The sequence below is a fragment of the Pseudobutyrivibrio sp. LB2011 genome, from assembly GCF_000701765.1.
Taxonomy (GTDB): domain Bacteria; phylum Bacillota; class Clostridia; order Lachnospirales; family Lachnospiraceae; genus Pseudobutyrivibrio; species Pseudobutyrivibrio ruminis.
The window spans coordinates 1-57,671 of record NZ_JNJS01000009.1; the positions used below are offsets into that span (position 1 = coordinate 1).

Annotated in this window: 53 protein-coding genes and 2 tRNA genes (1 of these 55 running past the window's edge); 1 reads left to right on the forward strand and 54 read right to left on the reverse strand. The window is 39.1% G+C overall.

Going from position 1 to position 57,671, the window contains the following annotated elements:
• Positions 1-356: 356 nt before the first annotated feature.
• From T375_RS11185 to T375_RS11380, 40 genes are all read right to left on the reverse strand, one after another.
• Entirely contained in the window at positions 357-1,379 is a 1,023-nt protein-coding gene (locus tag T375_RS11185) for a threonine aldolase family protein (RefSeq protein WP_044938535.1), read from the reverse strand.
• A gap of 88 nt (positions 1,380-1,467) precedes the next feature.
• Positions 1,468-1,553 (reverse strand) — tRNA-Ser (locus tag T375_RS11190).
• 137 nt (positions 1,554-1,690) lie between these two features.
• Positions 1,691-2,380 (reverse strand): 2-C-methyl-D-erythritol 4-phosphate cytidylyltransferase, encoded by a 690-nt coding sequence (gene ispD, locus T375_RS11195; protein ID WP_044938538.1) that lies wholly within the window; start codon positions 2,378-2,380, stop codon positions 1,691-1,693.
• Positions 2,381-2,382: 2 nt separating this feature from the next.
• Positions 2,383-3,408, reverse strand: a complete 1,026-nt coding sequence (gene tsaD, locus T375_RS11200; RefSeq protein ID WP_044938540.1) for a tRNA (adenosine(37)-N6)-threonylcarbamoyltransferase complex transferase subunit TsaD — start codon at positions 3,406-3,408, stop codon at positions 2,383-2,385.
• Positions 3,398-3,982 (reverse strand): DUF6715 family protein, encoded by a 585-nt coding sequence (locus tag T375_RS11205; RefSeq protein WP_044938542.1) that lies wholly within the window; start codon positions 3,980-3,982, stop codon positions 3,398-3,400. The genes tsaD and T375_RS11205 overlap by 11 nt, the downstream gene beginning before the upstream one ends.
• 1 nt (position 3,983) lies before the next feature.
• A complete protein-coding gene (locus T375_RS11210) occupies positions 3,984-4,895 on the reverse strand; it encodes a ribonuclease Z (RefSeq protein ID WP_044938544.1) in 912 nt (303 codons plus the stop codon).
• Between the two features lie 23 nt (positions 4,896-4,918).
• Positions 4,919-5,359 carry a ribosomal protein S18-alanine N-acetyltransferase gene (rimI, locus tag T375_RS11215; protein ID WP_044938548.1) on the reverse strand — a complete coding sequence of 147 codons (441 nt, stop codon included), beginning with the start codon at positions 5,357-5,359 and terminating at the stop codon, positions 4,919-4,921.
• Positions 5,359-6,069 carry a tRNA (adenosine(37)-N6)-threonylcarbamoyltransferase complex dimerization subunit type 1 TsaB gene (gene tsaB, locus T375_RS11220; RefSeq protein ID WP_044938550.1) on the reverse strand — a complete coding sequence of 237 codons (711 nt, stop codon included), beginning with the start codon at positions 6,067-6,069 and terminating at the stop codon, positions 5,359-5,361. Before tsaB ends, rimI begins: the two co-directional genes overlap by 1 nt.
• Position 6,070: 1 nt before the next feature.
• Complete coding sequence (tsaE, locus tag T375_RS11225; RefSeq protein WP_033153220.1) at positions 6,071-6,502, reverse strand: tRNA (adenosine(37)-N6)-threonylcarbamoyltransferase complex ATPase subunit type 1 TsaE; 432 nt, start codon at positions 6,500-6,502, stop codon at positions 6,071-6,073.
• A complete protein-coding gene (locus tag T375_RS11230; protein ID WP_044938555.1) occupies positions 6,499-7,005 on the reverse strand; it encodes a YcxB family protein in 507 nt (168 codons plus the stop codon). Before T375_RS11230 ends, tsaE begins: the two co-directional genes overlap by 4 nt.
• A 260-nt stretch (positions 7,006-7,265) precedes the next feature.
• On the reverse strand, positions 7,266-9,422 hold the full coding sequence (locus T375_RS11235) for a Tex family protein (protein ID WP_044938558.1): 2,157 nt from the start codon (positions 9,420-9,422) through the stop codon (positions 7,266-7,268).
• 18 nt (positions 9,423-9,440) lie between these two features.
• A complete protein-coding gene (locus tag T375_RS11240; RefSeq protein WP_044938561.1) occupies positions 9,441-10,505 on the reverse strand; it encodes an acyltransferase family protein in 1,065 nt (354 codons plus the stop codon).
• A 102-nt stretch (positions 10,506-10,607) separates the two neighbouring features.
• Positions 10,608-10,973, reverse strand: coding sequence for a DUF1667 domain-containing protein (locus T375_RS11245; RefSeq protein ID WP_044938564.1), 366 nt, complete (start codon positions 10,971-10,973; stop codon positions 10,608-10,610).
• A gap of 13 nt (positions 10,974-10,986) precedes the next feature.
• The gene (locus tag T375_RS11250) at positions 10,987-12,252 is read right to left on the reverse strand and encodes an NAD(P)/FAD-dependent oxidoreductase (RefSeq protein WP_044938566.1); all 1,266 of its coding nucleotides are present in this window, start codon (positions 12,250-12,252) and stop codon (positions 10,987-10,989) included.
• The gene (locus T375_RS11255; protein ID WP_044938568.1) at positions 12,252-13,703 is read right to left on the reverse strand and encodes an NAD(P)/FAD-dependent oxidoreductase; all 1,452 of its coding nucleotides are present in this window, start codon (positions 13,701-13,703) and stop codon (positions 12,252-12,254) included. The genes T375_RS11250 and T375_RS11255 overlap by 1 nt, the downstream gene beginning before the upstream one ends.
• Before the next feature lie 126 nt (positions 13,704-13,829).
• Positions 13,830-15,329 carry a glycerol kinase GlpK gene (gene glpK, locus T375_RS11260; protein ID WP_044938571.1) on the reverse strand — a complete coding sequence of 500 codons (1,500 nt, stop codon included), beginning with the start codon at positions 15,327-15,329 and terminating at the stop codon, positions 13,830-13,832.
• A gap of 50 nt (positions 15,330-15,379) precedes the next feature.
• Positions 15,380-15,958: a glycerol-3-phosphate responsive antiterminator gene (locus T375_RS11265; protein WP_044938573.1), complete on the reverse strand. Its 579-nt coding sequence runs from the start codon at positions 15,956-15,958 to the stop codon at positions 15,380-15,382.
• A gap of 211 nt (positions 15,959-16,169) precedes the next feature.
• On the reverse strand, positions 16,170-17,363 hold the full coding sequence (locus T375_RS11270; RefSeq protein ID WP_081822044.1) for an ROK family transcriptional regulator: 1,194 nt from the start codon (positions 17,361-17,363) through the stop codon (positions 16,170-16,172).
• Between the two features lie 17 nt (positions 17,364-17,380).
• On the reverse strand, positions 17,381-18,721 hold the full coding sequence (locus tag T375_RS11275; protein ID WP_044938577.1) for a fucose isomerase: 1,341 nt from the start codon (positions 18,719-18,721) through the stop codon (positions 17,381-17,383).
• Complete coding sequence (locus T375_RS11280) at positions 18,721-19,389, reverse strand: DUF4867 family protein (protein ID WP_044938580.1); 669 nt, start codon at positions 19,387-19,389, stop codon at positions 18,721-18,723. Before T375_RS11280 ends, T375_RS11275 begins: the two co-directional genes overlap by 1 nt.
• 16 nt (positions 19,390-19,405) lie before the next feature.
• Positions 19,406-20,263, reverse strand: a complete 858-nt coding sequence (locus T375_RS11285) for an NAD(P)-dependent oxidoreductase (protein ID WP_044938582.1) — start codon at positions 20,261-20,263, stop codon at positions 19,406-19,408.
• Positions 20,264-20,443: 180 nt separating this feature from the next.
• On the reverse strand, positions 20,444-21,127 hold the full coding sequence (locus T375_RS11290; RefSeq protein ID WP_044938584.1) for a transaldolase family protein: 684 nt from the start codon (positions 21,125-21,127) through the stop codon (positions 20,444-20,446).
• A 69-nt stretch (positions 21,128-21,196) separates the two neighbouring features.
• Positions 21,197-22,606: an SLC13 family permease gene (locus T375_RS11295; protein ID WP_044938588.1), complete on the reverse strand. Its 1,410-nt coding sequence runs from the start codon at positions 22,604-22,606 to the stop codon at positions 21,197-21,199.
• 28 nt (positions 22,607-22,634) lie between these two features.
• A complete protein-coding gene (locus T375_RS11300) occupies positions 22,635-24,104 on the reverse strand; it encodes an MFS transporter (RefSeq protein WP_044938591.1) in 1,470 nt (489 codons plus the stop codon).
• Between the two features lie 19 nt (positions 24,105-24,123).
• Complete coding sequence (locus T375_RS11305) at positions 24,124-26,139, reverse strand: alpha-glucosidase (protein ID WP_044938594.1); 2,016 nt, start codon at positions 26,137-26,139, stop codon at positions 24,124-24,126.
• A gap of 107 nt (positions 26,140-26,246) precedes the next feature.
• Positions 26,247-26,849 (reverse strand): bifunctional phosphoserine phosphatase/homoserine phosphotransferase ThrH, encoded by a 603-nt coding sequence (thrH, locus tag T375_RS11310; RefSeq protein ID WP_044938597.1) that lies wholly within the window; start codon positions 26,847-26,849, stop codon positions 26,247-26,249.
• 17 nt (positions 26,850-26,866) lie between these two features.
• Positions 26,867-28,063 (reverse strand): homoserine dehydrogenase, encoded by a 1,197-nt coding sequence (locus T375_RS11315; protein ID WP_044938600.1) that lies wholly within the window; start codon positions 28,061-28,063, stop codon positions 26,867-26,869.
• A 4-nt stretch (positions 28,064-28,067) separates the two neighbouring features.
• Positions 28,068-28,511: an ACT domain-containing protein gene (locus tag T375_RS11320; protein WP_044938603.1), complete on the reverse strand. Its 444-nt coding sequence runs from the start codon at positions 28,509-28,511 to the stop codon at positions 28,068-28,070.
• A gap of 83 nt (positions 28,512-28,594) precedes the next feature.
• A protein-coding gene (gene prfB, locus T375_RS11325) for a peptide chain release factor 2 (protein WP_143063585.1) occupies positions 28,595-29,732 on the reverse strand; the annotation gives its coding sequence in 2 pieces (ribosomal slippage) (positions 28,595-29,656 and positions 29,658-29,732; 1,137 coding nt in all).
• 38 nt (positions 29,733-29,770) lie between these two features.
• Positions 29,771-31,039, reverse strand: coding sequence for a S41 family peptidase (locus T375_RS11330; protein WP_044938608.1), 1,269 nt, complete (start codon positions 31,037-31,039; stop codon positions 29,771-29,773).
• Positions 31,040-31,116: 77 nt separating this feature from the next.
• Complete coding sequence (gene ftsX / locus T375_RS11335) at positions 31,117-32,025, reverse strand: permease-like cell division protein FtsX (protein WP_044938611.1); 909 nt, start codon at positions 32,023-32,025, stop codon at positions 31,117-31,119.
• The gene (gene ftsE / locus T375_RS11340; RefSeq protein WP_033153148.1) at positions 32,015-32,695 is read right to left on the reverse strand and encodes a cell division ATP-binding protein FtsE; all 681 of its coding nucleotides are present in this window, start codon (positions 32,693-32,695) and stop codon (positions 32,015-32,017) included. Before ftsE ends, ftsX begins: the two co-directional genes overlap by 11 nt.
• 34 nt (positions 32,696-32,729) lie before the next feature.
• On the reverse strand, positions 32,730-33,818 hold the full coding sequence (locus T375_RS11345; RefSeq protein WP_033153146.1) for a PucR family transcriptional regulator: 1,089 nt from the start codon (positions 33,816-33,818) through the stop codon (positions 32,730-32,732).
• Between the two features lie 653 nt (positions 33,819-34,471).
• On the reverse strand, positions 34,472-35,695 hold the full coding sequence (locus T375_RS11350) for a C40 family peptidase (protein ID WP_044938615.1): 1,224 nt from the start codon (positions 35,693-35,695) through the stop codon (positions 34,472-34,474).
• Between the two features lie 143 nt (positions 35,696-35,838).
• Entirely contained in the window at positions 35,839-36,753 is a 915-nt protein-coding gene (gene trxB / locus T375_RS11355; RefSeq protein ID WP_044938618.1) for a thioredoxin-disulfide reductase, read from the reverse strand.
• A 15-nt stretch (positions 36,754-36,768) separates the two neighbouring features.
• A complete protein-coding gene (locus T375_RS11360) occupies positions 36,769-37,143 on the reverse strand; it encodes a RidA family protein (RefSeq protein ID WP_033153141.1) in 375 nt (124 codons plus the stop codon).
• A 13-nt stretch (positions 37,144-37,156) separates the two neighbouring features.
• Positions 37,157-37,981, reverse strand: coding sequence for a CvfB family protein (locus T375_RS11365; protein WP_044938620.1), 825 nt, complete (start codon positions 37,979-37,981; stop codon positions 37,157-37,159).
• Positions 37,981-38,679 carry an acyl-[acyl-carrier-protein] thioesterase gene (locus T375_RS11370; RefSeq protein ID WP_049960420.1) on the reverse strand — a complete coding sequence of 233 codons (699 nt, stop codon included), beginning with the start codon at positions 38,677-38,679 and terminating at the stop codon, positions 37,981-37,983. The genes T375_RS11365 and T375_RS11370 overlap by 1 nt, the downstream gene beginning before the upstream one ends.
• A gap of 105 nt (positions 38,680-38,784) precedes the next feature.
• Positions 38,785-38,856 (reverse strand) — tRNA-Gln (locus T375_RS11375).
• Between the two features lie 101 nt (positions 38,857-38,957).
• Complete coding sequence (locus T375_RS11380; protein ID WP_044938622.1) at positions 38,958-39,611, reverse strand: YigZ family protein; 654 nt, start codon at positions 39,609-39,611, stop codon at positions 38,958-38,960.
• 55 nt (positions 39,612-39,666) lie between these two features.
• Between T375_RS11380 and T375_RS11385 the strand changes: the two genes are divergently transcribed.
• Positions 39,667-42,258, forward strand: coding sequence for a transglycosylase domain-containing protein (locus tag T375_RS11385; RefSeq protein WP_044938625.1), 2,592 nt, complete (start codon positions 39,667-39,669; stop codon positions 42,256-42,258).
• A gap of 58 nt (positions 42,259-42,316) precedes the next feature.
• Here T375_RS11385 and T375_RS11390 read toward each other — a convergent pair whose 3' ends face one another.
• The 14 genes from T375_RS11390 to T375_RS11455 all read right to left on the reverse strand — a co-directional run.
• The gene (locus tag T375_RS11390; protein WP_044938628.1) at positions 42,317-44,437 is read right to left on the reverse strand and encodes a glutamine synthetase III family protein; all 2,121 of its coding nucleotides are present in this window, start codon (positions 44,435-44,437) and stop codon (positions 42,317-42,319) included.
• A gap of 107 nt (positions 44,438-44,544) precedes the next feature.
• The gene (gene fba, locus T375_RS11395; RefSeq protein WP_033153129.1) at positions 44,545-45,408 is read right to left on the reverse strand and encodes a class II fructose-1,6-bisphosphate aldolase; all 864 of its coding nucleotides are present in this window, start codon (positions 45,406-45,408) and stop codon (positions 44,545-44,547) included.
• A 76-nt stretch (positions 45,409-45,484) separates the two neighbouring features.
• Positions 45,485-46,378: a diacylglycerol/lipid kinase family protein gene (locus T375_RS11400; RefSeq protein ID WP_044938630.1), complete on the reverse strand. Its 894-nt coding sequence runs from the start codon at positions 46,376-46,378 to the stop codon at positions 45,485-45,487.
• An 18-nt stretch (positions 46,379-46,396) separates the two neighbouring features.
• Positions 46,397-46,645, reverse strand: a complete 249-nt coding sequence (locus T375_RS11405; RefSeq protein ID WP_044938633.1) for an HPr family phosphocarrier protein — start codon at positions 46,643-46,645, stop codon at positions 46,397-46,399.
• Positions 46,646-46,687: 42 nt separating this feature from the next.
• Positions 46,688-47,530: a DNA-binding protein WhiA gene (whiA, locus tag T375_RS11410; protein ID WP_044938636.1), complete on the reverse strand. Its 843-nt coding sequence runs from the start codon at positions 47,528-47,530 to the stop codon at positions 46,688-46,690.
• Positions 47,531-48,403, reverse strand: coding sequence for an RNase adapter RapZ (rapZ, locus tag T375_RS11415; protein ID WP_033153122.1), 873 nt, complete (start codon positions 48,401-48,403; stop codon positions 47,531-47,533). It lies immediately after the preceding gene.
• Entirely contained in the window at positions 48,400-49,326 is a 927-nt protein-coding gene (gene murB, locus T375_RS11420) for a UDP-N-acetylmuramate dehydrogenase (protein WP_044938638.1), read from the reverse strand. Before murB ends, rapZ begins: the two co-directional genes overlap by 4 nt.
• Positions 49,319-50,716, reverse strand: coding sequence for an aminopeptidase (locus T375_RS11425; RefSeq protein WP_044938641.1), 1,398 nt, complete (start codon positions 50,714-50,716; stop codon positions 49,319-49,321). The genes murB and T375_RS11425 overlap by 8 nt, the downstream gene beginning before the upstream one ends.
• Before the next feature lie 14 nt (positions 50,717-50,730).
• Complete coding sequence (gene hprK / locus T375_RS11430; RefSeq protein ID WP_044938645.1) at positions 50,731-51,660, reverse strand: HPr(Ser) kinase/phosphatase; 930 nt, start codon at positions 51,658-51,660, stop codon at positions 50,731-50,733.
• Positions 51,661-51,691: 31 nt separating this feature from the next.
• Positions 51,692-53,563 (reverse strand): excinuclease ABC subunit UvrC, encoded by a 1,872-nt coding sequence (gene uvrC, locus T375_RS11435; protein WP_044938648.1) that lies wholly within the window; start codon positions 53,561-53,563, stop codon positions 51,692-51,694.
• Positions 53,564-53,568: 5 nt separating this feature from the next.
• Positions 53,569-55,572 (reverse strand): ATP-dependent zinc metalloprotease FtsH, encoded by a 2,004-nt coding sequence (gene ftsH, locus T375_RS11440; RefSeq protein WP_081822045.1) that lies wholly within the window; start codon positions 55,570-55,572, stop codon positions 53,569-53,571.
• A gap of 133 nt (positions 55,573-55,705) precedes the next feature.
• Positions 55,706-56,503 (reverse strand): ABC transporter ATP-binding protein, encoded by a 798-nt coding sequence (locus T375_RS11445; protein WP_044938650.1) that lies wholly within the window; start codon positions 56,501-56,503, stop codon positions 55,706-55,708.
• Complete coding sequence (locus T375_RS11450) at positions 56,503-57,426, reverse strand: ABC transporter permease (RefSeq protein WP_044938652.1); 924 nt, start codon at positions 57,424-57,426, stop codon at positions 56,503-56,505. Before T375_RS11450 ends, T375_RS11445 begins: the two co-directional genes overlap by 1 nt.
• A 73-nt stretch (positions 57,427-57,499) precedes the next feature.
• Positions 57,500-57,671 carry the 3' end of an ABC transporter substrate-binding protein gene (locus tag T375_RS11455; protein WP_044938655.1) on the reverse strand. The gene runs 866 nt beyond the window's last position, so the window shows 172 of its 1,038 coding nt (coding positions 867-1,038); the start codon falls outside the window, past its right edge; the stop codon is at positions 57,500-57,502.

The window sequence follows — 57,671 nt, forward strand, 5'->3', positions numbered from 1 at the left end:
AGAAACTAAATGAATTTCAAGGATACATGTTTTAAAAACTTGTATTAATTCAAGGTTTGTTTCACTGTTCAGTTATCAATCTTCGCTTTGTTGTTGCCCTCAGCAGCAACTCGTTTATATTATCACGATGCTGTGTTTTTGTCAACAACTTTTTTATTTATTTTTCTTGATTTTCTTTGAAAAATCAAGGGCTGTGACTCTTTCGAATCAGCTTGTAAATAGTATCATCTGCATTGATTTTTGTCAAGCACTTTTTACTATTTTTTATCGCTGTTTCAGCGAAGCTTTTCGCTCACGCGACAGCTTGTTTATAATATCAAACAGCCCTTTGGGTGTCAACAACTTTTTGCAAACTTTTACAAGATTTTTTTCAAAGCTTCAACATCCTCTTTTGTAGTGCCCCAACTAGTTGCAATTCTAATAACTGTATGCTCTTCATCATACTTTTCCCAGAAGTCATAAACCACATTTTCTTTAATTTGTTCTAGTTTGGCATTATCCATAACAACAAAAATCTGGTTAGTAGGATTTTCCATATATAATGTATATCCCTTAGCCTTCAAATCTTCTCTGATAGAATCAGCCCACTTAACACCATTTCTGCCCATAGACATATACAAATCATCAGTAAACAATTCAGCAAACTGAATGCCCAGTAATCTTCCTTTTGCAAGAAGGGCTCCATGCTGTTTGATCTGAGTAATCATATGTTTAGGAGTATTGTTCTTTGTAAATACTACCGCCTCACCAAAGAGAGCGCCTACTTTAGTACCTCCAATGTAAAATACATCACAAAGCTTAGCCATATCCGCCATAGTTATATCGTCAGCTGCTGCGAGTCCGTAGGCTAGACGTGCTCCATCTATGAAAAGAGGTATTTCATATTCATTACATATAGAATAAATTGCCTCTATCTCCTCCTTGGAATACAGTGTTCCATATTCAGTAGGATAAGATATATAAACCATACCCGGATTAACCATATGCTCACAGCTTCCATCTGCATAATGGTCTGCCAGCATTTGATTTAATTCATCTGCGTGAATCTTTCCTGCATGCCCTGGTAAAGTTATTACCTTATGTCCGCTATATTCGATTGCCCCCGCCTCATGAACAGCAACATGCCCTGTTGCGGCCGCTACTACTCCATCGAAGTTCTGTAGCATAGAATCAATAACTGTTTGATTCGTTTGTGTGCCACCAACTAAGAAATAAATATCAGCATCAGGACAATTAATGTACTCTCTTATTTTTGCTTTCGCAGAATCACAATATGGATCTTCTCCATAACCCGAAGTAGAAAGCATATTTGTTTCCTCAAGAGCTTTTAAAATGTTAGGATGACACCCCTGGGCATAATCACATTGAAAGTAAAGCATAACATTCCTCCTTTATACATCTAGCTAACACTAATATATAAATGAATACAATAAAAAAGGCAACCACTTTCGTGATTGCCTTATCCAGCGCAGAGGGTGGGATTCGAACCCACGCGCCCTTGCGGACAAACGGTTTTCAAGACCGCCTCGTTATGACCACTTCGATACCTCTGCATGCATCTCTCGAGCACGTTATGTATAATATCATCCTATAAGATGGATGTCAACAAAAAATCGTAAGTTTTTTTGAAAATCCTTGAATTCAGAAAATTGTGACAACACCGCATTTTATCGTACTTTTCTGTATGTTTTTAATGGCGGTTTCTAAGTATCGCTTCTCCGAAGGTTGCGTCCTCTGGAGTAGTGACTTTTATGTTCATATATGAGCCCTGAATCATGTGGACATCATGGTCAGTTGCCATCTCTACTATCATGGCATCATCTGTGATTGATGTGTCTGCATTAGGCATAATTTTATCGTATGCCCCTCTGATAAGATTGTATTCAAAGCACTGTGGTGTCTGAACTGTCCATACAGTGCTTCTATCTGGCGTGTCTAATACTTTTCTATGTGTGTCTGTAATCTTGATTGTATCTTTTGTAGGCATACCTACAACGCATGATTCATATAGAGCAACAGCCGACATACAGCGGTGGATTATATCCTCTGTAACAAAAGCTCTTGCACAATCATGTATCAAAACATAACCATCATTAATTGCCTGGAGACCCGCGTATACTGAGTCGTATCGTTCCTCTCCACCTTCAACAATAGCAATGCACTTATCTATATGATATCTTTCGATTATTTCTTTACGGCACTTTTCAACGTCTCCTGGTGCCACTACAAGTACAATTTGAGTAACCTTGCTTTCCTGGAATGTACGAAGACAATGAGACATAAGCGGAGCCCCACCTATATTCATATACTGCTTAGGAACTTCCTGTTCCATTCTTTTACCACTACCTGCTGCAAGTACAATCGCTGTAAATTTATTCATTGTTATCTTTCTCCCAGTTTAAGATTTGGAATAGCATTCAAATCCCAGCTATCCCTTCTGCCCGCTAAATACTCATAGTATCCAGCAGCGCCAATCATTGCCGCATTATCTGTACAAAGGATTGGTGATGGATGATAGAATTCTACACCCTTACTTTTGCACATTTCTTCCATAGCTGCTCTAAGAGTTTGATTAGATGCTACACCTCCAGCTATAGCGAACTTATCCATACCGAACTCATCGATAGCCATAGCTGCATGCTCGCATAAAGTATCTATAACTGTCTGTTGGAAGGATGCTGCAATATCCTTATCGTTTACTTCCTCGCCCTTCATTTGGGCACCATTTATATAGTTTAATACCTGTGACTTAAGTCCACTAAATGAAAAATCATACACTCCATCAGATACCTTTGGACGTGTAAATGTAATTGCATGAGGATTTCCTTCATGGGCAGCCTTTTCGATTTTAGGACCACCTGGGTATCCTAGCCCGATAGCACGCGCCACCTTATCAAAAGCCTCTCCAGCTGCATCATCCCTGGTACGTCCAAGGATTTCGTATTTACCATAATCCTCTACTCGAACAAGATGAGTATGGCCACCAGACACTACTAAGCACAAAAATGGTGGCTTAAGTTCCTTATTTTCGATGTAGTTGGCGCTAATATGGCCCTCAATATGATGAACACCAATTAAAGGCTTGCCTGTAGCAAATGCTATTGCTTTCGCCTCTGCAACGCCAACAAGTAACGCACCAACTAAGCCTGGACCATATGTGACAGCAATTGCGTCCATATCTTCCAAGCCCATATCAGCTTCTTCTAATGCCTGCTCAATTACCTGATTAATTCTTTCTATGTGTTTGCGGGATGCAATCTCAGGAACTACCCCTCCATAGAGTGTATGAAGTGGTATCTGAGTAGATATGATATTACTTCTAACGTCTCTTCCGTTTACAACAACCGCAGCCGCTGTTTCATCGCAAGAGCTTTCTATTGCAAGAATTTTTATTTCTTTAGTATCCATTTATTTCGTCCTCTGTGGACAGCCTCCATGTAAGAATCTTCCAATTACCATTTGAATCTTTTCTCAGGCAGAAATCCTCGTATGTACGAGTATATGAACTTCCTTCACGTACAAAATAGTACGCTGAAACAAAAGCACACTCATAACCATTTATCTTTTTATACTGAACTTCACCCGACTCACTAACAGAGCTCGATACGATAACTCTTTGACGATTATGATAATCCTCTATTTCAAGATTTAACGATGCAACATAAGTGTCTTTAGGATTATATTGTAATAGTTCGTCATCCATAAGCTTTCTAGCCTGATCAGCCATCTGCTCAAGCTCATCCTGAGTAAAGTCTTCTGCATAGTAGGCTGTAATTATTCTATTGTACCATTTAACCACTGCACGAGGTGTAGCAGGGTAATTCTTATCAAAATCCTTTGAAATAATTGCCTGTACCTCTGACAGCTCAACACTATCATCTGCGGAAACAGAATCATTGCGGCGTGACAAATAAGCATAGTATCCCACTACAAGAGAAACCATACAGATTACCGCTATTCCTATTCGCAGTACCTTTTTCATCCTACTCCTCCGAAAAATCAAGTTCTATAAACTTGCCGTCTTCTCCCAATTGTGCCTGTGGAAATATATCACAGACAGCTTTCATATATCTTTTATGTCCGGTCATGGATGGGGAAAAATGTGTAAGCCAAAGCTCAGATACATGAGCATCCTTTGCAACCTTTGCTGCTTCATAGAATGTCATGTGTTTATTCTGACGAGCTTTTGCAAGCTTTTCTTCCTCTGCGTACATTCCTTCGCAGATAAGCAAGTCCGAGCCCTCGGCTGCTTCTACCAGTGATTGTGTAGGCCTTGTGTCAGTACAATATGTGACTCTCAAGCCCTTTCTAGCCTCGCCCATAACCATTTCAGGGGTGAATGTTTTTCCTTCGAATTCTACTGTTTGCCCCTTTTGTAATGGGTTCCACAGCTGAACCGGCAAGCCTAATGCTTTTGCGCCTTCTACGTCAAATCTGCCTTTTCTAGGTATATCTATCGTATATCCATAGCATAGCACATTATGATTAACTTTGAACGCGTGAATATGATAACCCATTATCTCGAAACGTTCATCAGGCTCTGTAATTTCATGAAAATGTATTTCAAATGGAAGCTCAGGTGCGATAACCCTAAGTGAATTAACCACCCTTTCAAGCCCCTTGGGACCAACAATTGTAATAGGCTCAGTCCTATCAGAATTGCCCATGGATAACAAAAATCCAGGCAAACCACTGACATGATCTGCATGATAGTGAGTAAGACAGATAATTGAAATAGGATTTGGTGAAAAGCCTGCCTCCCTGAGAGCTACCTGTGTTCCCTCACCGCAATCTATAAGTAACCCCTCGCCGTTAAATCTCATAAGACAAGAAGTTAACCATCTATTAGGAAGCGGCATCATGCCAGCCGTCCCCAACAAACAAACATCTAACATTTATAAATCCTCTATAACCCTTATTACAAGCTCTTTGACATACAAATAGCATCTTCTATTGGGTTTGAATAAAAGTATTTGCGCTTTCCAATTTCTTCAAAATCAAAGCGTTGGTAAAGATTTCGTGCAGGTGTATTTGAAACACGAACCTCTAAGAATATTGTTTCAACATTTCTTTTCCTAGCTTCTGATATGGTGTATTCTAACAATCCTTTTCCAAGGCCTTTTCCCTGATGCTTTGTATCTATTACTATGTCTGGGAGTTCAGCCTCTGGCGCTGTTATGTATAAAACAGAAAAGCCACAGATTACATCATTCTCTGTGACAACCATAATCAATGAATAATCAGAATCAAACGCCTCCTGAAAAGATTTCATAGACCATGGTGTAGGCATAACCGCCTCTTCTATTTGAAAAATAGCCTGCAAATCTGCTGATGTTGCATGTCTATATTCAAAGGCCATTAAGCTTTCCCTTCCTTTTCCATGCGTTCTCTCTCTGCCTGTGACAATCTGAGATAATCAGGTCTGTGATCGGCCGCTGGCTCGCATTCACCATTTTGATAGTATATCTGGCCTAAAGTTGCAACTGATGCTGCATGCTGTCTGTTCAGATGAGCAGGTGCAAATCTGAATGGAACCTTTATGAGATTTGGTATTTCCTCCTTGAATACAGGAACTCCATCTCCTATAAATGTAACCGGCATCTGTAATTCGTTTATCTTTTCTGCTATTACATGGAAATCTACTGCACACTGACTGTGAAGTGTATTGAACTGTCCATCCTGATCAAAAGAGTAAAGGCCTGTGTATACCTGGCCTCTTCTAGCATCCATGATTGGACAAATAACTCCTGACTGACCCCAAAGATTGAAAGCCAAAGCATCAACTGTAGGCACGGAAACTATTGGGCATCCCAAAGCCAAGCCTAATCCCTTTGCAGTTGCTGATGCAATTCGAAGACCGGTAAAAGAACCTGGTCCTGCTGCCACTGCAATGGCATCGATAGTGTTTAAATCTAACTCAATCATCTTGCCAAGCTCATCAAGCATTGGAAGAAGAGTCTGAGAATGAGTCTTTTTGTACCCCGTAGTGTACTCACCAATTAAATTATCATCCTCTACAACGGCAACTGAAGCAACAAGCCCAGAACCGTCAATTCCTAATATCTTCATACTATATTTGCTCTATCGTAATTTTGCGATAGTCGAATCCTTTTTCTAAATTTTTCTCTATTGTGACCTGGGTGTAATGCTCAGGTAAAATGTCGGTGATAAGATTAGCCCACTCAATAAGAGAGACGCCATCTCCATAGATGTAATCCTCGTATCCGATTTCATCCATTTCTTCGATATCGCCTATACGATATACGTCAAAATGATAAAACGGCAAGCGTCCTGTGTCGTAGACCTGCACAATAGTGAATGTAGGACTACAGATTGCTTCGTCTATTTCAAGACCATCTGCAAAGCCCTGGGTGAAGACCGTCTTACCAACGCCCAAATCACCGATTAAGGTGAATACCTGACCAGGACTAGCTTCGCTAGCAAGCTTACGTCCAAGCTTTTCTGTTTCTTCTGGTGAATTTGTTTCTATTACTTCAATCATTTTATTTGAATCTTATAATCCTCTACGTGAGTTTTGATGTATGCAACAGCATCTTCATATTGGTTTGCTATATCTTCCTTTGGGATGATATAAGCATTGATCCTGTTGCTATAAATAAGGAGATAATCCTTCCAAGTGGCTATCTTGTAAATATATTCCCATGGAAGCTCCGAATCCTCATCTGCTACTGGCGAGCTGACAACTATGCCTGTGTCAGTAAAACGGTATGTAAGAGGATGCATAAATACTTCCTGGCCCATCTGTGCCTTAGCTCTCATTTTGAGAGTCATTGGAATGTATAGTAAAAAAACTATTGCCACAAGCGGATATGCCACTCTGTATATTGGTGATAAAACTGAAAAACGCAGTATCCAAACTGCAACTAAAAGCACAAAAAGAACAATTGAAAAAATCCCCTGTGTGCTGGTGTATGCGTGATGGATATTGTAGCGATATAAATCCTCTTCTTTGATTTTTACGCTAAATGTAATTTCCTGTCCCATAATCCCAAAATCTCCCTATTTTTTGATATTTTACCATACTTTTGCGCAAAAAAATAGAGCAAGCCGAAACCCCTAACGACTCGCTCTAACCCATTTCTCCTAAAAAGCAAACTGACTGTTACTTTCTCTAACTAAAGTAGAGTATAGGAGTATTAGTTATAATTGTCAATATAATATAGCTTCTATTGATACATTTTGTACAATTACTACAATTTGGCATAATCATTTATGTATATGATTACCCCTTGCAAAACGATTTGTTACTTATCTTTCTTTCCAAGCTTCATTGTAAGACTGATTCTGCCCTTCTTTTCATCCACTGAAAGCACTTCGACATCAACAATATCGCCTACAGATACAACTTCCAAAGGATGCTTGATATATTTATCTGTCATCTGAGAAATATGAACAAGGCCATCCTGATGCACTCCGATATCAATAAATGCACCAAAATCAATTACGTTTCGAACTGTACCTTTAAGCTGCATTCCTGGCTTTAGGTCTTTCATCTCCAGGACATCGCTCTTGAGGATTGGTTTTGGCATATCTTCACGAGGATCACGTCCTGGCTTTTCAAGCTCCTTGATGATATCCTCCAAAGTCATCTCTCCAATGCCAAGTTCTGTGGATAACTCTTTGATATTATTAATGCTCTTGTGAATATCTTTAAGAGTGCCTGCTGCAATATCCTTTGTATCGAAACCAAGCTTTTCAAGAAGAGCCTTTGCTGCATCATAGCTTTCTGGATGAACTGCTGTAGCATCAAGAGGATTCTTTCCTCCAATAATACGCATGAAACCTGCGCACTGCTCAAATGCTTTTGGTCCAAGCTTTGGAACCTTTTTAAGCTCTGCTCTGGAATTGAATCTTCCATTTTCTTCACGATATACAACAATGTTCTTTGCAAGTGTTTTGTTGATACCTGAAACATACTCCAGCAATGATGCTGACGCAGTGTTTAAATCTACACCAACTGCGTTAACGCAAGTCTCTACAACGCCAGCAAGTGTCTCATCAAGCTTCTTCTGGTTCATATCGTGCTGATACTGACCTACGCCTACTGATTTAGGGTCGATTTTTACAAGCTCTGCCAATGGATCCTGAAGGCGACGAGCCATAGATGTTGCAGAACGCTGTCCAACATCAAAGTTAGGGAACTCCTCTGTTGCAAGCTTACTTGCAGAATAAACTGATGCACCAGCTTCATTTACAATGATGTACTCAACCTTTTCTGGAATCTCTTTAAGCATATCTACTATTATTTGCTCTGATTCACGGCTAGCAGTACCATTTCCAAGAGAAATAAGTGAAACATTGTATTTTTTGATAAGTGCTTTTATTACTTTCTTTGTCTCTTCTACTTTGTTCTGAGGGGCTGTTGGATATACAACTGTTGTATCCAAAACCTTTCCTGTTGCATCGACTACAGCAATTTTACAACCAGTTCTAAACGCAGGGTCCCAGCCAAGGACATTGCGACCTGCAATTGGAGGCTGCATAAGAAGCTGTGTAAGGTTCTTGCCGAATACCTTGATAGCTCCATCTTCTGCAACTTCTGTAAGGTTATTTCTGATTTCATTTTCAATAGAAGGCGCAATAAGTCTTGTGTATGCATCTTCTATAGTTGCTTTCAAAGCTTCATTCGTATTTACGTTATCTTTGCTGATTACCTTCTTTGAAAGGTAATTAATTATATCTTCTACAGGAGCCTCGATAGAGACCTTGAGAATCTTTTCTTTTTCACCACGGTTTAAAGCAAGAATACGGTGACCTGGAAGCTTTGCAATTGCTTCATCATAATCATAATAGTTTTCGTATACCGATTCTGCTTCAGCGTCCTTCGCCTTAGAGATAATTCGACCGTTTTTGAAAGTCTTCTCTCTAATCCATGTACGATAATCTGCATCATCTGAAATGCTTTCTGCAATAATATCACAAGCTCCAGCTATTGCATCTTCTACAGTCTCAACACCTTTTTCCTCATTGAGGAAAGCCTTAGCTTCTTCCTCAAGAGATTTGTTTGTCATCTGAAGAATGATGATATTAGCAAGTGGCTCTAATCCTTTTTCTTTGGCGATAGTAGCTCTTGTACGGCGCTTTGGTCTGTATGGTCTATACAAATCATCAACAGCAACCTGTGTTGTTGCTTCAAGAATAGCTTTCTTTAACTCTTCTGTCAGAAGTCCCTGCTCTTCAATCGATGCTAAACAAGTGGCTTTCTTTTCTTCCAAATTACGTAAATACGTTAATCTTTCTGAAAGTGTACGAAGCTGTTCGTCATTAAGACCTCCTGTAGCTTCCTTACGATATCGAGAAATAAAAGGGACTGTATTTCCTTCGTCCAATAATTTAATTGCTGCATCTACCTGAGCTGGTCTAACCTGAAGCTCTGATGCTATCTGTTTAGTAATATCCATGTTGTAACTCCTGTTTTATTATTTTGCCTTCTTTGGAAATAGAAAAGCGTTTACCTTTGCTGAAAGTTTTATTACAAGCTCTGCTCCGCCCCAACTTAAAAGAAGCATCATAATAAAGGCAACAAACAAATCCTTGCTTGTATATCCTTGAACATCTCTTGTTGAGAAGAACAGTCCAATCAATGCATGATGTACCAAAATAACACACCAGCTAATCTTTGAAATATAAGCAACTGCTGCATACATTCTACCATCTTCTTTGAGAGTGACATCGCGAAGACCAATGATCATGGCAATTGACCATATCGCAAATGCGATTTCTCCCGCTTCAGCTGAAAGCATGAATAACGCAGACTCAGGCGCAAAGCCCTGCACTAAATAATGTCCCCAAATGAGAACTGTTATTACAAGACAAACCCACTTAGTCCATGTAGGGATTTGCTTGGTTCCTATTGTTTCATGCATGAGCATTCCAATGTAGAAATAAACTAAAACAAAAAGAGGGTTCATCAGTACATTTATTTGGAATGGATTATAAACAAAAAGCATTACATTGCTAATAATCAAAAGAACTGCAAGGGTGATGAATTTTGCTTTTTTAAGAAGCCAAGCTAGCAGTGGATACACAGCATAACATATAACAATACAAGACATAAACCACTCACCAATAAGGTAGAAGTTGGCCTCAACCTGGAACATCATTCCATCAATACCTAATATGGTATAAATGAATTTCCATGGCTGTACAAATGAAGCTGTGATTCCATTATTTACAAAGAAATACAGGCATGTCATCAGTGTGTATGCTACATAAAAAGGAATGTATAATCCCTTAAAGCGTTTAAGATAATACTGTTTAAGTGAAATGGTATCCTCCTTGTTATACATAAGGGCATAGCCCGAGATTATAAACAAGAAAAGACTGGCTGGTCTGGCCATAACATTAAAGAAATAGTTAATGCCAGGCATTAAAGAATCAGTACCATTTCCTCTATAGATATAGTCCACTGTAAAGTGATAGCAGAATATAAAAATTACTCCAATGACTCTAAGAATATCAAGTCCTATGATTCGCTTTTTCATAAAACACTCCTAACTTAAATTATCTAGTTTAGTATATGCAATGTGGATATAAAAAAGCAAGTGGATAAACCACTTGCTTTCTCTTTATAAGCATGAGCCGGATTATACTGCCTCAACATTTCTAGTTGCCACAACATCCACGCCTGTGCCACATACATTTTTAACTACTACATCGCCAATGTGAACAGGAGCCTTCATAACGGCTGCATCAATTTCCTTCATTACATCGTTGATTTTATCCTTTGGAATATTACTAGCTGTTTTAACTGAAACTCTTGGCTTATCTCCTCCAAGAATAACAGCTGTAGATGTAACTGTTCTCTCAGGATGTGTCACTTCGTTTCTTGCATATTTATCACCGATGCCGCAAGTGTTGCCTGTCACTGAGACAACCTCACCTTCATTCAATTCTACTGTAATCTGGCATCCCATTGGGCAGCCAATACATGTTAACTCTCTCTTTTCCATTTTCTGCCCCTCCTTACTCTGCTTCTATCTTAACTGTAATTTTCTTTAAACCTGGCTTTTCTTCTAGCTTAGATTTAAGCAAGATAACCTGTTCCATCTCTCCAGGAGCCATAATACGTTTTTTATTATGCATCACGCGCTCATCATCAAAATATACGCTTACATATGAATCCTTATATACAGCGCCCACTCTGAATCTTACAGTAAGTTTATCATCCATTCTTCCAAGGTCGATTGTTGAAGGAACAGTATAGCGAGCACCTTCTGTAGCCAAGATTTCAATTTCTTCTCCACCGTTATCAGCAAGCTCACCCTTGATGAATTTAGCTGCATTCTGTCCTGCTCTATCAGCTTCTTCCGAAACATAGTCAACAAGATCATGAACGTGAAGTACGTTACCGCAAGCAAATACACCTGGTATGTTAGTCTCAAGTGACTCATTTACGATAGGGCCACTTGTAATTGGACTCATCTCCACTCCTGCATTTCTTGAAAGTTCGTTTTCTGGAATAAGACCGCATGAAAGAAGAAGAGTATCGCATGTATATCTTTCTTCTGTACCAGGAATTGGCTTTCCATGATTATCCACCTGAGCAATTGTAACCGCTTCAAGATGTTCTTTGCCTTCAATATCTACTACTGTATGACTAAGCTTAAGAGGAATACCAAAGTCATCAAGACACTGAACGATATTTCTCTTTAATCCACCTGAGTAAGGCATAAGCTCTGCAACCACTTTAACCTTTGCACCTTCAAGTGTCATACGGCGAGCCATGATAAGTCCAATATCACCAGAGCCTAAAATAACTACCTCACGTCCTGGCATATATCCTTCAATATTTACAAGACGCTGAGCTGTACCTGCAGAGAATATTCCAGCTGGTCTGTAACCTGGAATATTTAAAGCTCCTCTAGGGCGTTCACGACATCCCATTGCAAGAATAACTGCACCAGCCTTAATCTGATACATACCATCTTCTCTGCTCATAGCTGTTACCACTCTATCTTCAGAGATATCCATTACCATAGTGTTCAGCTTATATTCAATTTTTGCATCAAGTACCTTTTCGATGAATCTGTATGCATACTCTGGGCCTGTAAGCTCCTCTTTAAATGTGTGGAGTCCAAAACCATTGTGGATACACTGATTTAAGATTCCTCCTAATTCCTTATCTCTCTCAAGGATAAGAATTTTATCTACACCTGCGTTTCTAGCAGCTACTGCTGCTGCAAGTCCTGCTGGGCCTCCGCCAACGATAACAATATCATAATTAAGCATTACTGATTGCCTCCCTTCTGGTTCTTTGTACGATGTGTAACAATCTTTGATTGTCCACCACTCTTTGTAATCTCCTCATAAGGAAGACCTAACTCTCTATGGATAATTTCCATAACCTTTGGTGAGCAGAAGCCTGCCTGGCATCTTCCCATTCCTGCTCTTGTTCTACGCTTTACACCATCGAGTGTGCGAGCACCAAGAGGTCTGTGAATTGCATCTAAAATCTCGCCCTCTGAAATAGATTCGCAACGGCAGATGATATTTCCATAAGCTGGATTTTTCTTAATTAATTCATTTCTTTCTTCAAGTGAAAGATTTTCTGGATTCAAAACATCTTTACGTGTGCCAATCCAATTTTCTTTCTCAGTAAGATTCATTGCCTCTTTAAGAAGATTTGCTACCATCTCTCCAATTGCTGGACTAGCTGAAAGGCCAGGAGACTCAATTCCTGCACAATCAACAAATCCCTTAGCATCTTCTACTTCTCCAATGATAAATTCATGTCCATCTTCATGGGCTCTGAGTCCTGCGAAGGAAGTAATAACTTTTCTCATAGGAAGATTCTTTACATGGTCGTTGGCCTTTGCAATAAGGTCTCCGATTCCTTCTCCCGTTGTATTTACTCCTTCTTTGTTTTCAATATCAATTGCTGTTGGTCCAACTAACAAATTGCCATGTACTGTTGGTGTAACAAGAACGCCCTTACCAAGGTCTGTTGGCTGAGGGAAAATTGTATGTGTTACATGAGTTCCTGCTTCTTTATCAAGCAAGCAGTAATCACCTCTTCTTGGTGTGATATGTATTTTATTTGCACTAACCATGTTGTGGAACTTATCAGCATATACGCCAGCTGCATTTACAACATACTTTGCAATGTACTCGCCATTGTTTGTGCGAAGATGCCACATGCCATCTTCACCTTTTTTGATATCTTCAACTTCAGTGTTAAATCTGAATTCTACGCCATTAACATTTGCATTTTCTGCCATAGCAATATTGAGCTTAAATGGGCAAACGATTCCACCTGTTGGAGCATATAAAGCGCCTTCAACGTTGTCTGAAAGATTTGGTTCCATTTCAAGTGCTTCTTCTCTGCTTAAAATTCTAAGACCCTTTACACCATTTTTTACACCTCTATCGTAAAGGTCTTGAAGCCCTGGTAATGCCTCCTTGTGAATGCAAACTACCATAGAACCATTTCTCTTAAATGGAACATCCAAATCCTTGCAGATTTCGTCCATCATCTCATTGCCTCGAACATTTAACTTGGCCATCAATGATCCCTCTGCTGCATCAAATCCAGCATGAACAATAGCTGAATTTGCTTTTGTTGTCCCCTCACAAACATCACTGCATTTGTCCAAGACACATACATTTGCATTGTATCTTGATAACTCTCTTGCAATAGAGCTTCCTGAAACGCCAGCTCCTATGATTACTACATCATACATATTATCTACTCCTTCTTTCTAATCCTTCACTAAGATTTGTCATATAAAAAAGAGTTGGCAAAGAGACGCATCGTAAATGCGTTTCTATACCAACTCCAATCTCACGGTATCATATTATTTAATTAATCAGTCTTTAGCCCAACCTCTTGTGGCTGCAACTGCCTTTGCCCATCCTTTAAGAGCTTCCTTACGCTTTTCGTCTGTCATCTCTGGCTTGAACTCGCGGCAGATGCCCCAGTTCTTGATGACGTCTTCTTTGCTGTCCCAATAGCCAACAGCAAGACCGGCTAAGTAAGCAGCTCCCATAGCTGTTGTTTCAACACAGCAAGGACGAACTACGTTTGTATTTATTATATCAGACTGGAACTGCATCAGGAAGTTGTTGTTTGATGCACCACCGTCAACCTTTAATGAGTTGAGGTGCTTTCCTGAATCAAGCTCCATAGCGTGTAAAACATCATATGTTTGATATGCAAGTGATTCAAGTGTAGCTCTGATGATATGGTATTTGTTAACACCACGTGTAAGGCCTGTGATTGCACCTCTTGCATATGGATCCCAATATGGAGCGCCAAGACCTGTGAAGGCTGGAACTACATAACATCCGTTAGTATCATTTACTCTAGTTGCAAAGTATTCTGAATCAGGTGATGAATCTACAATCTTAAGCTCATCACGAAGCCACTGAATAGCAGCGCCTGCAACATATACTGAACCCTCAAGAGCATAAGTGATTTTGCCATCAAGACCCCAGGCAATTGTAGTAAGCAAATCATTCTTTGAGAAGATTGGCTTATCACCTGTGTTCATTAACATAAAGCAACCTGTGCCGTATGTGTTTTTTGCATCTCCCTCATTGAAGCATGTCTGTCCAAACAATGCAGCCTGCTGGTCGCCTGCAGCACCGGCAATTCGGATTGGACCACCAAAGAATTCTGGATCAGTCTCTCCGTAAATGCAACTTGAAGGCTTTACCTCTGGAAGCATGCTCATTGGAATATCAAGTATCTGGCAAAGCTCCTCATCCCACTCAAGAGTGTTGATGTTGAACAAAAGTGTTCTGGATGCATTTGAATAATCCGTAACATGAACCTTGCCTTTGGTAAGCTTGTATATCAACCAGGAATCCACTGTTCCAAAGCAAAGCTCGCCTCTTTCAGCTCTTTCACGTGCTCCATCTACGTTATCAAGAATCCATCTTAATTTAGTTCCTGAGAAATATGGATCAAACTTTAATCCTGTTTTTGACTGGAACTTTTCAACGATTCCTGGAATTTTGCCTTTCATTTGCTCTGCAAAATCCGATGTTCTACGGCACTGCCAAACTATCGCATGATATATTGGCTGGCCTGTAGCTCTATCCCAAACAATAACTGTTTCTCTTTGATTTGTAATACCGATTGCAGCAATATCATCTGCTGTTGCACCGATGCTTCTGACTGCTTCACGAGCTACTGAAAGCTGTGTCTGCCAGATTTCGTTTGCATCATGCTCTACCCAACCAGGCTGTGGAAAGAACTGTGTGAATTCTTTATTGACCGCTGCACACATCTCTCCTTTTTCATTAAACAGAATACATCTGTTGCTTGTTGTTCCGGCATCTAATGCCATTACATATTTACCCATTATTACTCCACTACTCCTTCTATCATTTGGTAGAAATACCTGGTACTGCGCTATAGCTCCCAGACTGCTTCATTTGTAGAAGATACTGCAAGCACCCCATTATTAAGCGCATTCATAACATCTTCTCTATCTGAAATAAGTCCTCCAGCAATAACTGGAACCTTGCTAATACTGTTTATCTTTTTGATAATCTTTGGCTGAACTATTCCAGGGAGAATCTCGATGACATCTGGCTGAGCTATTCCGTGGCGGTCCTGCTTTTCGATATTAACAAGAGCCATACTATCTATCACAAAATATCTAAGCACAGTGTACATTCCAAGCTGATTTGCTCGCTCAATCAAGCTTCCTTTAGTGGTAATTATTCCATCTGCTTTGACGGTATTCTTAATGTAGTCTACTGCAACATCCTTACCACTTCCAAGGCCTGCTATTAAATCCATGTGCACCATAGCCACCTTGCCGGCTGACTTAATTTTCTCAACGATGTCAGAGATGTTGCAAATATCCCCATACAGAATGAAGATTATTTCGCACTCTGTCTTTAAGGCTTTTTCAAGGCCTTTATCGTCTTTGACTGCTGCAATAACTGGATTGTTCTCTAGCTTTTCAATAAACTCTCTGTTCATAGTTTATTCTCCTAATCGTACTGTCTTTATTTAGACATAAAAAAAGAATATGCCTAAATAGACAAGGAGAAAAATCCTTATCACAGCCACATTCTCTTCTCTCACGGGCACATATTATCTTGTAAGTTAATAATACACTTAGATTTGGGAAATATCAATATATTTTTGCTGAATTCCCAAGCCTAAGTGTAAATAATTGACAAATTTGTAATTAGAAAAATAATTCTTCCAAAACTACAGCTAATCCTTCTGTATGATTGATTCCTTCTGATAATTCTGATTTTACGAAGAAATCATCTGATATTCTATCATCAAACTGTTTGTAGGCTTCGATGAAACTATCATATACGCCCGGTATATCGAACATATAACCAATGAGAACCACTCTGTTTGGATCGATAAGACTTATGGCGTTTCTAACATTATGTGCAAGACGATTCACCTTTTCTTTTATTATTGCTTTTAATGAGGCATCATCTATACTAATCCACTCCTGGATATTCTTACTACCAACTATATTGCCTGCTTCAACCCATTTTTTAAGGCTAGGCATTTTGTCAATTGACGCTAATACATCATCAACTATGGCATTTGTAGATACATATGCCTCTAAGCAGCCTTTTCTTCCACAGTTGCACATCCTGTTTTCACCAGATGTCATATGTCCTATTTCTGCCGCCATATCATTAGCGCCTCTATAAATATGTTGTCCTGATACTATGGCCGCTCCAACACCTGGCCCCCACTTCAGTAGCAGCATTTCACTTTCTAATTTACCTCTACCAAAATAGATTTCACTTTGTGCATAAGCTTTAAGGTTGTTTTCAACAATAACTTTTAAACCAAGCTCACCAGAAATGATATCAGCAATTCGAACCTCTCTAGTCCAAATATTGTAAGTATTAAGAGAGATTCCCCTAGCTCGATCCACTTTACCAGGAACAGTGACTGACGCTCCTAATATAGTCCCCATCTCGATGTCATTTTCCTTGAGAATCCGTTTGCATTTTGATGTGATTTTTTGAAGAAAATCCTCAGGCTCTATATCTTTATCTGTAAATAAAGAATAATGGCATTTAACCGTTCCACCCAGGTTTGTGACAGAAATAAAAGTTTCGTCTGATTCTATGGCTATGCACAGAACATTTTTATATGCATGGTTAATATCCACAAGAATTTTCTTGCGGCCTGCACGCTTTTCCTCTTCTGCTTCTCCAAGTTCAACAATAACGCCTTCTTCCAAAAGCTCAGTGGTTATCAAAGTAACAGAGGCGGCTGTTAAACCAACCGCCTCAGATATGTCTTTTCTTGACATTGCTCCATTGTTATTGAGTAATCGGAGAATTGAAGATCGGTTACTAATTTTTACGTTTCCTAAATTGATTCCCTGATATTTCATGCCCATTATTTTACACCATTTGCTCAGAAGCGCACAACTTCTATATCGAGCATATTTCCCAGTTTTTCCAACTCATCCGCTATGTTTTTATAGATTACAACATAGTGTGGCTCCCAGCCATGCTTAATAGTTTCCTTTACTATCTTTTCAGCAGACTCATTTGTCTTTACTACAATAGACGCACCATTAAATTGCTTTGGCTTATCCATAACTTCTCCGTCTGCAATAAAGAAGCGGAACTTCCCCTCTGCCGTACGACCTACTCTGAAAATTGTTGCTTCGTCAGAAGACTTGCATCCAAAGTCCATAACAGGACCAATTTTTCTATTTGGATGAACGCCTACAGTTGCACCTGTATCGCATCTTGCCAAATTACAAGCTGCCATTCCACAATGCCAGAATGTTATTGAGCTTTCCTCTTCATCCATGGATACTGGATCTCCAAAGAATGTGGATTCTCCAGTAAATGCAGTTCCAATGAACATTGAAAGAGCGCCATATACATCAGCCTCACAGCTTGCAGGGATGTTGATTGCATTGAGCAAAGACAGCACCATACATACCGGTGTACCAAATTCTGTAAAGAAATCTGGCCAGCATCTGCTGGATATTGCACCAATGTGATTATCTTCTACGTATGTTTTGTATGCTTTATAAAGACGTGCAAAGTCTTTGATATTCTGCTCAGGCATATTTGAAAGACCAACTACCTGACGTTTAGCATCTTCAAGATATTCCTTGCATTCTTCGTCTGTGTATTTCATTGCTTTGTTAATAAGTTCTCTTGCCTCAATTGCCTCAAGAGTAACCCCAAACCTGCTCATAAGCTCAGCATCAAGAGCTCTACCAAAACCAAACCCCTGAGGAGTATGACCAATGGCAGACATTTTTAAGCCTGTAAGCTCCACTTTTACTTTTGCTGCAGCAATTGTTGCTGCCAAGGCTTTCTTAACCTTTTCCTCTGAAGGTGCTCCAAATACATGCTCAAACTTTCCTTCACCCCTAAATGCACAAATAGCATTTGCTGCAGAGTATGCTCCCGTAAGCGAATTGCTTCTCAAACGTGTTCCATCAATCACAGGCTCACGAAGAGTCCAAAGAAGAATTGGACAATCAAAGTGTCTAAGTATTTCACTTGCATATGCTGCATTGGCAAAAGTTATATTCTGCAATATTACAAGATTTGGATTTTTGTCTTCGATAAACTCAGCAACAGCATCAACTGTTAGAAGAATATCATCTGGAACAACGATATCCTCATCAATTGACTTTAGCAGTTCAATTGAATTATTAAACTGCTCATGCGCTGTCATCATTTCATATGTGCCGACACCAATTGGTACGTAAATAGCTTGAAATTTCATCAGTACTTTAACTCCTTGTTTTCTCCTATTAGTCCTGGAAATGCTCCCTGTTTAATAAGCGGTTCACGCTCTGGATGAGCGATTACCCATTTATTCTTCTGAAGAAGCAGTTTGTTTTCTCCCTCACGATTTGCAGGTTTTGATTCTAGAGGTGTATTTGTCCCCTGGGGTAAAATAACTATTCCCTTGAAGCCCTCATCGTAAACTCTGCAAGGTGATAGATGCAGTGTAGTTTGAAACATTTCTATTGCTGTGCCTTTGGGTACGAAAAAGACTTTTGCATCTTCTACTTTGTAAGTACCATCTTTAGCAATCAGCCATGTATGACCAAGTACTAACATAAAATCTGTAACAGCCACATTTATCTCGCTTCCCTTGTGATATTCAAAGCCATTATATGTGGTATTTCTTCCATTGCAATAACCTACCTGAATTGGCATGCCCCCATAGATTTCATCTCTTATCGCATTTACGATATTAGCTCTTTCCATTTCAGGTACCGATGCAACATATATATTTCCGTTCTCCGGAATATCTGTATCCTTTTCCATATACGCAATTAGTTCATTGAAATCATAACCTGTTACAACATTTCCATAGGTTTTGAACTCATCATCAAATACAGAAAGGATTTTTACATCATTCACTTCATTTAGATGTGATAACATAATTCCCCCAATTTATTTATTGTTCTCTTACAACCTTAATTGTTGCTCGGAAATCTTCCTTACCCATGCCCTTATCAAGAGCTGTTTGATATACTCGACGTGCATTCTCTTCGCCTGGCATATTTACCTTGCACTCTTTCGCAAGATTGCAGCAAATGTTTACATCTTTTGCCATGTTTTCAATGGAGAATGCTGTTGTATAATCCTCTGCATCAAGCTTAGATGCCTGTCCATCCAAGTAGAAGTTTTGACCGCCACCATATGAAATAGCCTGAGCAAAAGTAGGAATTGAAATTCCGTTTGCCTTTGCAAGAGTGATAGTCTCGTTTACACCGTTCTGAATCTGAGAAACAAGGGCATTGTGGCAAATCTTCATTACAAGACCTTTACCGTTATCACCCATTCTGATTATGTTTTCGCCCATGTATTTAAGTATTGGAAGAGCTTTTTCATAATCTTCTTCACTACCACCTACATAGATTCCAAGTGTACCTGCAATAGCAGCAGGCTTACTCTTTACAACTGGAGCATCAATAAAGTGTGCTCCTGTCTTTTTTACCATTTCAGAAATCTCTACTGAAACGCTAGGATCAATTGTGCTCATATCGATACAGAACTTGCTGCTATCAAGATTTTCTAAAATTCCTTCATAGACCGCACGTGAGTGTTCACTCTTTGGAACCATAGAAATAATTACATCACATGCTTTAGCTAGTTCATTGGAATTTTCGCATGGCTTTGCCCCCTTTGAAGCAAGCAAATCAACTTTTTCTTTTACAAAATCAAATGCATAAACATCATCGTCATGCTTCTTTACTATATTCTCACACATTGACTCGCCCATAATACCGAGTCCTATAAAACCAATCTTCATATCCTCTCCATTCCGTCCTTCCACCTAGACTACGACTGCTGTTACGTAATGCAGGGTCTGCTCCGCAGCTTCCTGCTAGACTACTAAATAACTTCACTTCGTTCGTCATTTAGCAGTCGATTAATGCAGGGTCTGCTTCGCAGCTTCCTGCTAGACAACGAAATAACTTCGCTTTGCTCGTTATTTAGTTGTCATGTCCCACGCCTCACAGAAGGTGCCAAGGCCCTGGGTTGTGTATGCATGCTTCATGCAATCCTGATATACTGCAAGGCCTGTAGTTACGATGTCAGCTCCTGCAACTGCGCAATCTGCAATTTGCTTTGGTGTACGGATAGCTGCGCAAATGATTTCTGTTTTACCGTAGTAACCATAGTTTTTGTAAATATCTACGATATCTTTGATATACTGCTTGCAATCTTCACCGTTTGCTTCCTTCCATCCGATGAATGGTGAAACAAAAAGTGAACCATTCTTTGCTGGAAGTATTGCCTGTGCTGGTGAAAATACAAGAGTTACATTTGTGCGAATTCCCTCTTTTTCAAGAATGCGAGCTGCTGCAATACCAGCTTCTATTGCTGGAATTTTGATTACAAAGTTTGGACTAATCCCTGCAACTTCGCGAGCCATCTTGAGCATCTCTTCTGTATCTGTCAGGTGTGGATTAATCTCAACTGATACCGGGAATTTATCAACTCCTTCTAATCCCTCTTCTTTAATCCAATTAGCAATATCTGTGATTGCTGTCATAAATGGTTTACCACTTAACATAATGTGGCGTGGATTTGTTGTTACTCCATCAATTCCAAATGTGTTGTACGCATATTTGATTTCATCGAGTTTCGCACTGTCTAAGAAAAATTTCATTTTAATTACCTCCCAAATTGCATTTAATTAACGCTTTTAATTAATTATTATAATAACTCTTTATCTTTTTTAATCAAGGATTATCACAGAAATAAATCCAACTATTATCGCAGTCATCATTCTCAGCACTGTAACCGGCAATCCTTTTCTCATAAGCTTTGCTGGATCGAGTCCGTAAGATACTGATATTGCCCTCACTGATACTGGAAGAAGTGACTCATAATTCATAGCCATTGCTGTTGCAAAAACATAAGGCAATGGGTTGAGTCCCAGCTTGCTAATTACTCCTATAACTATTGGTAAAGTAACAGCCGCGGATACCGTACTGTTTGTCATCTCAGAAACCACACATGCAAAGATTGCAAATATAGCGATAGTTTCGAATCCTCCTACAAGATGTAAGGACGCAATAAGATTTGCAATTGTATCGTTTGCTCCAGAACCTGTAAGAATCTGCCCTAAAGCAAGACCTCCTGCAAATAGAAGAAGCATGCCCCACATAACTTCTTGCTGCGCTCTATCCCAAGTGAGAAGCATCTCCTTCTTTTCCGCTGATACTATTACAAAGTTTAAAAATCCAAGTATTAAAAATAGGTATGCTGGCACAAGTCCTGGAAGAATATCTGCATATAACGGTCTGATAAATGAACCAAGCATTGCCGCTATAAAGAGAATTAGACTTACTTTCTCATCCTTTTTCATTGGTCCCAATTGGGCGTAGCACTCTTCAAAATACTCCTTCGTTCCTGAAAGAGAATCTGTCTTAAGTGGTTGCAACAGCATTGCCACTAACACAACTGCCGTTGCAACGACAGTGTATGGAAGCATATTTATTAGCCAATCTACATACATAAACTCTTGACCGGTGTATTCTTCTATAAAAGAGATTGCCGTGATGTTCATGGCGCCGCCCAATGGCGTGCCTGCGCCCCCTACCTGAGAGCCCCATGCTATCGCACATAAAATCGGAGTAGCCACTTCGCAATTTTTTATATCCTTGTATCCAGCTGCTGCAAGCATAGACACCGCTATTGGTGTAAATATTGCTACTACAACAACATTTGGCATCATATTAGAAAGCACTACAGCTGCAAGTAGCCACACTGTAATCTGTGATTTCATAGATGGACCTATTAATGTCAGCGCCTTTAGCGATATTCTTTTATCCAAACCAATCTGAGACCAAGGTGCCGTTAAAAGGCAGGAGCCAAATATCAGAATGATACTGCTTGACGCATACTGACTAATAACATCTTCCATTGGTACAATATTGAATATTGCATTTATAACCCCAGGCAGCAAAGCTGTAACTGTGATATCCACCGGACGAGTTACCCACCAATATATCATCCAAAGTGCTGTTCCCAAACCTTTAGCTGCCGTGTAATTCATAAAGCCGCTTTTCCCTAAGCCTAATGAAACCAATAGAAATAGAATTGGTCCCACGCAAAGCGAAAACAGCCTTTTTCTTGTATTCATTATTTCCCCCAAATCTGCTGTATCTGTATTACAGTTTTACAGCATTTTCCTTCTTCCAAAGCTCATTATATTTAAAGCCTGTTACCTTCTCGCAGACTTTTATTTCTTCATCTGTAGCCTTGCTGCTATCTTCACCTTTTCTTCTTGCGATTTCTTTTTTCACAATATCAAACTCCCTTTTGTTCATTGGGAATATGATTGCAAATATAATAGTAAGAACCATAAGGATAATTGGTGCCCACACGTATAGCTGGGTAATGCCTGCCTGTGTTGATGCAGCCTGGCGAAGCTTATCCGAGGCTAATGTCTCGTCATATCCTATCATCATAAGCAACAAACCAATAATTGTTGAGCTAAGACCAGTTGCTATTTTTCTGATGAATGTAGCCATTCCAGAAACGATTCCTGGTCTGCTGATAGATGTGATTAATTCATCTACATCTGCCATATCAGATAGAATTGCATAAATGCTAACCGATGATGCTGCCATACCAAGACCAATGATGAATGATAGAACCAAAATGATTGCAAATGGTGCCCCCTCATATGAGAAGAAGAGCAATGCTATCGTTGCCAATATTCTGACTGGAAATCCTACCAAAATTGGAAATTTCTTTGATGTACGTGGCATTACAATTGAAAAAATTATAGTGCCAGAAAATTGTGCAAGCAAAAGCACTCCCATCATGATAGTAAAACGACCACCCGAGTATGCGTTCAAAACATCATCAACGTAATATACAGCAAGTCCTGTAACGAAGTCCGCTGCTCCTTGACCTGCTAAGAATATGCAGATAAACAATTTAAATGAAAAGCTTTTATATACTGTAAAAGACTGAACAAGGCTCTTCTTTAATGGAACATTTACAGGTTCTTTCTCTCTTTCCCATGTTCCTAAAAATGTAAGCAAAATAACCACAAAGAATATGATTGAAAAAATCAAGGCAACTAAAAAATACTGAGAAGCATTTGTGTTATCCTTAATGATAATTGTTGGAACCAAACCAGCAATTATGGCGCCCAAACTAGAAAAGACTGTTCTTATACCGGAAAAGCTTCCACGTTTTACATAGTCATCAACCATATCTGGCAAAAGGCCATTATATGGCACCATAACAATAGTAAAACCAGTTGAGAAAAGCATATACATCAATACATAAAATGCGTACTGACCACCAGTACTTTGGCCGCCAACACTTGTCCACAATAACAAAAATGTAATTGCAGAAATAATGCTTCCCAACAAGATATAGAATCTTTTGGCACCAAATCTGGAGCTGGTTCTATCAACAATGTTTCCCATAATAGGATCAGTGATAGCATCCCATACTTTTCCAATCAACGGAATTGTTCCCGCAAGTGCAGGTGACATGCCAAGTGCTTTTGTTAGAAATACTGTAAAAAAAGTACTGATAACTACAAATGCACCACCGCCATAGATGTCTGCAAAACCATAAGAGCATTTTGCTAGGAAACTATTCTCCCTGTTTTTCCCCATAGTAAAAACCTCCTAAACCTTATTTAATTATCCCCCTCAAAAAATCTAAATCCGATGATTCTTTTCTAACAAATACCGGTGGCTGTCCTATTTCAGCATCTACATATACGGTTCCTTTTTTATATTCTTCCCCTGTGAATAAGTGAACCCATGTATCATCCGGTAAAGTTACGTTCCTGCCTTTAGCCCCCGCTTTAAGAACAGGTGCAACAAGAATATCTCTTCCCAAAAGATATTCTGTTGTTTCACTATATGCCCATGGCTCATCATAGTGATAAAAAATCGGTCTCATCACCGGTGTACCTTTTTCAGTAGTCTGGCTTACTAACCCCTTTAAATAATCAGCCAATGCTGAATGCCATTTTGTACACTTAGCTAAATGAGCCAACAACTCTTTGTCATCATTAAACTGAACATTATTACCCGGCTGATTGCCTTCATGAAATCTATACAATGGAGAGAAAACATTCATCTCCTCCCATCGCATAAGCAATTCCTTGGAGCGGCGCATGTGCATGATAGTGGTGTAACCACCAACATCTGAATGAGATATTCCAAATCCTGACATCGCCAACGATAATGTTGCAGGTATTACTGATGGCATTCCATCATCGATTGACCAATCCACATGCTGATCTCCCGTCCACATCATTGCTGAATCCTTAACCGTTCCTGTGTATCCTGCTCTAGTGAAAAAGAATACTTCATCCTGAGCCCCACACTCTTCTATCGCTTCACGATTAAGCTTGGCCCATATAGCTGGCCAGCTGTTATGGAGAAATTTGGCATCTCCGTTGAATAACACAGCATCATCTGGAAGATATTCTCCAAAATCTGCCATCCATCCGCCCATGCCTATACCAATCATGTTTTCCTTTATAAGACCTTTGTACCATTCATAGGCTGCTGGATTTGTGAAATCAACCATCGCTGCAGGAAAAGTGGTAATGGTAACTAAATAATCTTCCCCATCTTTATTTTTAACGCAGTACCCCTTTTCTTTGGCTTCCTGATATATATCTTTTTCAAGCGCGATGAAAGGATTAATGTATCCCAAGAAACGGACGCCTTTAGATTTCCACTCTTTTATTTTGTCTGGAAGATTTGGATATTGCTCCTCACTATATCTCCAGTTCCACATTACCTGATAACCAAACCCAGTACATCTGCATCCACACCAGTCTTGGCACCAAACACCTACAACCTTTGCGCCAGCCTCATCTAATTCCTTAAGCTTACAATCTATATTTCCACAACCATCAAAGCCTTCTACAACTTTGTCTCCATCCTTCACCCAGTCTTGCATAGCGATTATGCCACCGTCATATATCCAGTCTGGCAATTTGCGCTGTCTGCCAAGCAGAGCCGTAAGCTTCTCTGATAGTTCCTCAAAGCTTTCAGCTTTTTCACTATAAATGCGAGGAAGCTCTTGTGTATATATAGTGATAGAGCCTGGCTTCGTGAAATCAAATTCACCATATGCATTCATATCAACATGAAAGTAATACTTGTCTGATGAAATAAATGTAGGCTGAACATAATATGATTCGTATTTATCAAATCTTAGTTTTTTATTAGGACGTTTTCCTCTTATCTTTTCCTTGATAAGCTTTTTCGAAATACGATTTGCATTTTGATGCTCAGCAACCCAAATCCTTACATTTTGTCCTTTTAAATCAAACTCTGAATATGTTTCACCACAACCATAAATATGCTCCTCACTGTTGGTAGGGAATGTAAGCCAAAACCTGTTCGCTTCCCCATGATTGCCTTCAATCTGAACCATGCTTAATTCTTTTTTATCACCAGCCTCGGATAAAACTAATTTGAATGTTTGATTTTTATTTGGTGTCGAAAGAATTACTTCAACGCCATTTTCAGTTTTCTGTTCTGAGACAATCTTGCATTTTTCTTTCCAGTGAATCTTCTGCTTATATTTAAAACTGCCTCTATCCATGGTGAAGTTGTTTTCGCCAAATCCAACTTCCACTGTAAGATTCTTGTAATCTACTATAGTAATTCCCCCTTTACGCATTTAATTAACTCTCTTAATTAATTTAAACCTATTTTAGTTTAATGAGTTCCTTTTATCAACCATTTTCCACTTATTTATAAATGAAAAATTACACAAAAATAGAAGCCCTATTTTTGGGCTTCTACAATTGCTTCATATAAATCATCATATTCTTCAAATGCAGGATACTGTGGGTAATCCTTTTTTATTGCATCTGTTGTTCTGAAGAGGAATCCTGCCTTTGATGCTTCAATCATAGCTAAATCATTGAAGCTATCACCACTTGCTATTGTCTCAAATCCACAAGACTGTAACGCACGAACTGTGGTAAGCTTACTCTTTTCACAGCGCATCTTATAGCCAGTGATTTCTCCGTTATCTGCAACCACCAATTCATTACAGAAAATGGTTGGCATGCCAAGCTTTTCCATAAGCGGTCCTGCAAACTGTGAAAAGGTATCGCTGATAATGATTACTTGGCCAAAGGCTCTAAGTTTATCTAAGAATTCCTTTGCTCCAGGAAGAGGATCAATTCCTGCAATAGTTTCCTGTATCTCTTTTAATCCAAGACCATGCTCTTTCAAGATACCAATTCGATAATTCATAAGCTTATCGTAATCAGGCTCATCTCTTGTAGTTTTTTCAAGCTCAGGAATTCCTGTAGCTTTCGCAAATGCAATCCAAATCTCTGGAACTAAAACACCCTCTAAATCCAAACATGTAACAAACATAATATTCTCCCAATATATTAATAGAATCTAATTGCTGATATTATTCCACCTAATGCTGCTTTTCTCTCGTTAAACTCATGTTCTGTCATTTCCTGAGTAATGAATCCTGTTTCGTCATCTAAATCAAGATTTGCATATTCTACATTTTCGAATTCATTCTCGATATTTGACTGGAGAGCTGAAGTTCTAACGAAGTATCTAAATTTCTGCTCGTTAGCATCTGCAAGCTCAAGCTTTTCAGCAGACCATCCGATTCTAACATGTTTGTCTACGTTTCTTGCAAGGAAAACCATATCTCCAACTACCGCTGAAGCTGTTGGAAGAGCACCTGCTCCTGCACCGTAGTACATTGATTCGCCAAGCATATTACCGCGTACTGAAACTGCATTCATAACACCTGCCACATGGTAAATCATCTGACTAGGCTTTACTAAAAATGGTGCTACGCGGCATGTGTAAGTATCCCCAACCTTTGTGCTACGTGCAACCAACTTGATGCTGTAGCCCATTGACTTAGCATACTTGAAATCTGTTGCTGTTATTTTGCTGATTCCTTCTGTTGGTATCTCATTGAAATCAACATTTTTACCTGAAACAAGAGAAGTGAGAATAGCAATTTTTCTGCAGCTATCATGGCCTTCAACATCTGCTGTTGGATCCTTCTCTGCGTAACCAAGTGACTGAGCTTCAGCTAATATTTCATCATAATCGCTACCAAACTGTTCCATATTTGTAAGCATGTAGTTTGTTGTGCCATTACAAATAGCTGACATCTCTTCGATAACATCACCTGTGAGGCAAGCTGTAAGTGTACGTATAATTGGTATTCCGCCACCAACTGCTGCTTCAAACACAAAGTTTACGTTGTTGTTCTTGGCTATTTTCATCAACTCAGCACCCTTGTCTGCTACAAGTGCCTTGTTAGATGTAGTAACTGATTTTCCTGCCTCAAGCATAGCCTTAACAAAAGTAAATGCTGGCTCAACACCACCCATAGTTTCAACAACTACTTTTACTTCTTTGTCTTTAGCTATTTCTTTGTAATCCTTTACGAAGCATTCTTCATGTGGGTCACCAGGGAAATCTCTAAGGTCAAGAATATACTTAAGCTCTAGTGGCTCACCAAGTCTTTCTTTAATGATGTCACTATTAGTATCAAGAACTTTTGCTACACCAGAACCTATTGTTCCGTATCCCATAATTGCTACTTTCATGTTGTCACTCCCTTGCTAATATTTTTACGTAATGGACACCGTTAATGTTTTCAATTGCGCTAACTAGATCCGAAAAATCCCCTGAATCTTCAAGAACATCTACCGAGATGGTGAGAGTTGCAAATCCCCCTACAGGGATACTTTGATGAATCGTAAGAATATTTACATGGAAATGAGCCATCACATCCAATACACTAGACAAAATACCAGGCTCATCCTCTAGTTGAATGACCATATTTACCGTTTTACCCTTGGTGTCCTCATGGAATGGAAATATGTCATCCTTATACTTATAGAAGGAACTTCGGCTTATTCCTACAGACTCCGTTGCCTCTTGTACAGAATCGCATTTCTTTGTTTCAAGAAGCTTCTTAGCCGCCACAACCTTAAGTAATACCTCAGGTACAGCTTTTTCTTTTAATACAAAATAGGTAGTTTTCTCTGCCATATATCCTCCAAAAGTGTCTTTCGTACAAAAACATTTGTACTCGTTCAGAAGATAATAACATTAAAAGCTACCTATTTCAAGTCCTAATTCATATCTGTGGCTCCTCTATCTGGGCATCCCAGTGAAAGCCATTTTAAATAAGCATTCATAAATGGTGTAATCTTGCCATCAAGCACCGCATCAGTGTTTCCTGATTCCTCACCAGTACGCAAATCTTTTACCATTGTATAAGGCTGTAATACATAAGATCTGATTTGGTTTCCCCAGCCTATTTCAGAAACCTCACCACGAATTCCGCTGGCCTTTGCAGCATTTTCTTCCTGTTTTAACAAAAGAAGCTTTGTTTTTAACATCTGCATTGCCTTATCGCGGTTTTGATGTTGGCTTCGTTCATTCTGACATGTAACAACAATTCCTGTTGGGAAGTGTGTGATACGAATGGCAGAACTTGTTTTGTTGATATGCTGTCCGCCGGCACCTGAAGAACGATATGTATCAACTCGGATATCATCATCCTTAATCTCAACATCAACATCTTCTTCTATATCTGGCATAACATCACAGGAAGCAAAGGATGTCTGACGCTTTCCCTGTGCATTGAATGGTGAAATACGAACAAGTCTGTGAATACCTTTTTCTGATTTAAGATATCCGTATGCATTTTCGCCATTAACCTGGAATGTAACGGATTTGATCCCCGCTTCATCGCCTTCCAGGTAATCTAATTCATCAACTTCAAAGCCTGCATCTGAAGCCCAGCGAGTGTACATGCGGTATAACATCTGTACCCAATCGCATGCTTCCACACCGCCTGCACCTGAATGAAGAGTTACAATAGCACTATCAGCATCATATTCTCCAGATAGTAGTGTTTTCATTCGAAGTTTCTCTAATGATTCTTCGAACTCCTCTATCAATACACCTACTGTATCAACTATTTCCTGGTCCTCTTCCTCGTTGCCAAGTTCAATATAGTCTTCTATTTCTTTATATAAGTCCTCAAGTTTATCTATGACTGAAACATCATCCTTCATGGACTTTAATTCCTTCATTTTGGCTGTAGATACCGCTGCATCTGTCCAAAAATCCGGTGCTTCCATTTCGCGCTCAAGCTCTTCTATACGAGCCTTTTTTGCTGCGACGTCAAAGTGAATCCCTCACTTCCGTCATAGAATTTTTCTGCGCTGTTAAGCGCTGCTTGAACTGATCAAGTTCTATCACGAAATCACCTCTTTTCAATAATGGCAATAGTTTAAATACTAATTAGAAGCTAAAACCTCTAATGCTTTTTGTATTTGGTTATCTAAGTCTACACTATATGCATCATCTTCACCACCTAAAAACTCATATTCGAGAACTTCATCTGGTGTGATACCTGTTCCGTGGATGCACTCTCCACTAGGTGTGTAGTATGTCTGAGTAGTAAGCTTTACAGCTGAACCATCTGTCAAAGGAATTGTTGATTGAACAATACCTTTACCAAATGTCTGTGTTCCAATAATTGTTCCATAATCAAAATCACGAATTGCGCCAGTAAATATTTCAGCTGCTGAAGCTGTATTTCCATTTACTAAAACAGTCATAGGAATGGATTTGTAATTTGCTGCATCTGATGTGTAATCTTCTCTGTTTCCAGCTTTATCCATTGTATATACTACTGTGCCTTCAGGAAGCAGATAATCTAGAATATCAACTACTGAATCTAACAATCCACCACCATTGTTTCTCATATCAAAAATAACTGATGTCATTCCCTGAGCTTCAAGGTCTTCGTAAGCTGCTACAAAATCATCATATGTTCCATCAGTAAACTGAGATACCTGAATGTATCCAACATTATTATCAAGCATCTGGTGCTCTACTGTAGGTGTTGAAATTGATGCACGAGTGCATGTAACAGTCATTTCTTCACCTTCGCGATTAATGACTAATTCAACATCTGTACCCTCATCGCCGCGGATATGTTGTACAAAAACATCCAAATCTTCTTCGGTTGCAATGTTTCCATCGGCTGAAACAATAATATCGCCTTCCTGTAGACCAGCTTTCTCTGCAGGTGTATCAGCATATACCTTTGTGATTGCTACTTCACCTGTTTCAGCGTTCTTCTGAAGAAGTGCACCAATACCGGCATAATTACCTGTAAGTGTGTCCATTAAATCCTCGTATTCTTCTGCTGTATAGTATGCAGAATATGGATCATCAAGACTTTCCACGATACCAGCATAAACACCATCGATTAATGTCTGATCATCAACATCCTGATAATAGTAATTCTTAATTATGTAGAGGATTGTCTGTAGCTTGCTTTCTGATGTGGCAGAATCCTCTGTCAATGTATCAATCACTCCCTGTGAGCTATCTGACACAGAGGTCTTACGACCAAATAAAACAATAACTGCTACTAATGTAGCAAGTAAAAATCCTACAATTAAGCCAACTGTTGTGCCAATTACTACGGGCCATTTACTAGTCTTTGGCTTTTCTTGAAGCTCTGGTGAATAGTTAGATTCGTATTCTGTATTCATATATAATGCCTTTCCTTTATATTGATAAGAGTGCCTTAGCTACTGCCAAGGCACTCCACGTAACTTGAAATATTATACTAGACTCTAAGATGCTTATGCAAGGTTACTCGTGAGCCAAACCAACCGATACCAATTCCAAGTACTAATGAAATAGGAACCAATGTATTGAATATAGTCTCGATTGGGATAAATGATACCATGCTGCTGAGGAAATTAAACTCCGATGCAGCATACTCTATTACCTTGCCATATATAAAGTACAAAAGTAAAAGTGGTATAGCAGAACCAATCAATCCAATAAACACACCTTCTACCACGAATGGCTGTCTAACGAATGCATCCTTTGCACCTATTAATTTCATGATTGCGATTTCTTCTCTTCGAACAGAAATACCAACCATTACTGTATTACTAATCAAGAATACTGATACTGCAAGAAGAATAATTACGATAGCCATTGAAACGATTGTAATAGCTTTATTAATATCTGTAAGTGTTTTAGCAGCCACTTCTGATTTATTTACCTGACGTACTCCATCAAGTCCTTCAAGGAATGAAACCAAGGTAGACTGCATCGAAACATCACTAAGATAGATTTCGTAGTTTGCTGAATTTGCAAGAGGATTATCATCTGCAAATCCTGCTGCCAAATCTTCATTTCCACCAAAATATTCTTCTTTGTATTCTTCCCAAGCCTGATCTGCTGAAATAAAATCATAGCTTGCTACTTCTGGGCGTTTTGAAATCTCTTCTCCTATTTCGTCTATGCGTGTCTGTGAGATTCCCTCATCAAAGAAAACTGTAACCGCTACACCTTCCTCTGCTGATTTAACCATTGCCTGGAAGTTTGTTCCTAAGGAATAAAATATACCAAACAAAAAAATACAGGCAGTCATAGTTGCTATTGACGCCAGAGAAAACATTTTATTTCGCCAAACGTTTTTCAAACCTTGGCCGATGTTGTAAATATGTGTACTAATCTTCATAGTCATCACCTCCAACATCGCTAACTACCACGCCTTTTTTGATGGTGATAACTCGTTTATTCATTGCTCTAACTATTTCCATATTGTGGGTAACTACTACTACAGTTGTTCCCCTTTGATTGATTTCATCCAAAAGTCGCATGATTTCCCATGTGTTATCGCTATCAAGATTTCCTGTAGGCTCATCTGCAAGGATAATCTTTGGCTCGTTTACAAGGGCTCTTGCTATTGCAACACGCTGCTGCTCTCCACCAGAAAGCTGACTTGGACGAGATTTATATTTAGCTGCAAGTCCAACTAATGAAAGCATAGTTGGTACTTTCTTTTTTATTTCTCTGTTTGATGACTCTACAACTTTCATTGCAAAGGCAACATTTTCGTAGACATTTCTATCAGGCAAAAGTCTGAAGTTTTGGAATACAACTCCAACATTTCTACGGTACATTGGAATCTTTTTATGTGTAACCTTTTTAAGGTCCTGTCCATTAATATAGATTTTTCCTTTTGTAGGCTCTAATTCCTTTAATAACAATCGAATCAGGGTGGATTTACCTGAACCACTATCACCCACTACGAATACAAACTCGCCTGGATCAATGTGTATTGTAACATCTTCCAAAGCTGGTTTTCCAACTTCATACGATTTACTAACATGATCTAATCGTATCAATATCAATACCTCATTTCTATAAAACTAAGTGTACTTAGAATTTTTCATCTTCCATATACTTCATGTATTTTACAACCATTAAGGCAATTTTGAAAGTGATTGCATCTTCAAAAACTCGTAAATCTAATCCTGTGCTCTTTTCAAGCTTATCAAGACGATATACAAGAGTGTTTCTGTGAATATATAACTGTCTAGATGTCTCAGAAACATTTAAGCTATTCTCGAAGAATTTATCAATAGTTGTAAGAGTCTCTTCGTCAAAATCATCAGGAGATTTGTTATCGAAGATTTCTGATATAAACATCTTGCAAAGTGGAATAGGTAACTGGTAAATAAGACGTCCTATTCCAAGAGCTGAGTAGGCAATGATTTTCTTCTCATTAAAGAAGATTTTACCAACATCCATAGCCATAGAAGCTTCTTTGTAAGAACGAGAAACCTCTTTGATTTCACCAACAACTGTACCATAAGAAACGCGAATATTCTTATTATCCTTGTCATGGAATGCATCGATTATAACTGCAGCAATTTTATCTACATCCTCGAATGTATCATTCTCTCCAAGTTCCTTAACTACAATAATATTGTGCTCATCAACTGCTGTCACAAAATCCTTTGTCTTGCCGCCAAATACTGAGCGAACTCTATCAAGCTCGTCGCCGTCTTTGTCTGGGCCAACTTCAACAATCATAACAACTCTTCGCGCATTAATATCCACATGAAGCTTCTTAGAACGATTATAGATATCAACAAGAAGTAAGTTGTCGAGAAGCAAATTCTTAATAAAGTTATCTTTATCGAAACGCTCCTTATAAGCAATCATTAATTCCTGTACATGGAAAGCAGCAATCTTTCCAACAGTAGATGCTTCTTCGTCATCCCCTTTGGCTAAAATAACAAATTCCAACTGCTGATCATCAAATACCTTAAAGAAGTGATACCCTAAAGCCACCTGGCTATCTGCCTCAGATGCTGCAAACACAGCTATAGCGTCTGCAAACTGAGCTGTATCATTAAAAGTAGATGCGCATACAACACCGTCAGAATCAGTCACTGCTAAATCTACTTTTGTAAGCTGATGTAATCCTTCAATTGTATTTTGCATGATTTGATTAGAAATCATAGGTCGTACCTCCTGATTAACTATGCAATATTAACAATGCCAAAACCTTTTTTTGCATACAAATTCACATAACCTATGCTCATTCTAATATAAATAACCAAAAAATGAAATAGTAAACTTATATTTATTTATGCAAATTCACAACTAGCCATAAAATTGCAATTATGTGGAGATTTTGTGAACAGAAAATCAAATCCGGCTATTGTCAGATAATATGCAGCATATTCAGATATTTTTTCTTCTCTTTTAAAGTCAAGCATATTAAGCAATTTTACAAGTTTTGTTGATTTAAGACAAAACAAGCGTTCTCGAAAATTGTGGATAACTTTTATGATTCGTTCACAATTTCTGTGGATAAAGTGGATAAATGGTTTACAAGTCCGAATTTACGTGATGATTGTGTGATTTTTTGTTGAAAAAATATTTCATTTCCACATTGTCTGAAATTATATTCTAGTTTAACAATTTCTGTTTTTGTGCAAATTTTCACTAAACGGTTCCAGTATTCCAAAACATGTTTTCTGACAATTGGTGTCAAATTATTATAAATATTATTATTTTAACTGTTCTATCCTAACGGATTCACAATATAACATTTCGCCTTATATCATAAAAAAGGCACCGCCTAAATGCGGTGCCTCAAAATTCTTTAATTAGAAGATTCTTCTGATTGCAAGAATCTGCTTGTAGTTTACATTTGAATATGTAATACCAGTTCTGTATGTAGACGCATGGAGTAACTGACCGTTACCAGCATAAATACCAACATGACCTGAGTAACAAACGATATCACCTGGCTGCATCTCATCATAAGATACTCCATAACCAACGCTACGAAGTGCACTTGATGAATGAGGTAAGCTTACACCAAATGCTGAGTAAACACTCATTACAAATCCTGAACAGTCTGTTCCGTTTGTAAGAGATGATCCACCGTAAACATATGGATTACCTACAAACTGTGCACCATAAGCAACTACTGAGCTTCCATCTGAACCAGAAGGAGCTGAGTATGACTTGCTTGATGAAGAAGATGAAGATGATGAGCTTGCTTTCTCAACTGCAGCTGCTGCCTGAGTAGCTTTCTTAGCTGCTTCCTGAGCCGCTTTCTTTTCTTCCTCTTCCTTTGCTAATCTTGCGATTTCAGCGTTCTTAGACTCTGCTACTGTAAAGTCTGTAGAAAGATCAACGTAATCTGTGCTGACATAACCTTCACCAGCGTTACATGTAACCTTTACCCAACCTGTATCAGCCATTGACTCATCAATAACTGTAAGGTCATCACCTACAGGAATCAAATCTATGATGTCGGATTCTGTAGTAGCTTCCTCACGAACGTAAAGAGTAGTTGTCTTAACTGTAGCTAAGCGTCTTGAAACTTCCTTTGCAAGTTCCTGATCACCCTGAACTACGTATTCGCTCTTTACATAACCTGTAACATCACCAGATGTGATAAGTAACCATGTACCATCTTCTGCCTCAACAGTTTCAGAAACTGTAGCAGCTGAGTTGTTATATAACTTTCCGACATAATCGCTATCAGCTGATGCCGACTCACGAATATATACGAAATTATCTACCTGAGCAATTGCAATATCTGCATATGGATTGTCCTCAGATGCAGCAACAGTACTAGCTTCGTTATCTGCTAACTGTGATTCTGCAGCAAGTATATTTGCATTTGCAATCATATCATTAACTGAAAGCTGTGCACCTGCGAAAGCAGTATAGTCTGTTGTTTCTAAAACGCCTGTTGCACTAGATAATGCGCTGACACCTGATGTAGCTGTAGCAGCACTAGCGCTAAATGAAAGGCTTGAAACAACAACACAAGCAGCAAGTGTATAACTAACAGCTTTTGTCATTTTTGAATTCATTCTGTAAAAAAACCTCCGAATTTGTTACAAACTTATTACAACTGTTGTCATTATATAATCTAACAGTGAATGTGTCAAGTCCGATTTAACCCTGCATTTTCTTATAATCTGAAAATATGTTGAGTTTGTAACATTTTAGTAAACTATTTTAAATTTAAATAATTGGTTATAGATGTTATTGCATTCGCCCCATCAGCGGTTGCAGTAATTACCTGACGTAATTGCTTTGTTCTAACATCTCCTGCTGCAAATACTCCTGGAATATTAGTCTCGCATGTTTCGTCTGCAACAATATAGCCTCTTTCATCTAATGAAGGAAGACCCGAAATAGTTTTGGTGTTTGGCACTGTACCTACCGCAATAAATACACCATCTACTTCTAGTTCTCTTTCTTCATTTGTTTTCTTATTCTTAATAAGAAGTTTTTCAACTGAATCATTTCCAATTATAGATTCAACTGTGGAATCCAATACCAACTCTACATTATCAAGAGACTTGATTTGGTTTTGTAAAACTACAGCTCCTCTAAACTCATCTCTTCTATGAATAAGATAAACTTTTTTGCAGGTTCTAGCTAAATAAGCTGCATCCTCGAGGGCTACATCTCCACCGCCAACTACAGCCACTACCTTATCTTTGAAGAATGCACCATCACATGTAGCGCAGTAAGAAACGCCCATGCCTGAAAACTCATCCTCACCAGGACATCCAAGCTTTCTGTTTGTTGCTCCGGTAGCAATAATAACTGTCTTAGTCTGGAAAGTTTCTTTTTTAGTAACAAGCTCTTTTGTCTGCCCATTGTCTACTATGGAAGTAACACGACCTCTAGCGAACTCAACTCCAAGCTTTTCACAATGCTGCTTCATAGCCTCTGCCAACTCGGTGCCTGATACTCCCGGAATACCAGGATAATTATCTACCTCGTATGTGTTGAGTATCTGACCACCGCTGATAGAACTTGTGTCTAATACAAGAATATTATAGCCAGCTCTCTTACCATATATTCCAGCAGCAAGGCCAGCAGGCCCCGCTCCTATAACAATAACATCATAAACCATAACACTTCTCCGAATTTATTTGATTGCAATTGCCTCTGCTTCCAAGAGAACATCCTTTGGAATACGAGCAACTTCAATACATGAACGAGCTGGAAATGGCTCTGGGAAGTACTTTGCATATACTTCATTAATTGCTGCGAAATCATCCATGTTTTTAATGAAGACTGTTGTTTTAACAACATTTCCCATGGATGTACCGGCTGCCTCTAACAATGCGCTCATGCTCTTGAATACTCTGTCAGCCTGTGCTGCAGCACCTTCAGGAATAACACCTGTTTCTGGATCAACTGGAATGATACCTGATGTATAAACCATTCCATTTACCTCGATGGCCTGTGAATATGGGCCAATTGCTGCTGGCGCAGCTGTTGTTGAGATTACATTTTTCATAAGTATGTCCTCCTTATAGTTTGCGTATCTTTCCATCTACTAAGGAAATCTTTCTTTCCTTGTAGAGTCTTCCAATAGCACGTTTAAAAGCTGCTTTTGAAAGACCTGTTTCCCTTTTTATAACTTCTGGTGATGCCTTTTCTGAGAATGGCAATACACCAGCATAGCTATCTATTAAATCAAGTAACGCTTCTGCATCATCTTCCATTTGGATGTATGCTTTATCTCTGATTGTAACATCGCATTTACCGTCTTCTTTGATGCCTGTGATGCGAACCATAAGAACATCGCCAACTCGGTACTTGCTAGTATCCTCATGCCTTGGAATCATTGCAGAATATTTATCCTCGATAGCAACGAAAGTGCCAAAGTCATGTCCAAATTCGTAAATTCTAGCTTCTACTTCGTCACCAACCTGATATGGTGGTTTTGTAGAAAGCATCTCGTATAAGCCCTTCATGCTGGCGCAAAGGCGCTGACTTTTATCGATGTACACTCTAACTAAAATCTCGTCACCCTCAGATGGCTGCTTTGTCATTTCCTTGAAAGGAAGGAATAAATCTTTTTCTAATCCCCAATCAAGGAATGCACCTACTTTATTGACCTGGCTAACTGAAAGAACACCCATCTGGCCAAAAGTAAGCTTTGGAGTATTTGTTGTACAGATTAATCTATCCTTAGAATCCTTGTATACAAATACCTTTAGCTCATCTCCGATTTTGGCATTCTCCGGAACCTGCTTCTTTGGCAAAAGAACTCTTTCTGTTCCATCTGAAAGATAAACACCAAACTCAACTTTCTTTTCTATTTTTAAAACTTGTATTTCGCCTAATTTCATTATTTGTACTCCACTATTGTATAAACTTCATCTTCTTTTTTGAGAACTACCTGATATCCCTGTTCTATTTTTCCTATATACACATCTAGCTTGTCATCTAACAATGCTGCTTTTTTGTAGTTGATATTGATTGTATTGAATGACTGCTCTGGTAAGTAATAACGGGTGACATCTATGTAGTGAGAGTTATTCATGTGGTTGTTTGTGTCCAAATATCTGTCTGTAACTGTAAACTCTCCAACTTTTTCTATGTCTGCACTGAGCCTTAACTTGTTGTGATTTAAATCAAACTGAGGAAGGCTTGCATCCTCCGGATAAGCTTTTGCAATTTCTTCTGTAAATCTGGATGGTTTGAGCTTATCCAAATCCATAAGTACCCAGAGGGAATCTGCATAAACCAAAACCTCTCCATCCTCGGTTTCGATTGAATAAAGACGGTGCGCCATCATGCCTCTAACCTGATATGGCCATGTGCATACCTTTACTTTCTCTGAATACCTTGGCAATCTTTTAATATGTATTTCATAGCTTGTCACAAACCAGCCTAGTCTTTTGGGAGCTAAATAATATACACCAACGCCAACATCATCAGAATGAAAACAGCTACAGTTTTGCATGTAATTAACTAAGCCAAAATATGTGAGATCAAGATTAGCATCAACTTCACTGTATTTAATTCTGTCCTGATACGAATACATCACTTACCTCCAAAACCACCGTTAGCAAATATTATATATTAACAGTTTGATTTGTTCCATAAATTTCAGGTAAAAAAAAGACCTAAGCTAATGCTTAGGTCTTAGCTGGCCCACAAGGATTCGAACCTTGAAATGACGGAGTCAGAGTCCGTTGCCTTACCATTTGGCGATGGGCCAATATTATTCGCTGAGCGCTTTGTTTCAACTGCTTTACCGCGTCAACGAATGCTATTATAGAGCATAGATTTTAAAATAGCAAGCACTTTTTTCAACTTTTTTTAAAATTTTAAAATCTGGCCATCTAAAATATCGAATTTAACCTGCGAATCCCACGTAATTTCGGCATTTCCCGCAGTTTTGTCTGCGATAATTTTTTCTAGATTTTCTTTAAAATTACATTCGACTACAGAAGAAATTATTACTTCCGCTCCAAAATCTGTATTTAAAATTGGAAGATTATTTTCTCTAAGAACATATTCTATTTTTCCATAACCATTGTAGTCTGTTTTTATTTCACATGGATATCCATCTTTAGGTTCAAGAATCTTGCAATTCTTCAGTCCCTCCTGGACAGCCGACTGATATGCTCGCACAAGGCCACCTGTCCCCAAAAGAACTCCACCAAAATAACGAGTCACCACTACTGCACAGTTATGAATGTTTTCTCTAAGAAGAACATCCAGCATAGGACGACCTGCTGTCTGCGCAGGTTCACCATCATCGTTGCACCTAGTGACTTCGTTGTTGTTTCCAATAACAAAGGCTGAGCAATTATGTCTTGCATCCCAAAATTCTTTCTTTTTTTCAGAAATAAAATCTACAGCCTCTTTTTCAGTTGTAACGGGGCAAATATGAGCAATAAATCTCGATTTCTTTTCTTCTATCTCCCCTGTTCCGCCTTCATATACAATTCTAAAAGTCTTATTATCCATGTGGTTTATTATAAAGGATAATTTTGGTATAATGAAGTCTAAATTGGAGGTTATTATGAATTACGGAAAAGAAAATGCAGCTAAGCAATCCGCTCAGCTTTCAGGACGTAAGAAGCGAAAACGTCACAGTGCCGGATTGGCCATTATTCGTATTTCGCTGATATGCATCGTCTCTGTAGTCGTAGCTGGTGGTATTTTTGCTTACCTCTATGCAAAGAATCTCATTGACCAGCTTCCAGATGTATCCACAATCGATATCTCACCAACTGGCTACATGAGTACAGTTTATGATTCAGACGGAAATGAAATCGAAACCTTAGCATCAACAGGTGCCAATAGAACCTATGTTACTTTAGATAATATTCCTATCGATTTACAACATGCTTTCGTTGCAATCGAGGATGCTCGATTCTATGAGCATAATGGTATTGATCCACAGGGTATTATAAGAGCAGCAATGCAAGGTATCCTGGACGGTTTCCATTTTTCTCAGGGTGCCAGTACAATCACCCAGCAGTTACTTAAAAATAACTACTTCACCACATGGACATCAGAGCGAACTAAGCTTGATAGTATTAATCGAAAAATACAGGAGCAATACCTAGCCGTTCAGCTTGAAAAAATAGTTAGTAAAGATGTTATTTTAGAGAACTACCTTAACAGTATCAACTTAGGTCAGAACACACTTGGAGTTGAAGCAGCAGCTGAGAGATACTTTAATAAATCTGTTTCGGATTTAACCCTTTCAGAATGCGCAGTTATCGCTGGAATTACACAGAATCCAACAAAATACAATCCTATCTCTCATCCAGAGGAAAACGCAACACGCCGTAAAAAGGTGCTTAAAAATATGTTGGATCAGGGTTACATCACAGAGAGCGAATACGAAACAGCTCTCGCAGATGATGTTTACGATAGGATTCAGGTACTCAACACCGAGATTTCTACATCATCAACTTCTTATTTTGTTGATGCGTTGACAGATGAAGTTATTGAAGATTTACAAACAAGACTTGGTTACACAGAAACTGAAGCTTATTCACTATTATATTCAGGCGGTCTTTCAATTTACTCTACACAAGATACTTCAATTCAAAATATCGTAGAGGAAGAAATAAACAATACTGACAACTATAAGGGAATTGAAAAATATTCATTCTCATATAGATTGACCATTACAAAATCAGATGGCTCAACTGCCAATTATTCTGATACCACAATGCTTTCTTATTACCAGTCAAGTAACTCTAGCTACACTCTTGAGTTTGACTCAGAAGAGGAAGCAGCTGCTGCAATCGAAGAATACAAGGCAGCAATTATGGAAGATGGCGATGAAATCGCTGGAGAATCTGTAACATACACACTTCAGCCTCAGGCTGCAATGACAATTATGGACCAATACACTGGTCAGGTTGTTGCAATGGTTGGTGGACGTGGCGATAAGACAGCAGCCAAGACTCTTAACAGAGCTACAGGTATTACTCGTCAGCCAGGTTCAACATTCAAGGTTATTGCTTGTTATGCTGCTGCACTTGATGCAGGCGGAATGACACTTGCTTCTGTTGAAAATGATATGCCAACTACATATGCAGATGGCACTTCACTTAAAAACTACAACAACACATACCTTGGCTGGACCAATATCAGAACTGCCATTACAAACTCTATCAACGTTGTTACTGTTGAAGTAATGGGCGATATCGGAACAAGCCTTGGCTTCCAATATGCAAAAGATTTAGGAATTACAACATTGACTGATGGCGATAACAACCAGGCTCTCGCTCTTGGTGGTATCACAAATGGTGTTACTAACGTAGACCTAACATCAGCATATGCTACAATCGCAAATGGCGGTGAATACAATTCACCAATCTTCTACACTACTGTAGTTGATCATCAGGGAAATATAATTCTTGATAATAGAGATAACACTTCAACTAGAGTATTAAAAGAAACAACTGCTTGGTTACTTACAAGCGCTATGGAAGACGTTATGACTTCCGGCACTGGTACAGCTGCCAACTTTGATGTAAATGGTATTGCTGTAGCCGGCAAATCCGGTACTACAACAAAGAATCGTGATACAGTCTTTGCAGGCTTCACTCCATACTATACAGGCGTTATTTGGGGCGGATTTGACGACAATACACCTCAAAGCTACACAACCTACTCAAAGGTTATTTGGAAGGCTGTAATGAGCCGAATTCACGAGAATCTATCTGCTAAAGACTTTACAATGCCAGATGGAATTGTTACTGCTCAAGTATGTAAAAAATCAGGCAAGCTTGCCATTGGCGGTGTTTGCGACTGCGACCCTCGAGGTTCTATGGTTTACACCGAGTACTTCGAGGAAGGCACCGAACCTACAGAATACTGTGATAAGCATTATCTCGGTACTGTTTGTACTCAGTCACACATGTTTGCAAATTCAGAATGTCCTGCCTACTCAGGAGTATTTATTGTAGGCGCAGCTGCCGGCACTGCTGACGAAGCATACGGCGTAGATGCTGCAACATTCGGAACATATTGCCCATACCACGGCGGCTACCAGATGCCAAATACCGGTGTGATTGGTGGTTCATCATCCACGACAAGTGATTCTTCCGGAGGCAGCGAAGGAACCATTCAAATAATTGGTGGCGAATAAAACACAACTCAAAAGGCCCCGCTCAATTAAGAGCGGAGCCTTTTTTATTATCATTATTTTATACTTCGAAAATCATGTCTCCGTAGCTTGGCATTGGCCAGCATTCCTTGTCTACAATCATTTCTAAGGCGTCTACAGGAGCACGAAGCTCTTCCATAGCCTTTATAACTTCATCGTGGTAGAAGTTGGCTTTTTCGCAGCTAGAAGCCTTCATAGTATATGCCTTATTGTTTGTCTCTTTAAGCTTTACAAGGGCTTCTTTTGCTTCACGTAGATGGTTAGATACCTTAATGAGAAGCTCCTTCTGTGTGCTTACATCAGCCTCAGGACAAGCATCCTGAATTGTACCGATAGAAAGTCCAAGCTCTGTAGCATAGCCTATTACAGCTGGAATAATCTGCTTAGAAGCCATATCTATCATGGTCTTAGCTTCAATATTGATTGACTTGATATACTGCTCATATTCGATTTCTGCACGTGATTCAAGCTCTACCTTTGAGAATACACCAAACTTTTCAAACATTGAAACTGTCGCATCTGTTGTAAGAGCAGGAATTGCTTCTACCAAAGAATTGATGCTTGGCAAGCCTCTCTTCTTTGCTTCTTCAATCCACTCTTCTCCGTATCCGTTTCCGTTGAATACGATGCGCTGATGCTCTGTAGCAAGCTTCTTAATCATATCATGAACTGCACTATCAAAATCCTTTGCTTTCTCAAGCTCATCACAAGCCTCGCAAAGTGCTTCTGCCATGATTGTATTGAGAACTACGTTTGGCTCGCCAACTGAATCCTGTGAACCAACCATTCTGAATTCGAACTTATTTCCAGTAAATGCAAATGGTGATGTACGGTTTCTATCTGTAGCATCTTTTCTAAAGTCTGGAAGTGTTTTAACGCCTGTAGCAAGCTTTTCACCCTTCTTTGACTTAGTAGCAGTACCAGTAGAGATAAGCTGTCTTAAAACGTCCTCTAACTGCTCTCCAAGGTATACAGAGATGATTACAGGAGGTGCTTCATTTCCACCTAATCTGTGATCATTACCAACGTCTGATGCAGATTCACGAAGAAGATCTGCATGTAAATCAACAGCCTTAAGAACAAGACAAAGCACAAGCAAGAACTGGATGTTCTCATGTGGTGATTTACCTGGCTCAAAAAGATTGATTCCATCGTCTGTAACAAGTGACCAGTTATCATGCTTACCTGAACCATTTACGCCTGCGAATGGTTTTTCATGGAGGAGGCACTGTAAACCATGGCGGTTTGCAACCTTTCTAAGAGTCTCCATGATAATCTGGTTGTGATCAACTGCAACGTTGCACTGTGCATAGATTGGTGCAAGCTCGTGCTGAGCTGGAGCAACCTCATTATGCTGTGTTTTAGATGAAACGCCGAGCTTCCAAAGCTCAATATTAACATCACGCATATAAGCTTCAATTCTCTCTGGAATTGAGCCAAAATAATGGTCGTCCATTTCCTGTCCCTTAGGTGGCATTGCACCAAAGAGTGTACGACCTGTATACATTAAATCCTTACGGGCAAGATACATTTCACGGTCAATAAGGAAGTATTCCTGTTCAGCACCAACTGAAGGAATTACACGCTTAGAATTTGTGTTACCAAATAATCTAAGAAGTCTGATTGCCTGCTCTGATAAAACTTCCATAGAACGAAGCAAAGGTGTTTTTTGATCCAAAGCTTCTCCTGTGTATGAACAGAAAGCTGTAGGAATGCAAAGTGTTGCACCTGCTGCATCCTGTCTAACAAATGCTGGAGATGTTGGATCCCAAGCAGTATATCCTCTTGCCTCAAATGTGGCTCTAAGTCCTCCTGAAGGGAACGATGATGCATCTGGCTCACCTTTTATAAGCTCTTTACCAGAAAAGCTCATAAGCACCTTACCACTTGGCAGTGGAGCAGAAATAAATGAATCATGTTTTTCTGCTGTAATACCTGTAAGTGGCTGGAACCAATGTGTGTAGTGGGTTGCACCCTTCTCAATAGCCCACTCCTTCATTTCGTGTGCAATAACATCAGCAGTCTCTAAATCAAGCTCTTCTCCCGCAAGAATAGTCTGCTTAAGCTTCTGATAAGTCTTCTTTGGAAGTCGTTCCTGCATAACTGTATCGTTAAATACATTTTCTCCAAAGATGTCTGCCACATTAAAATATTCTTCCATTTATAAAGTATCCTTTCCCATAACATATATAAAGAAAGACAATCAGCAAGGATCCCCACCGATTGTCTTCCATAAAGCTCATAAGAAAGCTAAATCGGGCAAACCGATTAAGCCTTTCCAACTGAACCGAAAAGTTCCATCTTTTCTTTAACTGTTGCCTTGATAGCATCTGTACCAGGAGCTAAAAGCTTACGTGGATCGAAGCCCTTACCCTCAAGGTCCTTACCAGCCTCAATATATTTACGTGTAGCGTCAGCAAATGAAAGCTGGCACTCTGTGTTAACGTTGATCTTTGAAACACCAAGCTCGATAGCCTTCTTGATCATATCAGCTGGGATACCTGTACCACCGTGAAGTACGAGTGGCATAGCACCTGTCTTCTGCTGAATAGCATCAAGTGTCTCGAAAGAAAGTCCCTGCCAGTTTTCTGGGTACTTACCGTGGATGTTACCGATACCTGCTGCAAGCATATCTACACCAAGGTCAGCGATTGTCTTGCACTCGTTAGGATCAGCACACTCGCCCATACCTACAACACCATCTTCTTCACCACCGATTGAACCAACTTCGCACTCGATAGAAAGGCCAAGTCCGTGAGCAACATTAACAAGCTCTGTAGACTTTGCAAGGTTCTCCTCGAATGGATAGTGTGAACCATCAAACATGATTGATGTGAAACCAGCTTTGATGCACTTGTAGCATCCTTCGTATGTACCGTGATCAAGGTGAAGTGCTACAGGAACTGTAATTCCGAGCTCCTCGTCCATAGCCTTAACCATAGCAGCTACTGTACCGAAGCCTGTCATGTACTTACCAGCACCCTCAGATACACCAAGGATTACAGGTGAGTTAAGCTCCTGAGCTGTAAGAAGAATGGCTTTTGTCCACTCAAGGTTATTAATGTTGAACTGACCAACTGCATAGTGGCCTGCTTTTGCTTTATCAAGCATTTCTTTTGCAGAAACTAACATAATTATATCCTCCATATAATCGTTTTTGGGTTCTAAAGAACCCCATCTACCGCAAATTTTAACATAACGTAAAATTCTATTCAATAGCTATTTCAAGGGCACTGTTCTCGTCTACGACGTTAACAACCTTATGATTGCCACCGAATTCTCCGTCCAATGTCCATGGGACATCTTCACTACATGTAAACTTTATTTCGCTGGTTTGGAAACTGTATACCATCTCTGAATCTGGAATAATACCAGTCATAAAGCCTAGGATTTCATTGAGCTCCATTGGGTTGCGTGGCATTTTGATTAATGTTGCCTCAAACACACCATCGTTCAAACCAATATTGCCTCTTATGATACCCTGAAAACCGCCGACAGACTTTGAATTAGTAATCATGCCATAAATAAACTCATCATAAATAACATTGCCATCATACTCCACCTGCATGCGGAATGATGGTATATCGCGAAGCTGTTTAGCTCCTTCGATTATGTATGCAGCATGTCCTAGAAGATTCTTTAAATCTTGTGATGTGGCATAAGAAACTTCTGTAAAAATACCAAATGCAGCCACATATACAAATGAATCTGAATTGAATCTACCTATATCACATGGAAATAGTTTATCAGAAACACTAATCTGCGCTGCATTTAACATGTTCTTATCTATACCAAGTGAATTTCCAAAATCATTTGTTGAGCCAGCTGGAATATATCCAATAGGCTTTCTTTCTGATGGAGCCAACTGCATCATACCAGTAACCACTTCATCAAGTGTTCCATCTCCACCAGAGCAAACGATTCTATCGAAATCCTTGGACTGTTCAATTGTCTGTCTTGTTGCATCGCCACCAGACTGTGTAATATGTACACTAACCTGATAGCCAGCCTTAATCATTATATCCAGAATGTCAGCCAGATGTTCTTTTATCTGCCCTTTACCAGAGCGTGGATTGATAATAAATAATAATCTTTTTGACATATATCCCTCGATAATAATTTATTTTGTAAGGAAATCAGCAAGTTCTGTGACAGCCTTTTCTTCATCATCTCCTGTAGCATCAATAACTACCTTTGATCCTGAAGCTAATACCAAACTCATCATACCCATAATACTTTTAGCATTAACCTTCTTTTCATCCATCTCGAAATAGATTGAACTTCCAAACTGGTTAGCTAACTGCACAAGGTGTGCTATTGGTGTAGCTTCCATTGAATTTGTCATCTGAATAGTAACTTCTTTTTGCATGACGTCCTCCTGAAAAACTAAATAAAACCTAACGCTGGCCTGCTATAACTGTTCTGCCATTTGAACCAGCTTTTTCAATCGATGATTAACTCCTGACTTGCCTATAGGTGGATCTAAGTACTGTCCCAAGGCTCCTAGCGGTGTGTCTGGATTATCAAGTCTTACCTGAGCAATTTCCTGTAGCTGTGGTGGCAATGTATCAAGCCCCAGCTTTTCATCCAAAAGATGAATTGCTTCGATTTGTCGAACAGCTGCATTAACTGTTTTGCCGATGTTTGCTGTTTCGCAATTGACTTTTCGATTGATTGTGCCTCGCACCTCTTTAACTACCCTGATGTTTTCCAACTCCATTACTGAGTGAGCGGCTTCCATAACACGTAATATTTCAACGATTTGTGCGCCTTCTTTAAGGTATACAACATATTTACCATTTCTGCTAACATATTTTGCTTCCACATCGAATGTGTTCATAACCTTTGTTAGCTGCGAAGCCATAGCTTCTGTGTTGCATACAATCTCAAAATGATATCCCTTATTGGGATCTGAAATGGAGCCTGCCGCCAAAAACGCTCCTCGTATAAATGAACGCTTACAGCATGGCTGTTGGATAACTAAATCGTTTGCTATCTCACTATCATCGGATAGCTTAAGCATTTTTTTAGTCTCCAATAAGACATCAGTAGACAGTGCTGTGACATCTTTTCCTATATTAAGTGTTTTATTTAATAAAGTAAAGACTTTTCTGTTTAATGGTTCATCTGAATAGTTCTGAAATGCATTTATTCCTTCCATAAGAAAAATGCCAGACATCTCTGCCACCATACAATGCCTACTTTTAGGAATAACAGAAAAGAGTTCCTCTTTTACATCTTTTGAAAATGACAATTATTTTCCTCTCAAAGCATCCTTGCCTATATCACGATGCTCAATTTTAAGTCCATAAGACTCATCATGATTTAGTGCCTCAAAAATCTCATCTGCCAGGCATACACTTCTGTGTTTACCGCCTGTACATCCAACTGCAATAACCAGCTGATTCTTTCCTTCTTTTATATAGTTAGGAATCAGGAACTTGATTAAGTCAGTTGTTTTCTCCAAGAAAATCTGAGACTCCTCATATTTTAAAACGAAATCCTTGATTGGCTGGTCGTTTCCTGTGAACGGCCTAAGGTCTGTATCATAGTATGGATTTGGTAAGAATCGTACATCAAAAACCAAATCCGCATCTTCTGGAATTCCGTACTTAAAGCCAAATGAAATGATAGTCACGAAAAGGCTCTTGTAATCTGCATCATCAACAAATATCTTTTCAAGCTCTTCCTTTAACTCTCTTGTTAAAAGATGGGTTGTGTCGATAACATAGTCTGCCTCATCACGTAAAAATCCGATAGATTCTCTTTCCTGCTGAATGCCTGCTGCAATTCTTTCTCTACCAGAAAGTGGATGATTACGTCTGGTCTCTTTGTATCGTTTAATTAACACATCATCCTCTGCATCCAAGAACAGAATAGAAAAATGTTTGTTGTCGTTGTCTAATTCCTGCAAAATGTCCGGCAAAAGCTTCATAGCTCTACCATTACGTACATCTATTCCAACAACAATCTTTTGATCAAAGGCGCCATTCTCAGCCAATTCAACAACGCTCTTTAACAATTGGATTGGAAGATTGTCCATGCAATAGTAGCCCATATCCTCCAGCATTTTAAATGCTGTGTTTTTACCTGCACCTGACATTCCTGTTAGAATTAATAGCTTCAATTTACGTTCCTCCCTATAATTCGAACCTCTGGAACTAAATGAACTCCAAATTTATTAAATACTTTATCATTAACATCTGACATTAACTGTAAAACATCAGCTGCTGTTGCATCGCCCTTATTCACTACAAAGCCACAGTGTTTTTCTGAAACCTGGGCACCACCTACAGTATATCCACGCAATCCAGTGTCATCAATAAGCTTTCCAGCAAAATATCCCTCTGGTCGCTTAAAAGTAGAACCTGCGCTTGGGAAATTAAGTGGCTGTTTTTCAGTGCGCTGCTGTCTGATTTCGTCAATTCTAGCCTGTATTTCTTCTGGATTTCCTTGACTAAGCTTAAGAACAGCAGAAAGAACATATCCTCCATCTTCCATTAAAGATGAATGACGATAGGACATTGATAATTCCTCTGGTGTAACAGTTTTCTGCTCCATTGATGGAGTAAGAATAAGGACTGATTCGATTATGTCCTTCATTTCCCCGCCATAGGCTCCTGCATTCATAAATACTGCACCACCTATTGAACCTGGTATTCCTGATGCGAATTCCATTCCAGTAAGCCCTGCTTTTGTAGCTTTGTTAGCTACAGTTGAAAGCAAAGCACCTGCTTCTACAACCACTGTATCACCATTGATTGTTATGTCATTTGATTGTTTACCAAGGGAAATAACAACACCTTCGATTCCCTCATCAGACACTAGCAAATTGCTTCCATTTCCTATAACAATAAATGGAATCTCCTGCTCTTTAAGAAATTGAATTAAAGGAATAATAGAGGCATAATCCGGCTCGATATAAATATCGGCCGGACCTCCTATTCTAAAAGTCGTATGACTTTTCATTGCTTCCTCTAAAAGGATTAAAGATTTTGGAAATTGTGCTTTTAATTCTTCTGCTAATTTCTGGTATTTCTCATTAAGCATATTTAATAAACGCCTCGTATCCTAATAATGCTTCGTATAAATCAACCTTTGAAATAATCTCACATGGAGCGTGCATAGAAAGAACAGCAACACCTGAGTCAATTACCTGCATGTTGTAATTGCCCATGATGTAGGCGATTGTTCCACCGCCACCCTGGTCTACCTTACCAAGCTCAGCTGTCTGCCAGAATACATTGTCCTTGTCCATGATGTCACGAACCTCTGCAACATACTCAGCGGATGCATCGTTTGAACCACTCTTACCTCTAGCGCCTGTATACTTGTTAAATACAAGACCACGTCCGAGATATGCTGAGTTGTTCTTTTCAAATGCTGATGCATAGTTTGGATCAAATGCTGCAGATACATCTGACGAAAGAACCTTGCAGTTTGTAAGAGCTCTGCGAAGCTTAAGCTCTGAATAATCTCCTGTAAGATTGTAAAGCTCTGCGAAAATATTCTCGAAGAATCTAGATTCCATACCTGTTGCGCCTACAGAACCAATTTCTTCTTTATCTACAAGAAGGCAGCATGCTGTCTTCTTTAATTTTTCCTTGCAATCAATAAGTGCCATAAATGATGAGTAAGCACATACTCTATCATCGTGACCGTATCCTAAGATCATTGAACGATCAAAACCAAAGTCTCTAGCTGGACCGGCTGGAACAACTTCGATTTCTGCTGAAATGAAATCTTCTTCCTCAATATCGTACTTGTCTTTGAGAAGCTTAAGAATATTCTTCTTTACAGATTCCTTTTCCTTCTCGCCCTTTTTGTCAAAGCCTGGGATGCTTCCTACGATAACATTGAGGTCTTCACCTTCTACTACCTTTGCACCCTTCTTATCCATCTGGTCTGCTGCAAGGTGAATAAGTAAATCTGAAATACCAAATACTGGATCATTCTCATCTTCACCTACGTTAACAGGCATTACTTCACCTGTCTTTTTAACAAGTACACCGTGAAGTGCAAGCGGAATAGTTACCCACTGGTATTTCTTGATACCACCATAATAATGAGTGTCAAGTAATGCGATATCTGAATCCTCATATAATGGGTTCTGCTTTAAATCCATTCTTGGGCTATCGATATGAGCACCAAGAATGTTCATGCCAGACTCTAAATCCTCTGTACCTACAATAAATAAAGCAAGCTCCTTACCCTTATTTACAGCGTAAACCTTTTCTCCTGCTTTAAGCTTCTTACCACTTGCAATAGCTTCATCAAGATTCTTAAATCCTGCTTTTTCAGCCTTTTCTACAAAGAATGAAACACATTCTCTTTCTGTTTTGCATGTTGATAAGAACTTTCTATAGTCTTCACCAAAGGCCATAACCTTTTTCTTATCTTTTTCTGAAGTATACTTACTCCAAGCATTCTTACGTTCCATAAGATTTGCATCTCCTATCCATTAATATTATTCTGAACTCGCCTGTAAAGCTCTTCAGCAGCATTGTAGCCCATCTTCTTCTGACGATGGTTTACTGCGGCAGCCTCACAAATAATAGCGAGATTTCTACCTGGTCTGATTGGAAGTGAGTGACATGTTACATCAATTCCTAGAATATTCATATATTCATCTGTCATACCAAGACGGTCATATTCTTTTTCCTTTGACCAATCCTCAAGCTTAATAACTAAATCAATACGCTGCTCATCCTTTACAGCCTCAACACCATAAAGTGATTTAACATCGATAATTCCAATACCTCTAAGCTCAATAAGGTACTGTGTGATTGATGGTGCGCGTCCGTATAATCTTTCGTTGTTTGGACGACGAATTTCTACTACATCGTCTGATACAAGTCTGTGACCACGACGGATAAGCTCCAATGCTGCCTCTGATTTACCTATTCCAGATTCACCAGTAATAAGCAAACCTTCACCATAAACATCAACTAATACTCCGTGAATAGTTGTGTATGGTGCAAAGTCTTTATTTAAAGAATATATCAAAGCTGACATAAACTCTGATGTAGCACGATCAGTTCCTAATACAGGAACATTTGCCTTAACAGCTTCCTTGAGTAATATTTCTCCTGGCTTTTCACCTCTACAGAAAATTACACATGGAATATCATATGTTAATAACTGTGCAAAGCTTTCTGCTTTTTCTTCATCTGTCTTTTTATTTAAGTACGCTGCTTCTACATTTCCAATAACCTGAATTCGGCTTGAATCAAAATGCTCATAAAATCCGTGTAGCTGAAGCGCTGGTCTATTGACATCTGCAACTGTTACCTGAGCCTCTTCAAGATTAAGCTCTGGTGTGAAATTGGTAAGATTAAATCTTTCCTGAATTGTTGCTACTGATACAAATTTATTATTTGCCATAAAAACCTCCCATCTACTGAAAATTCATAGACTATTTTAGCTCATTTTCTGCGGAATTAATAGGGTGAAAGTAATTGTATACATTCTCTGCTGCTTCTTTACTCATAGATTCTGTATCCATCAAATCTTCCACTGTGGCATTTGCCATTTTTTCTGCAGAAATATATTTTTTCATAAGGGCCTTGCGTCTCTTTGGTCCAATGCCCTCAATATCATCAAGAAAACTTCTAACCTGTCCTTTGCTTCTGAGGCTACGATGATATTCTATTGCAAATCGATGTGCTTCATCCTGAAGTCTTGTAATTAACTGGAAGCCCTCAGAATGTGTATCTATAGGTATTTCTTCATCCTTATAGTATAGGCCTCTGGTTCTATGATGATCATCCTTTACCATACCTGCAATAGGAATGTGAAGCCCTAATTCAGCCATAACCTGCTCTGCAATGTGCACCTGTCCTTTACCACCATCCATCATTATAACATCAGGGAATTTGGTAAAGCTGTCTTCTATTACACCGCCATTTTCTTCAAGTTCTTCTAGGCCGTGAGAAAAACGACGAGTCAGCACCTCATGCATAGATGCGTAATCATTTGGACCTTCAACGGTTTTGATTTTGAATTTACGATAATCCGAGCGCTTTGGCTTACCTTTTTCAAATACTACCATTGAGCCAACTGATTGGAATCCTGAAATATTTGAAATATCATATGCTTCCATTCTACTTGCTCCTGGAAGTCCTAATATATCAGCTATTTCCTTCATAGCTCCAATTGTGCGGCCCTCTTCTTTCTTGATTTTTTCTCTATCCTGATCCAAAACCATCTGAGCATTTTTTGCCGCAAGTTCTACAAGCTTTTCCTTAGCTCCACGCTTAGGAGTTCTTATGTACACTCTGGAACCCTTTTTATTTGTAAGCCATGTTTCAATTAATTCCGATTCAGTCATTTCAAACTGAACAAATATTTCTCTAGGGATAAAAGGTGTACCTGTGTAGTAATCCTTAAGGAAGTATTCAAGCAAATCTTCATCTGTATCATCCACTCGAACATTGATAAAGAAATGCTCTCTGCCAATCATTTTGCCACCGCGAATAAAGAACACCTGAACAACTGCATCCTCTTTGCCCTTCGCCATAGCAATGATATCTCTATCCTCGCCATCAAGCTGGGTAGCTTTCTGCCTTCCTGCACAGGCCTTTACTGACTCAATCAAATCTCTGTAAAGGGCAGCCTTCTCGTAGTCCATATCCTCAGATGCTGCAAGCATTTTTCTTTGAAGATCTTTTATTGTATCGGCGTAATCTCCATTTAAAAACTCGATTACTTTTTCTACGTTTTTACGATACTCTTCCACAGGAACATTTCCCTGGCAAGGGCCTAAGCACTGACCAATATGATAGTTCAAGCATGGTCTGTTCTTACCAAAATTTTCTGGAAGCTTCTGGGAACAGGTTCGTATCTTATATAATTTTTGAACTAGCTCGATGGTATCGTGAACAGCTCCTGCAGATGTGAATGGGCCAAAAAACTTACTACCATTCTTTTTCATCCTTCTCGAAAACAGCACTCTTGGATATGCTTCCTGTAAAGTAACCTCAATATATGGGTAGGTTTTATCATCGCGAAGCATAGTATTATACTTTGGACGATATTCCTTTATTAAATTACATTCTAAAATAAGAGCCTCTAATTCAGAGTCAGTGACTATAAACTCGAAATAATCAATATTTGCCACCATCTGCTTTTTCTTGAGGCCCTCATCATGGCTTGGTTGAAAGTATTGTCTCACTCTGTGACGAAGAGACAACGCCTTACCTACATATATAATTTCATCATTTTTTCCGTGCATTAGATAAACTCCCGGTTGATCCGGGAGTTTACTAAGGTCTTTTTCAGTTACCATATAAATTACTCATCAAAAATGCTATCTTTTACCACATTCTGTGGATCATTATCATCGTCAAAAAGACTATGTCTTTCTGGTTCTTTCTTTTCTTCTGGATCAGGAATTCCCTTTATTTCTCTAAAGATTGACATGAACTCCTTACCTGTGATTGTCTCATGCTCAAATAGATAGTCTGAAATCTTATCAAGGCATTCCATGTTGTCTGCAAGAAGCTGCTTAGCCTTTGCATATGCATCTGTAATCATCTGAAGAACTTCTTTATCTATTTCTGCTGCTGTATTTTCGCCGCAGATTAATGATGCTCTTCCATCAAGATACTGGCTCTCTACTGTTGCAAGTCCCATCATTCCAAACTTTTCAGACATACCAAATCGAGTAACCATTGCTCTGGCAATCTTTGTAGCTTGCTCGATATCATTAGCTGCACCTGAAGTGTACGAACCAAATTTAATATCTTCTGCTGCTCGACCACCCATATATGTAACAATCTTTGCAATTAACTCGTCCTTAGTCTCAAGGAACTTTTCTTCTTCTGGAGTCTGAAGAGTGTATCCCAACGCTCCCATTGTTCTAGGAACAATTGTAATCTTCTGAACTGGCTCAGCATCCTTTTGCAATGCAGAAACAAGAGCATGTCCAACTTCGTGATATGAAACGATTTTACGCTCCTTCTCACTCATCGCTCTATCCTTCTTTTCCTTGCCGCCAACTGCTACAAGTTCAAATGCTTCGAATAAATCTTTTTGATTTACAAACTTGCGCTTATCTTTGACTGCTAAAATAGCTGCCTCGTTAATGATATTTGCAAGATCAGATCCAACAAGACCTACTGATGCAAGTGCGATAGCATCCAAATCAACTGTCTCATCCATCTTTACATCCTTGGAATGAACCTTAAGGATTTCAAGACGTCCCTTCTGATCTGGCTTATCAACGATGATTCGTCTATCGAAACGACCCGGACGAAGTAATGCTTTATCAAGTACCTCTGGTCTGTTTGTAGCTGCAAGGATAAGTAAGCCCTTGTTTGAATCAAAACCATCCATCTCTGAGAGAAGCTGGTTTAATGTCTGCTCACGCTCATCGTTACCGCCGCCATAATGTGCATCACGGCTCTTACCAATGGCATCAATCTCATCGATGAAAACGATACATGGTGCTACTTTCTGTGCTTCCTTGAAAAGGTCACGTACACGTGAAGCACCAACACCAACAAACATCTCTACGAAATCTGAACCTGCAAGTGAAAAGAATGGAACACCAGCTTCACCTGCAACTGCTTTTGCAAGAAGTGTTTTACCCGTTCCTGGAGGGCCTACTAAAAGAGCACCCTTTGGAAGCTTAGCACCAATTTCTGTGTACTTACGAGGGTTATGTAGGAAATCTACCATTTCCTGAACTGATTCCTTTGCCTCATCCTGTCCAGCTACATCCTTAAAAGTAACTCCAGTAGCTTTTTCCATATTGTAGAGCTTGGCATTTGATTTACCAACGCCCATTGGGCCACCACCCATACGTTTCATAAAGAAACCAAGAAGCACCCATAACAATACGATTGGCAGAACAAATGAAAGTACGTTATAGATAATTGCCGCTGTGGAGTCAGCAATTGTTCCTTCATACTCTACGCCGTGTTCATCTAACTTATCAAGCAAATCATCATCACGAAGATATGCTGTATAAAGCTTTACAGATGTGGACTGGCCTGTGCTTTCATAAATCTGCTGAAGCGCACTTGCCTCATCAGATGACATACCATATGTTTCACCCTCAACAAGAGTAATATTGATGACATCGTTATCGAAGTTTACTTCTGCAACTTTATCATCTTCGACAAGCTGTAAAAACTCTGTGTAAGTAATCTCCTGATTTGAATTTGAACTAGCCCCTCTGTACATCATACTTGTAAAGAAAAGTGCCACAAGCACTAATATTCCTAAAGTGTAGAAAGGCTGACGATTATTCTTTTTATCTCCACCGTTTTGGTTGTTATTATTCTCGTTCACAACTGCCTCCGTTTTGTAGAAAATTCTTATATTAATTTATCATAAAATAGTGGAAAAGTAATGATTTTAATAAAATTTTAATAGATATAAAAAACAAAACCGTCTGCAAACATTGCCGACGGTTTTGTATAATTTACTTTGATAATATTTCTGTATCGTTGGTGAACTCTGTACCAGATACCTCTTCAAATTTATGTAAAAGGTCCTCAATTGTAAGATTCTTTTTTTCTTCTCCCGAAATGTTAAGAATAACTCTGCCCTCATTCATCATGATAAGTCGATTACCATAATGGATGGCATCTCTCATATTATGGGTAACCATCATGGCTGTAAGATTATTCTCTTTAATTAGCATATCAGTTATTTCAAGAACCTTTGCTGCAGTCTTTGGGTCGAGGGCTGCTGTGTGCTCATCTAGCAGTAAAACCTTTGGCTTTTGGAGAGTCGCCATGAGAAGTGTAAGGGCCTGTCTCTGTCCACCTGAAAGCAATCCTACCTTTGCTGTAAGTCTATCTTCCAAGCCCAAATCCAACTGCTTTAGCATTTCGTGATATCTTTCTCTTTCAGCTTTCGTAACGCCCCAGCCTAAACCTCTTGTTTTTCCTCTGCGTGCTGCCAAAGCCATGTTTTCATCAATCTGCATGTTTGCTGCAGTACCTGTCATAGGATCCTGGAACACTCTTCCCAAGTAACGGGCACGCTTGTGCTCTGGAAGGCCGGTAACATCAACACCATCTATTGAGATAGAACCTGCATCTACTGGCCACACACCTGCAATCGCATTAAGAAATGTGGATTTTCCTGCACCATTTCCACCAATTACTGTGCAGAATTCGCCCTCCTCTAAATAAAGAGATGCACCTGATAATGCTACTTTTTCATTTATTGTCCCAGCATTAAAAGTTTTTCTAATTTTATTAGCATTAAGCATTATCGTTTACCTCCTCTTTTTGCCGCCTTAAAGAAGGAGCTATTCATTTTATTCTTTAAATATGGCACAGCAAGGAATATTGCTACTATTATCGCTGTGAACAATTTCATGTCATTTGCTGGCATCTTGAGCCACAATACAAATGCTATGAAAATGTAATAAAGAATACCACCTACAATTACAAAACCAAGTGCAAGCCAGAATGTACTCTTTTTCTTGAAAAATGCATTACATAACACATCTCCAATAATGATGGATGCCAATCCTATTACAATCGCGCCTCTACCCATATTTACATCAGCATTACCATTGAACTGAGCAAATAGTGCGCCTGCAAAAGCAACTAGTGCATTTGATACTACAAGTCCTAATGCTTTCATTACATTTACGTTAATTCCCTGGGCTTTTGCCATGGCTGGGTTTGTGCCTGTAGCACGAAGCGCAGAACCCATTTCTGTTCCAAAGAACCAATACATGATTGCTATTATAATCACAGCAATCACAAGAACAGTGATTAACGCATCTGTTTTATATCTAAGTGAAACAGCCAAATTGTACTTATCTACTGAGATAGGAGTGTTTGGCTGATTTTTAGCAATTCTCAAATTTATTGAATATAATGCGAGCTGAGTAAGAATACCTGCCAATATATCAGGAATTCCAAGAACTGTATGTAATACACCTGTAATCAAGCCAGCTAATGCTCCTGCGATTAATGCAAGTACTAAAGCCAACACCCAAGAATGGCCTGATATAATCACCATAGCTGCAACAGCTCCTCCTGTTGCAAATGATCCATCTACCGATAAATCTGCAAAATTTAATAATTTGAATGTAATGTAGATACCTAGTGCCATTATTCCGTATATTATTCCCTGTGCAACTGTACCAGGCATTCCTGCAATTAATGTTTCAATTCCCATTTTAAACTCCAAAGAGCAAGGTCAAAATTTCTGACCTTGCCCCAAAATAATTTTATTTTGTTGCTAAATCTTATTATTCAGCCTCTTCTTCCATCTCGATTGCAACATAATCATCTGGAAGCTCAATTCCGAGCGCTTCTGCAATTACTGGATTATATTCCTTTGTAAACTCTGTTGCATACTGAATCTCATATGTAGCAGGGTCCTGTCCATTAACAAGGATTTCGTAAGCCATAAGACCTGCT

Bases quoted from the DNA above. Each gene is read 5' to 3' on its own strand.
- T375_RS11185 (WP_044938535.1), bottom strand. From the start codon at position 1,379: ATGCTTTACTTTCAATGTGATTATGCCCAGGGGTGTCATCCTAACATT.
- ispD (WP_044938538.1), bottom strand. From the start codon at position 2,380: ATGAATAAATTTACAGCGATTGTACTTGCAGCAGGTAGTGGTAAAAGA.
- tsaD (WP_044938540.1), bottom strand. From the start codon at position 3,408: ATGGATACTAAAGAAATAAAAATTCTTGCAATAGAAAGCTCTTGCGAT.
- T375_RS11205 (WP_044938542.1), bottom strand. From the start codon at position 3,982: ATGAAAAAGGTACTGCGAATAGGAATAGCGGTAATCTGTATGGTTTCT.
- T375_RS11210 (WP_044938544.1), bottom strand. From the start codon at position 4,895: ATGTTAGATGTTTGTTTGTTGGGGACGGCTGGCATGATGCCGCTTCCT.
- rimI (WP_044938548.1), bottom strand. From the start codon at position 5,359: ATGGCCTTTGAATATAGACATGCAACATCAGCAGATTTGCAGGCTATT.
- tsaB (WP_044938550.1), bottom strand. From the start codon at position 6,069: ATGAAGATATTAGGAATTGACGGTTCTGGGCTTGTTGCTTCAGTTGCC.
- tsaE (WP_033153220.1), bottom strand. From the start codon at position 6,502: ATGATTGAAGTAATAGAAACAAATTCACCAGAAGAAACAGAAAAGCTT.
- T375_RS11230 (WP_044938555.1), bottom strand. From the start codon at position 7,005: ATGGGACAGGAAATTACATTTAGCGTAAAAATCAAAGAAGAGGATTTA.
- T375_RS11235 (WP_044938558.1), bottom strand. From the start codon at position 9,422: ATGGATATTACTAAACAGATAGCATCAGAGCTTCAGGTTAGACCAGCT.
- T375_RS11240 (WP_044938561.1), bottom strand. From the start codon at position 10,505: ATGAAAAAGCGAATCATAGGACTTGATATTCTTAGAGTCATTGGAGTA.
- T375_RS11245 (WP_044938564.1), bottom strand. From the start codon at position 10,973: ATGGAAAAGAGAGAGTTAACATGTATTGGCTGCCCAATGGGATGCCAG.
- T375_RS11250 (WP_044938566.1), bottom strand. From the start codon at position 12,252: ATGCTTAATTATGATATTGTTATCGTTGGCGGAGGCCCAGCAGGACTT.
- T375_RS11255 (WP_044938568.1), bottom strand. From the start codon at position 13,703: ATGTATGATGTAGTAATCATAGGAGCTGGCGTTTCAGGAAGCTCTATT.
- glpK (WP_044938571.1), bottom strand. From the start codon at position 15,329: ATGGGTAAATATGTAATGGCATTAGATGCCGGAACAACAAGCAACAGA.
- T375_RS11265 (WP_044938573.1), bottom strand. From the start codon at position 15,958: ATGAACAGAGAGTTTATTGAAAAGCTAGAGAACAATCCAGTTATTGCA.
- T375_RS11270 (WP_081822044.1), bottom strand. From the start codon at position 17,363: ATGGGCATGAAATATCAGGGAATCAATTTAGGAAACGTAAAAATTAGT.
- T375_RS11275 (WP_044938577.1), bottom strand. From the start codon at position 18,721: ATGAAATTTCAAGCTATTTACGTACCAATTGGTGTCGGCACATATGAA.
- T375_RS11280 (WP_044938580.1), bottom strand. From the start codon at position 19,389: ATGTTATCACATCTAAATGAAGTGAATGATGTAAAAATCCTTTCTGTA.
- T375_RS11285 (WP_044938582.1), bottom strand. From the start codon at position 20,263: ATGAAGATTGGTTTTATAGGACTCGGTATTATGGGCGAGTCAATGTGT.
- T375_RS11290 (WP_044938584.1), bottom strand. From the start codon at position 21,127: ATGAAATTTTTCTTAGACAGTGCGAAACTCGATGAAATCAAATATGCG.
- T375_RS11295 (WP_044938588.1), bottom strand. From the start codon at position 22,606: ATGAATACAAGAAAAAGGCTGTTTTCGCTTTGCGTGGGACCAATTCTA.
- T375_RS11300 (WP_044938591.1), bottom strand. From the start codon at position 24,104: ATGGGGAAAAACAGGGAGAATAGTTTCCTAGCAAAATGCTCTTATGGT.
- T375_RS11305 (WP_044938594.1), bottom strand. From the start codon at position 26,139: ATGCGTAAAGGGGGAATTACTATAGTAGATTACAAGAATCTTACAGTG.
- thrH (WP_044938597.1), bottom strand. From the start codon at position 26,849: ATGTTTGTTACATGTTTGGATTTAGAGGGTGTTTTAGTTCCAGAGATT.
- T375_RS11315 (WP_044938600.1), bottom strand. From the start codon at position 28,063: ATGAAAGTAGCAATTATGGGATACGGAACAATAGGTTCTGGTGTAGCA.
- T375_RS11320 (WP_044938603.1), bottom strand. From the start codon at position 28,511: ATGGCAGAGAAAACTACCTATTTTGTATTAAAAGAAAAAGCTGTACCT.
- T375_RS11330 (WP_044938608.1), bottom strand. From the start codon at position 31,039: ATGAATACAGAATACGAATCTAACTATTCACCAGAGCTTCAAGAAAAG.
- ftsX (WP_044938611.1), bottom strand. From the start codon at position 32,025: ATGAAGATTAGTACACATATTTACAACATCGGCCAAGGTTTGAAAAAC.
- T375_RS11345 (WP_033153146.1), bottom strand. From the start codon at position 33,818: ATGATTTCTAATCAAATCATGCAAAATACAATTGAAGGATTACATCAG.
- T375_RS11350 (WP_044938615.1), bottom strand. From the start codon at position 35,695: ATGAATTCAAAAATGACAAAAGCTGTTAGTTATACACTTGCTGCTTGT.
- trxB (WP_044938618.1), bottom strand. From the start codon at position 36,753: ATGGTTTATGATGTTATTGTTATAGGAGCGGGGCCTGCTGGCCTTGCT.
- T375_RS11360 (WP_033153141.1), bottom strand. From the start codon at position 37,143: ATGAAAAATGTAATCTCAACAACAGCTGCGCCAGCAGCAATTGGCCCA.
- T375_RS11365 (WP_044938620.1), bottom strand. From the start codon at position 37,981: ATGAAATTAGGCGAAATACAAGTTTTAAAAATAGAAAAGAAAGTTGAG.
- T375_RS11370 (WP_049960420.1), bottom strand. From the start codon at position 38,679: ATGTATTCGTATCAGGACAGAATTAAATACAGTGAAGTTGATGCTAAT.
- T375_RS11380 (WP_044938622.1), bottom strand. From the start codon at position 39,611: ATGGATAATAAGACTTTTAGAATTGTATATGAAGGCGGAACAGGGGAG.
- T375_RS11385 (WP_044938625.1), top strand. From the start codon at position 39,667: ATGAATTACGGAAAAGAAAATGCAGCTAAGCAATCCGCTCAGCTTTCA.
- T375_RS11390 (WP_044938628.1), bottom strand. From the start codon at position 44,437: ATGGAAGAATATTTTAATGTGGCAGACATCTTTGGAGAAAATGTATTT.
- fba (WP_033153129.1), bottom strand. From the start codon at position 45,408: ATGTTAGTTTCTGCAAAAGAAATGCTTGATAAAGCAAAAGCAGGCCAC.
- T375_RS11400 (WP_044938630.1), bottom strand. From the start codon at position 46,378: ATGTCAAAAAGATTATTATTTATTATCAATCCACGCTCTGGTAAAGGG.
- T375_RS11405 (WP_044938633.1), bottom strand. From the start codon at position 46,645: ATGCAAAAAGAAGTTACTATTCAGATGACAAATTCAATGGAAGCTACA.
- murB (WP_044938638.1), bottom strand. From the start codon at position 49,326: ATGCTTAATGAGAAATACCAGAAATTAGCAGAAGAATTAAAAGCACAA.
- T375_RS11425 (WP_044938641.1), bottom strand. From the start codon at position 50,716: ATGGAACGTAAGAATGCTTGGAGTAAGTATACTTCAGAAAAAGATAAG.
- hprK (WP_044938645.1), bottom strand. From the start codon at position 51,660: ATGGCAAATAATAAATTTGTATCAGTAGCAACAATTCAGGAAAGATTT.
- uvrC (WP_044938648.1), bottom strand. From the start codon at position 53,563: ATGGTAACTGAAAAAGACCTTAGTAAACTCCCGGATCAACCGGGAGTT.
- T375_RS11445 (WP_044938650.1), bottom strand. From the start codon at position 56,503: ATGCTTAATGCTAATAAAATTAGAAAAACTTTTAATGCTGGGACAATA.
- T375_RS11450 (WP_044938652.1), bottom strand. From the start codon at position 57,426: ATGGGAATTGAAACATTAATTGCAGGAATGCCTGGTACAGTTGCACAG.